The sequence below is a fragment of the Bacillus sp. FSL L8-0199 genome, assembly GCF_038005705.1.
In the GTDB taxonomy this organism is placed as follows: Bacteria; Bacillota; Bacilli; order Bacillales; family Bacillaceae_G; genus Bacillus_A; species Bacillus_A cereus.
Map to the genome: position 1 here is coordinate 3,311,715 of NZ_JBBOTS010000001.1, position 57,671 is coordinate 3,369,385.

Consider the following 57,671-nt stretch of genomic DNA (forward strand, 5'->3'; position numbering starts at 1 on the left):
TGCGTATTTTCTATCATTTCCTTTTAGATAAGCTAAAATTACTTTTGGATTTTTAAATAAAGTCCAGTCTCCATATGTATCAAATCTTCTGCATGAAGTTATCATTCCATTTTTAATAGTACCGAATTTCTTATTATTTTTCTTTCCCCACTCTTTTAAACGTTTTGCGAAATCTGCATCTTCTGCCATAAGCATGTTTTCATTAAATCCATTGATTGCCATAAAGTCTTTTCTATAGCACCAAAAAATCCCTACAGATATAGCTCCGTACTTAAAAAGTAAAGGGATTATGATTAACATTGCGGAGAGAAATATTCCTAAAGATATTCTTTCAAACTTCCCATTCACCCCACCACCAATGTATTTACCTGAAGCTAAATATTTATCTACATTAGACAACATAGACTCTGTCATTATCGTATCAGCGTCTATAGTAACGATTATTTCTCCACTGGCTATTTTAGCCCCTGCATTTCGAATTTTAGATAAGTTTTTATCGTTATTTTTCAATATAATACAATTATAAGATTTTGCTATTTCCTCTGTTTTATCTGTGCAACGATTTAAAACAACTATAACTTCCGTTTGCTCTTTATATGCCTCTGATGCCTTTGCAATTGAATCTAAACATTTTCTAATGTACTTTTCTTCATTGTGTGCAGGAATTATAATAGAAAACTTCACATCTTTTTTCAAATTAACTCCTAAAGATTCGTTTGTCTCAGTCATAATATGCCTCCCTTATTTTATAAGGTAAATATCTGTTATACATAACTTATATTAATATTTATTAGGTTATATTATAGAAACTGAAGGTAAAGAGGCTCTTACTGTCGACGTTCAAAAGCAAGACGTACAGTAAGCCCCAAAACTGCACCTTGAAAAAGCAACGATCCCTTCTCTGGATCTTCAAATTGAGGTAGAAGTGATACATACAAAATAGCAATCTTTGGAGTCAAAAGTAACCTATCCGTAGAGCTACTAAAACTACTACGAATAAAGCAAAGCAACATGTAATATTTCGAATCCACTTTTGTATATCACCAAAATACCTTTCTATAAATATAGCGTTGATAGTAAGCATAAGAAATAAAACAAAGAAAGGCAGCGAGGTATAGATCCATTTTTCTCTTCATGGCTGGAACTGTACTCCTTACCAAACTTCTAAATGAAATGTATAGCTCAGTAGTTACCTTATTTTTTCAAAAAACATTTTGATTATTTCTTTTTCACTTCTTCTACAAATTCCCATGTCTCTCCGTTATCTTTTGATTGATAAAGTGCACTACTATCGCCATTGTAGTCTCCATCTGCCCCTTGTCCAACTAACATATTAAAAACCCCATCTTTCTCATATGGCATACTAGGTGAATCAAAAGGACTTATTGTGGACTGTGTATGATCTAATTTCACTTCATGCGGCGGATATTCTACCTTTTTGAAAGATACTCCCCCATCATCTGTACGATATAACTCTCCTTCATTACCAGAAGGCCTAATTGCTCCTAAAAACCCAAGTTTATCATTTATAAAAGTGATTCCTGATACACTACCAATCCCCCCATTAAATGGGTCTGGATTGATAACCTCCCATGTTTTCCCTTCATCACTAGTCTTGCTTAATGAATAAAAAGCGCTCCCTAATGCTTTATCTGTCATATTTAGTTTATAACCAATTTCTTTCGATAGGAAAAACTGTTCTTTTTCATTCTTTAAATCTTGTTGTTTCTTCTCTTTAAGCATATCTTCTTTTGGAGGCGTCTTTGATTTACTCCAACTTGCGTCACTTATTAAATTATATCTAGCAGGGACTAGCTCTTTCTCTTTTCCAGGGACAAATATAGATACAGTATATCCAATGATATCAGAAGATGCTTCTTTAAGACTCTGCCCCTTACCATCCTCAGTAATATTAATAATTCCCTCTGTATTGGATCCCCAATTTCTTTTCCCATAATAAATCAACCCATACTTACTTTCATTCCATTTTCTAACCGTTTGCTTAACTGGAATCGCCTTAACCGTTTTAATTAAAGGTTCTACTAATTTATCATCATTATAATCAGGCTTTGCGTATCCGTCTCGTATTATAGTAATATCTTCTGATTTCTTCTTATTATAAGAGATTAAATAAGTTTCTTCTTTCCCATCAACATTTTTCCCATAAACAAATGTATCAAACGCTGTGATTGTTCCATCTGAATGAAATGTAAGATCAAAATCAGTTGCCATATACAATTTCTTTGGCAAAGGATATTTTTTATTTATATCTTCAAAAATACCTTCTACTCCAGACTTATATATATTATTATGTTTAAGTTTAACTGACCTTTCATGTTTTAACTTTTCTATAAACCATGCCAATTTACCATTGTAATTTATTGCACTTTTATAAATCTGCATCCCATAAAATGATGTAATTGCAACAATAATGATAATAGAAATGGATCTCCATGCTATTGAATTTGTTAATTTTTTAGATTCATATTCTCTATTTTTTATCACCCGCATTGTAGTAAATGTAGTTATGGATATAAAAAGTACTATACATAATAACAAAATGTAAATATTATAATTCATTCTTCCGTACTTACAGTATAAGGCCAACTCATAGCAAAAGATCCCGTATACAATTATTAGTATTGGATTTGTTACTAATGACAGAAGTATCCTTTTTGTATTTTCTCTAAATATAGAAACCACTCCTAATTATATGAATTACTGATATTAAGTATACTTTATTGTAAAGTAACAAAAAAGCTATTTAATCTTGCCGCAAAAAATACAATAGACATATGAATATTATATTCATGTTAAGAAGGCCAACAATCCAAGATTGTTAGCCTCTACTTCCCATATTCGTATCTTTTATCACTTTACTTCCTTACAACTGGAATCCACATTTCACCAAACACTAAGCCGTTTCTTTTCCCCATCTCAACCGTCGTATTTGGTCCACCAACATAAGCAAATTCATTTGCATCTGGTAAAGCTTGACCGAAGGCGATGCCAGTCAACTTTTTACTTAACTCTTCAGCTGTTTTGTCTTCCCCTTTTACTACTAAGTATTCTCCCCTCGGAAACTGAATCACTCTAGATTCTTCTTCTATTTGTGCTTCTGTCATGACACCCGCATAATACATCATTTTGTTATTCACCGCTTCGCTCACAGAAAAAATGTATTCATTTGTCGCTAAAGCTTTTAAAGTGTCCAGCCTTCCATCCTCTTTAACAGCCGACCAAAAGTCTTCCTTTTCTTTATTTATTCCAGCAAAGTCTGTGTACTCACTCTTAATTTCAGTTCCAATACCTAACACAATAAAGCTATCTTTTTCTTCTATAGTATAATTTTTCATATACAAAACCTGCCTCTTTTTTTATTAATCAAACGATTTATCTTTTCATCTGATACGTTTATAATATCTTTAAACCATGTCAAAAAATGATACTGTTTAGGAGACCAAAATGAAAAAAGTTGAACGGATTAATACAATTATGCGATATATTAACAACCGCTCCCACTTTACAATTTCTGAAATCATACGAGAATTTAACATATCACGATCGACAGCTATTAGAGACATTAGAGAAATTGAAGCTATGGGAATGCCACTTGTCGCTGAAGTTGGGAGAACGGGTGGGTATTTTGTTATGCATAATTCTATACTGCCCGTTGTTCGCTTTACTGATAATGAAGTGAAAGCTCTTTTTATTGCCTTTATGGCTACGAGGAATCAACAACTTCCCTACCTAAAGAGTCGTCAATCTTTAGCCGAAAAACTACTAGGACTCATCTCAGAAACCCAGCAGGATGACCTTGTTCTTTTAAATCAACTCTTGCTGTTCCAAGGAACTAATCCTCATAATCCCGATCTACTTGAGCTTTCTGATCTCCCCCATCCTATGTTAGAAAAACTCATTCAAATCCTTCTTTTGGATAACCATTTATTGATTACCATTAAAGAAGATGAAAAAATTAAGTCTTATCCAATTTATCTATTACACCTTTATCAAGAAAAAAGCCATTGGATTATTGAAGGATTTGACTTAAAAGAAGAAAAGAAGTTAATGTTTCCTGTCGATGATCTCATCAATATTGAACCATACACGACGAATAAAAGGCTCAATAAGAAAAAGATTTTAGAAAAACTAAGTAAGAAGGCTGAAGCAATTAACCTTGTACTTGAACTTGGTCCCACAGCAATTGCCCAGTTCAAAAAATACCATCCTTTAAAAATTTCAATATCTTATACTAATCCTTACCAATCCACAGCCATTTTAAAAACTTTTATCAATGTTAACAATCCCGATGAAGTGACGGAAATAATAAATTGGCTGCTTTTTCTAGGGAAGGATATTACAATTAGGGAAATGCCTGAAGAAATATTAAAAGATTTACAAGAGCGATTATGTTTATATTCCCCATAAGCAGTGATCAGTTAAACCTCAAAATATTGAGTTTAAGCAATCACTACTGAACGAGGCTTCTATGAATAATACAACAAAAAAGGTATGAACTAACTTTTAGTTCATACCTTTTATATTAGAGTTTTCTATAAACACATTAAATTGCTTGTTTAAGATTTGAATGTGGATTTGGTCCATACTTATTCTCACCTTCATCACTTTCAATGATACAAAACACAAGTAGAACCGCTCCTCCAAATGGCACCAAATTTAATAGCTGCCACCATCCTGTTTTTCCACTATCATGTAATCGACGAGCTTCCACTGCCAGAGTAGGAACGATAAAAATTGTTATATATAGCAAGGTAATATTGGCTCTTAAGTAAAAGGCAGACGAAGAATAAGAGGCCAAATATATGAATGACCAAAACGTAACCTTATTAAATAAAGTAAAAATCCAGTACTCTTTTCTCGTAGCTCTCCCACTAAATTTCGCATAGTTTTTGAGAGTATATAAATACCATTTCATTTGAACCTCTCCCTTTTTCATCCCCTAAACGATTAATTTATACATTATATACCTTATAAGTATAAATATAACACATCACAACGATAACCTCTATATTTACACGGAATATTCTGTTTATTAACAAGTCATTTTAGTTAAGTGTTAACATACCATATTTCCAGGCATGTGTATTCGATTTATTATTCTCCTATTTACTTTAAAACTACTACAATTAAGCGAAGTATGAATGAATTATTAAAGCACGGAAAATCTTCCCGTGCTTTTTCAAAAAAATATATTATTCCGGATGATTTCATTCACTTACCCTAGCTGACGTTTAAATGCTTTACTAGCGAAAAAGTAAGAAATAATCATTATACCTACGCACCAAGTGAGCGCAATCCAAATATCGTTTCCAACAGTTCCTTCATATAAAAGAGCACGAATTGCATTCACGATTGAAGTTACAGGCTGATTCTCTGCAAAAGCACGAACAATTTTCGGCATCGTTTCGGTAGGAACGAAGGCCGAACTAATAAATGGAAGAAAAACTAGTGGGTACGAGTAAGCAGTCGCCCCTTCCATAGACTTTGCCGTCAGCCCTGGAATGATAGCCAACCATGTTAGCGCCAGCGTAAACATCCCAAGTATCCCAGCTACCGCGAGCCAATCTAGAATATTCGCACTGGAACGGAAACCCATTAAGAGTGCAACAAGAATAACCACCACGATAGTAAGTACATTAGCAATAAGAGAGGTTAAAACGTGAGCCCACAATATCGACGAGCGCTTAATAGGCATCGTAATGAAACGTGCCATCAGCCCACTCTTTACATCCGTAAAGAGTCGCACAGAAGTGTAAGCTACACCGGATGCGATAGCCATTAGCAAAATTCCCGGCAATAAATAATTAACGTAGTTTTCCGTTCCAGTTTTTATTGCGCCTCCAAACACGTAGACAAATAATAGCATCATCATAATCGGTGTAATCGCTACTGTAATAATTGTATCCGGGCTGCGCATAATGTTACGCATTAAACGACCTAGTAATACACCTGTTTTACTTTTCATTTACATCTCCTCCTTTTTGCCAATGATCGCAAGGAATATTTCTTCCAATGTCGGTTGCTTCTCGATATACTCCACTTTTGCCGGTGGGAACATCTCTTTTAGTTCAGCAAGAGTACCTGTCGTAATAATTTTTCCGCCATGCAAAATAGCGATACGGTCTGCCAGTTGTTCTGCTTCCTCCAAGTACTGAGTCGTAAGCAAAATAGTTGTACCACTATCAGCAAGTTCCTTGACTGTATCCCACACTTCAATTCGCGCTTCAGGATCGAGTCCAGTCGTTGGTTCGTCAAGAAAAATAACTGCTGGCGCCCCAATCAAACTCATCGCGATATCAAGCCGGCGCTTCATCCCGCCTGAATACTGATCTGCCCTTTGGTTTGCCGCATCAGTCAGGCTAAATCTTGCAAATAGATTGTCAGCAACTTGAGCGGGATTGGAAACACCACGTAGCCTAGCTATCATTATCAAGTTTTCCCTCCCAGTCAGCATACCGTCTAAAGCTGCGAACTGCCCTGTCAAACTGATACTTTGACGTACATGATTTGGTTGACGCTGTACATCAAATCCGCAAATACTTACTTCACCGCCATCTTGCTTCATTAGCGTCGAAAGGATGTTGACCGTTGTCGTCTTTCCCGCTCCATTTGAGCCTAGCAGCGCGAAAATTTCTCCACGCTGCACCTCAAAATCTATCCCTTTTAAAACTTCCTTGTCTTTAAAGGATTTTTTCAAGCCTTTTACAGAAATCGCTGCATGACTCATACATTTTTCCTCCCTATAAAAATGTTTTGCGAATATAATTTATTTACCTCTATCTATTTAGTACCACTGATATTCTGTATCACTTAGTACTGAGCTAAAAATATAACTGAATAGCTATGATGGCAATTCATTTGTGTAACCAGCTAATCAGTCGGTATTACTTATTGCATTTATTTTTTTCTCAATTTCTTCATAATACTTTCATTCAAATCTTCACGATACTTGGAGACGTAAGTTTTAGCATTTGCCACTAGTTCGTCAGCAAAGGAAGCCACGTCATCCCCAGTAATGTCAAGCACTTGTCTTCCTTCCGCTGCACCAGCTTCAAACAAATCGATTAATTCATACTGTATGTGTAACATATCCATACCGTTACCTGCTGAGAAATTCCACATGTAGTTTTGAATTTTCTTAAATACAAACTGATAGTCCTCTGGCAGAGCCTCAACTCGTGCCATCATCATTTTGTACTCTTTTTTATCACCAATTAACTTTTTAAACATTTCTAACATCTTATTTTCCTCCTTTTTTCTAAAACCGAACAAGAAATTCCCAAAGTATCGGCCGGAACATTTTATCTTATGAACCTATTTTGACTTCAAGACGTTAATTTTTGACGATACAAAATCCCATTTTTCCCAAAACAATTCAAGCTCCTGGCGGCCTTCTTCATTTAATGAATAAAACTTACGAGGCGGTCCCATATCTGATGGTTTCTTTTCAATATTCACAAGCTTTTTCTTCTCTAATCGTACAAGGATGGTATACACCGTACCTTCCACAACTTCGGTAAACCCAAGATCATTCAGGTGGCGGGTAATCTCATAGCCATACGTTTCACGGCGACTAATGATTTCCAGTACACACCCTTCCAGTGAACCTTTCAGCATTTCAGTTAAATTTTCCATGTCCTGATCCTCCTTTACCCCCTATTCTGTCTGACTTATATTCAGTATTACAGAGTACTAAGGCGAATTTTTTACTGAGTAGTTTTTTTGAATTCATACTATTCAGTATCACTTATTACATCTACATTGTATGACTAAGTAGCGATAGATGTCAACTGATTTTCAAATTTTTTCTAAAATCCGCTATTACCTATTGTCTACTGAAAATATTTTGAGAAACAACACTACTCAGTATTGCTTATTACAAGTACATTGTATGACTAAGTAGCAATGAATGTCAACTCGATTTTTATATTTTTCTAAAATCAACTATTACCTATTCGATACAGCCTATTTTCTTTTTTTATTTTGCCCCATACCTATCCCACTAAGAAAAGAAAATACCCCAAAACAAAAATTCTACATTTTTATTTTGGGGCGCTATACTATACCAAAGTTAATGAATATGGCTAGCTCTTCTTATTAATAAGACAGATCATTTTTTGTTACGATAACATCATAGCCATATCTTCTGCTGCATTTGTAATTAGTTTTAAACCAAATGTTTCTTGTAATACATCAAGCACGCCAGGTGAAATAAATTCAGGAACCTTTGGACCGATGCGAATATCTTGAATCCCAAGACTAAATAGCCCGAGTAAAATGGCAACCGCTTTTTGTTCAAACCATGATAGCACAATACTTACTGGCAATTCATTCACTTCACATTGGAAAGCATCAGCTAATGCAGCCGCTATTTTCACTGTAGAAATGGAATTATTACACTGTCCTAAATCAATGTACCGCGGAATTTCCGTACCAGGTACAACACCGTAATCCACATCATTAAAGCGGAATTTCCCGCAAGAAGTTGTTAAAATAACCGTTTCTGGCGGAAGTGACGTTGCTAATTCACGATAATATACTCCGCCTTTTCCCGGTGCATCACAACCGGCGATAACAAAGAAACGCTTTATTTTCCCCTCTTTTACTGCATCAATAATTTCTGGGGCTAATGATAATACTGTATTATGATGAAACCCTGTTACTAACTGTTCATCCGACTCCATATGTACTTCTGGAAGTTCTAGTGCTTTTTGAATCAATGGTGTAAAATCATCATTTTCAATTTTTTGTACACCTTCTAAACCTGCAATATCATATGAAAAGAATCGATCAGAGTACGATCCTTTAATTGGCATAACACAGTTCGTTGTAGCTAATATGGCACCAGTAAATTTTTCAAAAAGGCGTCTTTGATCATACCATGCCTTACCGATGTTTCCTTTTAAATGTTTATATTTTTTCAGCTGCGGATATCCGTGTGCTGGTAGCATTTCAGAATGTGTATAAATATTAATGTCTTTTCCTTCTGTTTGCTTTAATAGTTCTTCTAGTGCAAATAAATTATGACCCGTAACTACAATTGCTTTACCTTCTACACGATTTTGTGTAATTTGTACAGGCTCTGGCACACCAAAATGATTCGTATGTGCCTCATCTAATAATTCCATCACCCGTAAAGCTGATTTCCCCACTTTCATAGCCATATCAATATGCTCTTGTTCGTTAAAGTTAGAATTTGTTAATGTCATATATAAAGCTTCTTGTGTTGTAGCATCTACAAATGCATCCGTATACCCTAGCTGAGCAGCATGTGTGCGATAAGCTGCAATTCCTTTTAGCCCAAACACAATCGTATCTTGTAAACTCGCAATCGTTTCATTCTTGCCACACACACCCATTACTTTACATCCGCCTGTTGGCGTTTGTTCACATTGATAACAAAACATATCATCCCACCCTCTCCCAATCATTCATTACACCTTAAGCATAATACCCATTGAAAAAAAGTGATGTGATTTCCATCACAATAATATATAAAGATTTGTGACAGCTCATATTGTTGACATAATATTTTTATTGACACTAAAAAACATGCATTAGTGTACACACATCTTTCAATACTTTTAAATAGCTAAATAATTAATTTGGAGAAATATATACAACGAAAAATTTTTCGAATCCCTTATACAAATAGTTGCAATTCATCGCATATGAAAATAGCATATTTTTCATTTTAAGAAACTACCATTTTTTATTAAAGTCTTTATTGTAAACCTTTTTATTTACAATACATTTACACTATCTTAACATTACTTACATTATTTATATGATATATTTATATAGAAGCTACTTAAGAAATTTCATATACATTTTATCTTTATGATCTCTTACTCTAATCAATAAAAAGATCATGTTATATTTTTATAACAGGGGTGAATTACGATGACTGAAACTTTAAAAACACTTATAATGCTTGATGCTACTTACGTTGTTATAGCAATTATGACAGTATTAGTATTTGTATACTTGGAATTAAAATCTCAGTAATATATGCTGGCGTAATCAACAGATTCAGCATTTAAATATAGTTAGAAGAAAGAGAGGAGAAAATTATTTCTCCTCTCTTTTGTATTTCTACAATTTCTTATTTTAATAAATCCAATGTATGTAAAAGTAATCCTTTGTCCCCTACTTCCCCATGACCAGGCACTACTGCATTTATATTTCTATATCGCTTCAGCACATTCTCAATCGATGTAGACCATTCATTTACATAAGCATCCGCAACGTTTCCTAAATCTTTCGCGGACGTAGATTTCACTAAACAGCCTCCAACTAAAATATTGTATTGCGGTAACCATACGACAATATTATCTTCTGTATGCCCTTTCCCTGGATAAAATGTTTCTACTTTCATATTTCCAAACTTCAAATTTGTAACGGTTTGTAAATCTCCAAGCGGTTCTTCATATCCATTTTTCTTTGCTAGTTCTGCAGTTAATGCTGTACTATGCGCTTTAATGCCTCTTTCTTTCAACGTTTTTATTCCGCCAATTCGATCAGCGTGCGCATGTGTAATAATGACATCCGTTACGCGCTTCTGAAATTTCTTTTCTACCATTTCTATTAGTTCCTTCGTTAATTTGTCATCCCAAGAAGAATCCACAAGTACTAACCCTTTAGAAGTATTAAGAACTAGACCGTTCGAAGGAACTGCTTCTCCATTAAAAGAACCTAACTCCGTATGAACCCATACATTCTTGTTTAACTGAGATATTGAAATGGTTCCCGTCTCATTTTTTATTACTGTTTTCTCTACCTTTTGTGATGCTTGTACAGAAGAAATTGTGCTAACAAATTGAATTGTTCCTAGTAAACCTACACATAATCCTACTTTTAACAACGTATTCTTTTTCATGTCATCAACCCTTTCTTTCAAGCCAAATAGTTATTACCTATATTAGACAATTCATCTCAAATGTTTGTTCCATCTTCATTTGCATACTTTTATGTAATTAACAAAAAAAGCGTACAAAATTTTGTACACTTTAAAACTTAATCTTTCATTCCATAATTCTCAAACTCTTCCTCATTCCCATAAAATACATTTAAATCAATATACTTTTCTTTTCCATTATAACCATTTAATCTTCCGCGGTTCGTGTATTGCCAAAACTTCCATTTTCTTCCATTAGATAAACTCGGTTTTGTAAGAACACTACGAATCCATATATCACATTTTGGATACGCATCCTTTATATATAAATCATACGCCTCTTGCGTTGCATACAATATTACTTTCTTACCGTAATGTTTTTCTAGCATTTCAATCATAACCGACAACTCTTTCACAACATCTTCACGCTTAGGGGGATTATCTTTTTTGTTAGCGTAAAACTCAACATCAATTACGGGGGGCAATGCTTGTTTATATTTTGGAACAGTTCGTATATATTGCTCTGCTTGTGTTTCACCCTTACTATCAAAACTAAAAAAATGATACGCTCCGACGCGCATACTTGTCTTATTCGCATTCGTCCAATTTTTAGAAAAGTACTTATCCACAAACGCGCTTCCTTCAGTAGCCTTTATAAACGCAAACTTCATATTTTGCTTTTCCAACTCTCTCCAATCTATATCCCCTTGATACGACGCAACATCTACACCTTTTATTTCATACTTATCCGCACTTATTTGATTCGGAATGAATATACCCTGAAAAACTAAGTAAGCGACAACACTCATTACACTAATTAAGGTAAAGATTCCTCCTATAAAAAGCTTCCTTTTCACTCGTATCCCCCTTCTTTACACATTAATATTCCACTTACCATTCACGTTTTTTATTTATCCTCATTTTTTCTTCAAATGCCTTCTCCAAATCAATTTCTAACTTATTTGCTAAGTCACATACATTCCAAATGACATCAAACATTTCTAAACCAATCTCTCTTTTCGCATCCTGTATTGCATCACGCTTTAATATCACTTCCGCTAATTCACCTAATTCCGCCATCGCATACATCGTACGCTCTTCAATTGTTGTATCTTGAAATCCTTTTTCTTTACTGAAATTTGATACATATCTCTGGAATTCCACAATATTCATACCTAATCTCCCCTTATCACAAATACTCTATTTTTCTATTAAACTTAAAATCAAAATTGCATTTTGTTAAATTATAACATTCAGACTATAATTTATTTATAGCCCATTAACGGAGGTGTTTGCAATGACTCTCTTCGCTTCTAGTAAGGAAAAACCAAAAGCTTCTCTTACTCTCTTAACTGCTGTAACTTTTTTTCCTTCTTCTACAAGCTGGCGTAGTTCTTTATTAATTTCAGGTTCTCTTTCTACAATTCCCATTTCTTTCGTAATTAATTGTAATCTATCTTCAATTCTCTTTAAACGCGCATCATTTTTCTTTTCAATTGTAGCTAATTTTTCAGCGATATAAATGAAACCAAAGGCTAATATTAGTATAACCATCCAGAATTCCATAAATGTTCCCCCTTACTAACTTTCATTTATTTTATTTCACTAACTTATCAGCTTTAGTTATTGAAATCATTCATTCCTTACAAGGAAAGGGTAAACTAAAACTTTCTCAAAAATTAGTAATAGACATGATTTCTCCTCAAGGTTGCTCAAAATGGACTGGATTAGGTGTTTTTCTAGATGATTCTAATGAAGAATTACAGGTTTATTCACTCGGATGGGGCGTTGGATTTCAATGTATGATGGTTTGTTATCCATACTGTGGGAATGGTGCTGTTATTATGACCAATTCCGATTTAGGTGTTCATCAAATGGAAGGGATCATTGGTGAAGTTGTAAAAACGTTATCCTTATAATGAAAATAAAGAAGCAGTTCCTTCCAGCTTCTTTATCTATATAACATTTTTCGCAACAATTTTTATATGTTCTGGTGCGATAATCTCCGTTATACTTTCTTGGAAATCTTCCCGCAACATTTCTTCCAAATGTTCTAACTGCACTTCAACATGTGTGCATTCTAAATTATGTATATTTAACAGTGCATAATGATCTTTTTTCTTAATTACTAAATATTGATTTTCCTCTGTCACAAGTACAGAACCTAATCGGACTCCTAATAAGCGTTGATCATCAAACTTCATAATTACTTCTCCTTCCCTCATATAAACGAAACTACAATGAAAATAATTACATTTATGGAAAAACACGCTTATTTAGACTATATCATAATTTACTAAAATAGAAATATCTGTTTCAATAAAAATCCCTATTTTTTCATATATTTCGATACAAAAAACTTTCTCAACATTAAATTTGAATTTTCAGTTTTTAATTCCATGAAAATCTATTATAATAAAGTTAATAAATGTTTGACCTCTCCTAATTCATGTACATATGGATGATCAGTAGTTATCGCTACTGATCTATTTTTTTGATTTCAGAAAGTACATACGCTGCATCCTTTCCTACACCACAAATAAGTGCGGAACCCCTTTGAGATTGCCATGGTAAACCGATATAATACAATCCTTTTACTGGACTGATTCCCTTTATATGATTAGGAAATCCTTTCTCATTCACTGCCTGTTCAATTTCAATCCAATTATAATTTTGAACAAAACCAGTTGACCATATAACGCTTTCTGCACTATAAATATCACCATTCTGAAACATAATGTTATTTCCTGATGCACTTACTACTTTTTCTTGCAGTTTGATTGCTCCATTACGAATAAGTTTCTTACCTTCAAAACCGAAAATAGGATCCTTTCTCTTCTGAAACCATTTTCCCCTCTTAGTATTTACTTCGGCGTACAATAAACCCAATTTTTCTAACCAATAAAAAATGCTTTTTCTAAAAAGACGTAACGGTAAAAATGTTAAAGGATGACTGATAGACATTGTAACTTCATGAGTTTTTGCAAGTTCTACTGCAATTTGCATTCCTGAATTCCCGCCACCTACTACTAGTACATTCCCCTTAGGAATTTGTGATGGTGATTTATATTGTGATGAATGTATTTGAAAAATATGTGATGATAGATTTGCTGAAACTGAGGGAATAAATGGTTGCTGAAAACCACCTGATGCGATAATAACTTTTTTCGTTTGTAAAACTTCTGTAGGAGTATGTAATTCAAATATTTCTTTTTCTTTCTTTATTTTTAGAACTTCCGTTTGTAATTGTACCGGTAATTGAAAATGTCTTGCATATTCTTCTAAATAAGTTGCAATTTCATCTTTATATGGAAATTCATTTTTTTCACCTATTAACGCCATACCCGGCAAACTACTGTAAGACCTTGGGGTAAAAAGCTGCAAAGAATCATATCGATTTCTCCATGAATCACCAACTTGTTTTCCTGCCTCAAGTAATAAAAAATTATACCCTTCTTGCTTCAAGTAATATCCCATTGTTAATCCAGCTTGACCCGCTCCAATAATAATTAGGTCTATCATTCTAATCCCTCCTTCTTTTACATATGAATATTTGTTCATATATTCATACGTTTCCATAATCATAACATTTTATTTTTATATAATTCAATATCTACTCAAAATAAAAAAGAGCAGTTTACCATAAAGTAAACTCCCCTTCATTCTATCTTCCCAGTCTTTAGTGCCTGTGCCCAGTCATGTCTTTCCTGTTGAACAGCTAACTCAGCAGCTTCCTCCCAATTATAAGGAACTGGAATTTGTTCAATTACCCATTCTCCCAAAACCTTTTCTATCACTACATATTTTGCATGCGGAGTTCCTGATTCCATTTTATGCATAACAGGTAACTCATCTTTGTATGCTGGAAGTCCTACACTTCCTGGATTTATAATGATCTTTCCGTTCGCAAAATAAACAACTCTAGGAATATGTGTATGACCACATACTATTATTTTTTGTTCTATATTTTGGAGTTGATCCATTATATTTTTTTCATTCTTTAATATTGCACCATTCTCATTCATCTCTTCTAACAAATACACTTCATCTGAAGTTGGCGTACCGTGACAACATAACATATCGTCTACAATAAATTGTGAAGGATGTTGTTTTAACCAACCTATATGATAATTTGTTAATTGATTTTGAACAAAAGTTAGTGTAGCAGATTGCTCTTGTATAGGTTCCCAAAGCATGCGATCACAGTTTCCCTTAATATGTATCATCTCATTATTCATTAATATTTCAATTGTACCTAAAGGATCTAACGGCCCATAGACGCTATCACCTAAATTAATTATCATTTCGACCTTGCGACGTTCAATATCTTCTAATACGGATTTCAAAGCGTGACTATTTCCATGAACATCTGAAATAATTGCTATTTTCATCTAAATCCCCATTTTAATATATTATTTATAAACATCTGCCGCCAATTCCCTCAAAACATCCAAGTTTACTACTTCAAAGCAACCATTGTTCTTTTTTATAATCTCTTTATCACAAAAAATATTTAATGTACGTAATAGGTGTCGATAACTCGTTCCTAACAATTCAGCTGTTTCCGTTAAATTCCCACTAAACACGATTCTATTTCCATGCTGCACCGCTCGTTCCCCTGCTGCTAACATGTAACTCGCAAGTCTATTTTCAAGTGGATATAGTAAATTAATTGTACTATTTTTTGAAAGTCGATTTAACTTATGTGCTAACGATCCACAAATACATCTTAAAAATTTCGCATCATGAAATAGCTGATTTCTCACTTTTCCTAATGGTAAACCAACACAATATGAATCTGCCATCACTTGTACATTTGAAGTAATCCTTTGGGAATGAATTAACTCCACATCTCCAAGTAACTGCAAACTATCATAAAAACACAGTAATACGGATTTCCCGTTACTTAATGTGTTAAACGCTTTCGCTTTTCCTTCAACGAAGAAAAATAAATAATCTATCTCTTCATTCTCTCTACAAATAAACTCATTCTTTTTAAAAAATATTAGTTCCATATATGGTTTCATATCATTACTAAAAAAGGAGTCAATATTATTTTCTTTCATATAATTTGTTAATTTAATAGAATTACATATTTTCTTCATAGTTCCCCCGCCTTTACAACTACTCCCCATTGTAATCAAAATTTTCCCCTTCCACTATGACATATGTCATAACAATACACAATTTCAGCATGATACAGTCATTACAAATATGAAAATTAAAGGGGATATTACATTGTACAACTTTCTTTCTGTCTTTATTGGTGTGCTCATCGCCGTTATGCTTCCACTGAATGGGATTTTATCTGAGTTAATTGGCAAGTACACAGCAAGCGTTGTCATTCACCTTGTCGGTTTAATTGCAGTTATCTTCATTTTAATTATAAACAAAAATAAAATTCGTTTCGATAAAAGTATTCCACTTTTTTTATATAGCGCTGGAGCGATTGGAGTATTCACTGTTCTTTTTAACAATATAAGTTTCTCCGTCCTTGGTGCTTCTATTACGATCGCATTAAGTTTACTCGGTCAATCTATTGCTTCCATCATTATCGATCATTTCGGCTTATTAGGAATGAAAGTTGCAAAGTTTGAAAAGAAAAAACTAATTGGATTATGTTTCATCTCTTCTGGAATTATAATCATGACAATTTATTAATGGGGGCAAGAAAATGTTATATATTACGATCGCTATTTTAGCTGGTGTTTCTATCGTTGTTGCTAGAATTATTAACGCGAATTTAGCAGCGAAAATCGGAAATTGGGAAGGCACGTTTTTTAATTATATTACTGGATTATTTTTCTCTATGTTATTTTTAATTTTCAGTTCAGATTCATTGTATATTCCAATGCAGACGTTACAATCTATTCCTATTGCTGTGTACTTAGGCGGATTAGTAGGCTTTATCGTTATTTCATTATCCAACTATATTACTCCTAAAATATCAGCCTTTTATTTAACATTACTCATCTTTATCGGACAATTATTTGCGGGGACTATTATTGATTTCTTCCTGACAAATGAACTCTCAATTGGTAAAGTTATCGGTGGCATTTTCGTATTAATTGGGCTCACTTACAATTTACTCATAGATCGCCCGATAAAAACTGTGAAGCATAACCAAGTTCAACTATAATACTTTACGCTTACCTATCATATATTAATAGAAAAGCTCTTCACACGAAGTAATAGAGAGGAGAAAATCCTATTAAAAAAAGTATTTTATTGCTAGGTAGCGTATTAATTATTTGTGGAATTGTATGGTTTGTAAACTCGGGAAAATCTATTCAAGATCTCTATACTGCAAACAAACCGAAAAAGAAAGCTACTATTATTTCAAGCTCGCGAGATCCAAATGAGCCCCCTGTTTTTTTAGAAAAGCAGGAAATAAAAGATATACATGTAGAATCAATTAAAACAAAAAAGGATATCTTTCTCACAAAAACAGATGAATTAAAAACATTTCTTAACAGTATGAATACCGCAAAAAAAGGCAAATTAACATTGGATGAAGAAGGATCAGATTTAATAGATTGTGATATGTGGATTACTTTCGAGGATGGAACTTATAAAAAATATTTCATATGGATAGTTGATCATCACAGCAGCGAAGTGATGATTGCTCAGCAAGATACTCCTGATGATGTAAACCTTACGTACTATCAGTTAAACGAAGATAGTTCAAAAAAAGTTTATAATTTATTTAAAAAAATTATTTAAATGAAAAAGTCATGAGCACGCGAACTCATGACTTTTTGCACTATATATACTCCGGGAACACTCTACAACTCTTTTCCTGCTCTATATCATGACCAAAGAAAACAATTGGTTTCTCTTTCGCCACAACTTCTTTTAAACGTTTAATTGAAGATAAAGCTAATTCTGGATTAAATCCTGCGAACGGCACTTCATCTTCAAAATTCTCTTTCGTGTACGATGCATCAATCGTTAATAAAACTGAACTGGATTGCTCCGTCTCAATGAATAGCGACTGATGGCCTGGAGAATGACCTGGCGTATACAATACTTGAACACCTGGTACCACTTCATAATCCCCTTCAATAATTTTGTAGTTCAAATGCGGTAATATACATTCTTTCATATATTCTTCTCTATGAAGTGCTGCCTCATATTCGGTTCGCTGCACAATAATCGGTGTATTTGTAAAAGCACCGTTTCCTCCTGCATGATCAAAATGTAAGTGAGAGCTAATAATATATAAAAGGTCGTCTGGCTCATACCCTACACGCTTTAATATATTCACGATTCTATCTTCTTCAGTCATTTTCGGTAAAATCTGTCCTTCAACAAATGTACCGTTAAAAAGCCCTTCATTATTAACTGCACTTTCTGGCATACCTGTGTCTACTAAAATAGGACCTTCTTCCGTCTCCAAAAGATAACACCATACAGGTAAATTCAATAAATTCCCCGGTGTGAGCGTACTATTAACAGAAGAATGATCTAACATACAACGACCTGCTGGGATGAAATAAAGCTTCTTTACTGTCATTATGTATCCACCTTTACATTTAATTTTGGATAAAGTTTACATTAAAAAATTCCTCCTGTTAGAAATAAACTCCTTCTCTTCTTTCACTGTTTCAACCATTATTTGTGAGTCATTCACAAATTCTCCTTACATTATTAATTTCTATTCGTTATTTCCCTAAAAATCGAGAGTAAGAAAACAACTGTTTGTATTTTGAAATATGAAAAGGATACACACTTAAATGAATGTTACATATAAAAGAACCGACTACCTATATGTTGAGGAAAGGAGTCGGTTCTTCTTTTATTTATTATTGCTCTTTATGTGTGACGAGCTGAGATTATAAAAGATAGTATACTATTGTTTTTTCACTGTAATATTTCCGTTATGTGTGTTTAATTTAATTACATTTTCTCCTTTTCCAATAACCGTATTTCCATTATATTTATCAAGGATATTCGCTCTACCATTGTCAACAGAAACATTAAATTGAACATTAGTTGGTTCTTTTTTAGTTTCAATATTGATTTTTCCATTGTGAGTCATAAAATTGAGATTTCGATCCAGTTCATTCGTTTTCAGAGTAAGACTTCCATTTTTAGTTTGCCCCTCTATTTCACCTTCAACATGGTCTAGCACTATTCGTCCGTTGTTCGATTTCACATGAATATTTTGTGCCAATACATCTTTGAAATCCATAATTCCATTATTTGCTTCTGCGATAATTTTTGGCGAATTGATTTCTCTTAATTCAACACGTCCATTGCTTGTATTGATATTAAAATGTGTTGCGTTTAGTTTTTTAGCAGAAACGTAGCCATTATTATTGGAAACTTTTAATGAATTATATTGTTTTTCGGGTAGATACACATTTAATGTTAATGGCGTCAATACTTCAGAAATATTAAAGTTAAACCAGCTCTGTTGTTTTTCTTTGTAAGAAATGAGAAGCTTTGAATCTTTCTCATCCGTAGCTAATTTCCTTTTTACATTAGGATTCACTTCACCATCTAATTTTACTTTAATACTACTATCTGTTGTAGGATTGATGTTAACACGAACGTTGTTCGTGTCGATAATGACGCTTGACACATTATTATTGTTAATGACCTTTTCTTCTGAAATTGGTACTGCAGCAATTGAACGATAAGTGAATAAACTTCCGATAATACCAATAAGGAAAACAATACCTGCAATGATTGAGAGACTCTTTTTATTTATCATGCTTCAAACCACCTTTTACTAGTGCCATATTGAACTTTAAATAACGAACAAACCCCTTTTTCGCTAGGTTTGTTAAAAATAACATAACTATAACAATGAAATATCCAAGTCCACAAAGTGCTAAAGAAACAAAAAGATTAAATAGCAAGAATGTATTTGGATGTATAATAGCATCAACTAAAACAAGTAATGGTGCGCCTAAAAATGATATACCTAGAACCCACCCTGAAAAAATCAATGCTACTAATGTAATTGCAGGTGCAAGCACGATTAACAAATTGAAAAAACCTAATCCAATTACTGCCCAAATTGCCCGGAAAATATTTCCTGTTGTCGCACTTGTTGTTACTTTCTCAATATGATAATCTGCTAATAACTCTTTGGCAATTTGAGATGGAGAACCTAATGAAGCTGCAATTTCTTCTTCGCTCTTCCCTTCCTCTAATCCAAAAGTAAAATGTTCTTCATAATCTTTTAAAATATCTGCACGCTCTTTATCAGATAACCTTTTTAGAGATACATTTAATTGTTGTAAAAATTTATCTTTCGTCATTACGTACACCCATGAGAACAAAGAATACAACCATTTTTATGAAATTTTATTAATCCCTACAAAAAAATATATTCGCCACCTTATAAAAGAACGTAAGTTCTAGTATGATAAGAACACACGTTCTTTTTCCAAGGAGGAATCACAGTGTATGACTATTCAATCCTACCGAATAGAATCATCTTATGTGTTGATTTAAGAAGCTTTTACGCTTCTGTTAGTTGCATCAAAATGGGATTAGATCCTATGCATACAAAATTAGCTGTAGTCGGTGATGTAAACAGGAGTGGTTCAATCGTTCTAGCCGCAACTCCACCATTAAAAGCGTTGGGTGTAAAGAAGATGGCAAGGCTATACGAGATTCCTCAAAGAAAAGATATTCTTATTGTAACTCCAATTATGAGTACTTACATCAAATGCTCTAATTACATTACAAAGTTAGCTTTACAATACGTTCCTTATGAGGATTTCCACCAATACAGCATAGATGAATTTCTGATGGACGTTACTGATAGTATTCATTTATTCGCTAACGATCCATATGAGTTCGCTTTAAAATTTAAACGTGAAATATATGAACATACACGAATTGAATGTACGATTGGAATTGCTCCGAATCCTTTAATGAGTAAGATTGTTTTAGACATAGAAGCTAAGAAGAACAAAGAAGGGATTGTCCATTGGAAATATGAAGATGTCCCAACAAAATTATGGACCATACGCCCACTTAACAGATTTTGGGGCATTTCGTACAAAACAGAAGAAAAGTTGAATCGAAAAGGTATACATTCTATCGGGGATTTAGCCAATTATCCCCTTAAATACTTAAAACGAAGCTTCGGTAAAATCGGGGAGGAATTACACTTACATAGTAACGGCATTGACTTCAGCCGTATTTCAGAGAAATACGTTCCTGCTACAACTTCAATCGGAAAAAGTCAAATTCTTATGCGTGACTATACAATAGAAGAATTTCCAATTGTTCTACTAGAGCATATTGAAGAAGTCTGTTATCGCCTTAGAAGACAAAACAAACTGGCTCAAACCGTTCATTTTTCTGTTGGCTATAGTAAGAGCTATAACGGTGGTATTAGCAAAACACATACTTTAAACCGTCCGACTAACTTAACAATGGATATTTATAAGATTTGTACATATTTTTTACATCAACAGTATACTGGTGAACCCATACGCAGTATAAACATCTCTTTAACAAACTTACTTCAAGAAGGAGAAGAACAAATTTCTCTTTTTGATAATGTCAGGAAACGAGAACAAGAGGTGAAGTTAACAAAAGTAATGGATGAAATACGCACAAAATTTGAGAAGAACAGTATTTTACGAGGGATTTCCTACACGCATAGCGCTACAACTAGACATAGAAACACACTAATAGGAGGACATAGATCATGATTAACGCTAATATACCAAAGGGAAGAGGTATGGTGTTAACAATAGTATAATATATGAGTAGAGATAACGTATACAACGATAGGTAGTTCTCTTTTTTTGTCTCTTTGTAGAAGCTATAATAATAGTAAAAAAGAGATAGTATTTATAGTATAGATAGATTGAACAGTTGGAGGTGGAAAAATGTTTAAAGTACAAAGTATTATTACATCGTTTGGGGAAGAACGTTGGATGGTTTTACATAACAAGGGTGAACCAGTTATCCCAATCATGAAATTTATAAAACATAAGGATTCTTTAGGAAAAGCACCTAATACACTTAAAACATACTGTTATCATTTGAAAATATTCTGGTGTTTTCTAAACGAAAAGAATAAAGATTACAGAGAAGTGGATATAAGTTTATTAACAGAATTTATTCATTGGTTAAGAAAATCAACAGATGATATGAATACTATCTATTTAAATGACACAAAGAAGTTAGCGCACGCTAAAAGAACTGAATCTTCCGTTAACTTAATCGCTAATTGTGTTATTGAATTTTTGGACTACCAATGGCGTAGTGGTCAAATTTTATTTAATGTAAAATCCAAAGTTACAAAAGAAGTCCATAATACAAGGCGGAAGTATCGTAAATTTTTAGATCATATAACACATACCCCAACAACCAAAATTAATATCTTAAAACTTAAGGAACCTAAAAGAAAAATAAAAACCATTACTACTAAGCAGGCCGAATTAATTCATATAGCATGTAATAACATAAGAGATGAGTTAATAATTCGTATTTTATATGAAGGAGGATTAAGAGCTTCTGAGTTATTAAGTTTATGGATAGAGGACTTCAATATCAATGATGGTAGTATCACTGTTAGAGAATCTAAAACACAAGCTGGAGAAAAAAGAAAAGTATATGTATCAAATGAAACAATGAATTTATTCCAAGATTATATTATCGATTACCATACTAATGATGTAGATTCTAACCATGTGTTTATTAATTTAAAAGGGAAAAATAAAGGGCAACCAATGCAATATTGGGCTTTGCAAGCTGTTATACGTATATTGTCTAAAAAAACGAAAATAAACTTTACCGCTCATACACTTAGACATACATGTGCAACACAACTTTATGATCTAGGCATGGACGCTGGTATCATTCAAAAATTATTAGGACATGCCCAGGTACAAACTACTTTAAATATGTATATTCATCCTTCAGAAGAAACTATAAGAAAGTACTGGGATGAAGCCCAGCAGCATAGGAGAATGAGAAAATGAATATCGTAGCTATTAATTCCAATAAAATACAACGTAAAGTTATGAACGACCTTAAAGGTTATTGGGCTTTAGATGAATGGAAAATCGAAGAGTTTCCCCTGCCAGATAGAAGAGGAAAAATTAAAGAAACAAAAAAAATTGTTGATTTCAATAAAATTAGTAATGAATATATTAAACTGGAGATAAAGTACTATTCTTTTTATTCTTTAACCAATGAAATTTGGCTTTTATCCAGCTTTATGGAGAAACATTTTTATAAAATGTACTTTCTTTCAAAATTTTTAGTCGAAAAATTCCCTCAAGTCACATCGATAATTGATATTCCTTACACTACATTATTAGATGAATACAAATTATATCTAACTGAAAATAATAAGCCGTTAAAATACCCCCATCATCGTGGAGGAGAATTTATTTCACCTTATCTTGGAGTATGTAAAAGTTTATATGATTTTTTCTCTAATTATTATGACGAACGACCTGAACATCAAAAAGATAAATGGAATATAAAAAGACTAGGGATTCCATATAATATGTCTCGAAGAGACAGATTTCTTAATTTCACCAGTATAAAATTTCCCTTTCGGGAATTAGTTAAAAAGTATGTAAATCAAACATTACTTATACACCAACAAATTACCTTTGCCACCGCCCAAAATATTTTAAAGAAAATGTATTTGTTTTTTGATTACATTGTAGAAACGTATCCAAAGTGGATAGATTTACAGAATCTACAAAGACAGGACATTGAAGATTTTTTATTTTATGTTAGAAATCGTGAAATGGGAGGAAAGAGTTATACGAAAAATCGTGTTCCTAGTAATCGTCATGTAATAGAGTGCCTTTCAAATGTCAGAAGAATAATTGAATATATGCAAGGTTTTGAATGGAAAGAAGCACCTAAAACCCCTGTTAACAGATTAATATTTCCCGAAGACTTTCCTCGAAGAGAAAAGAAAAACTATCACGAACATGTTAAACATGTGCCAGATTTTATATGGGAGCAAGTGTTGGAAAATCTACATGATTTAGATTCGGAAATTGCACGATTAATAGTCATTATGGAAGCAACAGGATTTAGAGTCTCAGATGTATGTCAGTTACAATTAAATTGTCTAACATATAAGCAAGATGGTTGGTGGTTGGTAGGAGATCAACGAAAAGTAAATGTAAAAGAACATATTGTTCCTATTTCAGAAGAAATTGTGGAAATCGTTAAAATACAACAAGAATATATTAACAATCATGAAAAGAATCATAACAACTTAAATCAATTTTTGTTCCCTGTTCTTACTGGAAAAAATAGAGGGATGGCCTTTTCACAAAAATCGGTTACCTATGCATTAAATCAACTAGCCGAAAAATATAAAATCCTTGATAAAAATGGAGAAATATTTCTATTTAAGAACCATGCTTTTCGACATAGATATGGGGTCAATCTAATTAATAATGGTATGAATATTCTTCATGTACAAAAGTTAATGGCACATACTAGTCCTGAAATGACATTAACTTATGCAAAAATTTCAGATAACACTCTTCGTAGGGAATGGGAAAAAGTTCAAAACTCAGTGCGTATTGACACAACTGGAGAATTAATACAAGCCAGTCTCCCTGAGCAGGCAGAAGAAAACGGTTTGGAACTAGAATGGATTCGCCATAACATGGACTCTATTCGTTTGGATCATGGATTATGCATAAAGAGTCCTAAGGTTAGCTGTGAATTCTTAGATTATTCTTTAGAAACCCCTTGTATTAAAAATAATTGTAGGAGTTTTCATGTAGATACAACATTTTTAGATTACTATAATGCGCAGATATCAAAGATGGAAGAAGATATTATAAAGTATCAAACTAGCGGTCGTATTCGTTCTATTGAATTGATTCAACCAAAACTTAATAAGTATAAGGAAATTAGGGATTCATTGAAAAATGAAATTGGAATTTTCGGTATGCCGAAACATAAACGAGAATATATAGGAGAGGAAAGAAAAATTGATGGTTAACAAACATCCGAATACAACGGGGTTATTGAATCATGCCTCTAAAAAAAAGAGGGAAACACAATATAGAGTGAATGAAGTAATACAGTTAATGGTTAAAGAAGGACAAAAAATTAATTTTAATTCAGTTTCAGAAAAAGCACAGGTTTCAAAAGCATATTTATATAGAGAACCCTTAATCAGAAAAACGATTGAAGACTTACGTCAACAGCAAGAAGGCATACATGATTTTAAGAATATAAAAAGAAGGACATCGGATGCCTCCAAGGATGTAATCATAGAAACTTTAAAGAATAAGCTCAATCTTTTAAAATATAAGAACAAGCTATTAGAAAGTGAAAATGAGCACTTAAAAACACAACTGAAAAAAGATTTAGGAAAGGTTTATGAAAATTTATAAATATGTGATATCGTCCTATCAGTTGTAAAATAACACCCTTAATAAAGCAGGATTTGAACATTTTTATTTTAAGAAATAGAATTTAAATCATAATGATACATATTAAAATCTTTTGCAAATACCTCTTGAACCAACTGAATTGTTTCTGCGTCATAAAAACTATCATAAGTAGGTAATCGTGGAAAAACAGGGGTTGTAATATCAGCGTCTGCATAAACTCCTTTGTAAATCATCTTACTCCCTTGATAATGCCAAGATTTTGATAATAGATCTAATGGTGATTTTTTTAATTTATATACCTCTTCTAGCTTCGAAATACCTGTGTTAAAATTTTCTAGATGGATATAGTTTGTAACAAATTCTTCTTCTCCTTGTATATATTGTTGTGTAAAGTGAGGATCTACTTGATCTAATTTTGTCATGTGTGCTTTTAAGTAATACAAAAATAGTTTAAAGGAAATGGGTTTATTGCAAGTTTCATCACCATACAGAAATTGCCGAATGGGTTTCCATACGGGATTTTCAATATTTGGTGGTGGAACCAGAGCAACAAAAGAACTTACTGCCCTTCTATAAGGATTTCTTACTAGTTTGTACGTCTTCTTCTCTTTAGTTTGTAATCCATTAGCTAATTGTGCTAAATAATGTGTAGAGTTCTTATATACTTCATACTCATAGTTGTGAATGAACGGATTGTACTTTATCGCTTCTTTAAATAAATTAATTTGATAAAAAAACCAGTGGGCTAGCGAAGTACATCCGCTTTTTTGGCTCCAAAACAAGATGAGGGGAAAATCTTTATGAAAATGAGGGACACGCCCTTGCTTGTATATAAAATTATATAGTTCTATATGATCCATTTTGAACCTCCATTCTTATATAGCAAAACATGAAATATTTTTAATAAGCGATAACTAACTTTAGTCCACTAACACCAATAATGATAGCTAAAAATATTTGAAGAGGTTTAACGGGAATCTTAGTGGAGAATTTACTACCAAGTATGACACCTGGGATAGAACCAATGAGTAAGTGAATTAATAAAAGATAATCTACGTTTCCTAAATTCATATTTAGTATGCTTGCAACCGTCACTAATAAAAACGCATGTGTAATATCTGTGCCTACTAATTCGGATGGTTTCAGTCGATATAAATATATCATTGCAATAGCAAATAAAGAGCCTGATCCAACGGAAGTAAGTCCCACGATAAAACCGAGTATTGCACCGATAAGAATTGTTAGGTTCTTTTTTTGGACCATAGTCTGTTTTTGAAAAAAACTTTGTGTAGATTCATTATAGAAAAATGTTTTTATAAAAATAGAAATTGCCGCAAGGATTAAAACATATCCTAATATATATTTTATAATTCCCTCTCGATTATCATGAAAAATTGGCAAGAAATGAATTATTATTACTGCGATAATTGCACTAGGTAAACTCCCAATAGCTAGATATTTTACTAGTTTAAAATTGATGGTTTTCTGTTTCCAGTGTTGGGATATTCCAAACATTTTAGTGATAGAATTATATACTAGATCCGTTCCAACAGCTACAGAAGGACTTATGCCTAATGTTAGAAGAAATGGAGTCAGTAATGCGGCCCCACCTATCCCTGTTACTCCAACCAATCCCCCTATGATGAAACCCATCATTATAATAGAAATGCTCATTATAATTCCCCTTCCATACCGCTGGCTTTTCATAGTGGTTATAGTTTTTAAAGAGACTCTATACATAGTCGGGTGATAGGTATATTAGTTAAAAATTAATTCCATTCTTCTTATATCCATATGCTTCAAAATCGTCAGTAAATATTTCTGAAACAAGGTTTAGAGCTTCTTCATCATAAAAACTTCGATAGGTTGGTAATGAAGGGAAGTGTGGATTTGTAATATCATCATCTGCATAATTTCCTTTATGAATCATTTGATGTGCCCTATGGTGATTGGAGTTTGTAAGGAGTGATATATCAGAAGAAAGTAATCCATATTCTTTCTCCAGCTGCGGAATTATTGTATTAAAATTCTCTAGTTTTATATTTTGTTTGATGACCTTTTCTTCTCCCTCAATATATTGTTGTGAAAAATGTTGATCTAACAGAATGGATTTAGCCCCTATTTCTTTTACATAATATAAAAATTGTTTAAATGAAATTCCTTTCGATTCATTTTTATCATTATAAAAATATTCTCTAATCTGTTCCCATTGTTTCGAGGCGTAAGGGTTGTCATAAAGTATTAAAAATGAGCTTACAGCTCTTTTATAAGGGTTGCGCACAAGTTTTATGGTATCCTTACTTAGTTCCAAGAGTTGCATTTCTAAATTTGTGTAGTAATCAACTTTATTTTTGTATATTTCAGATTCATAGTAATGAATGAACGGTGCATATTTCATTGCTTCCTCATATAACCCAATTTGGAAGAAAAACCAATTCGCCAGAGAAGTGCAACCACTTCTGTGACTCCAAAATAAAATTATGGGGAAATCTTTATGAAAATGTGGAATACGTTCGCCATATTCAATTAATCCTTTAATATTGTTCTTCATCAGCCAAACCCCTTCGTTATTCTGATATTTATTGAACACTTAAATACAATGGTAACTACTCATACCATTGTATTTAAACACCACTGTAAAGGTACTTAAGTTGGCATATAAAATCCCAGTGTATTAAAAACACCTTACATAGGTGTTTTAATTTTCCAGGTTTATCAAAATGTAATAATTGCTTAACAAACTTTAAAATATAGAAATCTATTATAAAGAGAATTATGTATGAAGATATGTATACAACGATAGAGGCATTAATATCGCTACAATAATCGAAAAAAAGTCTTGATAAAATGGTGAAATTCACTCCGTTTGCAGCGATGCCTGAACAGTTTGCTGGTATCCGTGAAATCATTAAAGAGAAAAACAAAGTAACTCGGCCGATCTTAACCGATGAAGAAAAAGAACTAATTGAGAACATGTTATTATGTTCCTTATTATCTGAAGAAGAAATACTAATTACATATTATGAGGATGGTTATTTGCTCTCTAGCTATATGACTGTTGTTGATATTGATCCATCAAATAGTGCTGTCATATGTACTGATGCTTTTTATAATAGGATGAAACTGCAATTTTATAATATAATAGATGCAAAATAGAATATATTTACGTCAGTACGTTTAAACCATTATAAAGGAATGTAAAACTAAAAAAATTATATCATTACCCCTTACAATGCATAACACAAATAATTATTTGCAAAATAAAAAGAACCTCATGTAGGTTCTTTTTATTTTCTGTACAAAGTTTTATAAGACATGCTTTAACGTTACCTTTTCAGAATACAGTGGTATTCTATGTCCTTAAAATTATAACAATAACTTTTCTACACCTACTCCATCCGTTAATAATAGTTTCAAAGAAGGTGATATTTTAATTGCTTCTTCGATATCCAAATCTCCAAAATCCACCATATATAATCCGAATCCTTCTTTTCCATTTGCATATAATAGCACTTTCCCACCTTCATCATCACCAATTGCAAGTGAGTTAGGTATATATTTTTGGATATTATGAGCTTCATTCATCTCTATACAACCCGCTGGACTCCAAATACGGACATATATTTCATTATTTACATTAATCTCCGCTTCTGTACAATGTTGAATTATCTCTAGATAATCAGAGGGAACATCTATTGATGAAAAACCTTGTAATTCTTGAATCGTTTCTTTAGTTGCTGGAGGTTCTTGTGTTTCTAAAGTGAAAACTGCATTTAAGTTTTCAATTATATTCATTAATACTCAATCCTTTCATATTTTACTTTTAACTTATCAAGCATTCTATATTGTTGTTCTAAAGTTCCCCTAATAGTTTCTTTAGAAAATCCCGCTTTTTCAAAATCAGAAACTATATTCTTTAATTCCTCTTGTAACGAAGAGCTCCATTTCCCATTTCCTAAGGCTACACGTTCATCACGTCTCAAATTCTGTGCATTAGTAATAATAGTATGTGGTAACTCCTTTCCTGTTTCAATCGTCACTGTTGGTGCAAGTTTTGGATCATATCCATATTGACTTAAATTTGCTTCTGCCCATTTCCCTTGTAAACCGTGATGAGATTGTAACCTTCCTCCATTTGGACCTTTCCCTTTTGGTTTAGGCATTGATTGTATATGCGTTTTATTAAAAAGCACATAATTCGACTCAACACTCTTTACAGTTTTAACAGCACTAGCGGACATTTTTACACCTTTACCAATTTTAACTAACTTCCCGACTGGTGTAATTCCAGCTACCGCCATACCTCCAGCTATGACTCTGTCAAAAGTACCAAGTTTTTCTCCCGTAGACGGATCTACACCTTCCCAAGCACGACGAACATCATATTCTCCACTTATTTCACCTGTAATATCTCTGGCTAATTTATTACCATCAAATTCTTTTTTTCCTGATGCTAATGTAGTTTCATTGTTTATTGTTTCTTCTTGATTTAAATCGCTATACACAATTTTATCAGATTCACGTGCTTTTTCCACTGTAATTTTCTGAATTGATACAGTCCAATTCATATTCAAATCTTGTACACTGAATGTTCCACTCGCAGGACTAAAACCTTTTCCACTTTGAACTTCCGCAAGACCTGTAGCAATATTCGCTGCTAATTGAAGAGCCGTGCTGTAGTTATTACTAGATGTATAATTAAATTCATATAGATGCTCTAATTTTTCTTCAAGTTTTTTTCTCATCTCAACTAAAACAGCCACAATTGCATCTACTCCAGGCATTGGTGTACGTACCTCTATTGCTTCTATACTTGCAATTGTTTGATTGATTTCTTGAATTTGTTCTCTTATTTCTTGTTCGATAACATCTGTCGAAGCAATTTTTGCTTGAAAATCGTTTGGAAACGCATCATTTTGACGAATTAATTCTTCACATAAGTATATAATTCCTTGCGCCAAAGGTCGAAATGTTTGGACAAGATATGTTTTTGCACTGCTATATGTTTGCCCTTGTAATACCGTATCCATTGCAAAAGCGTCAATCGACTGAATCGCTTGTTCCATACCTTGAATCGTGGCTACACAAAAAGCATTCATACTTTCTGTTTGAGCTTGTACTTCTCCCAAATACATGTTTAAACCCATGTGCTCCCTCCTTAATAAGTAAATGATACCAACTAAAGGATAAAATTGTAAATTAATATTTTATTAATTATTCCGATATTTCTAACTATAAAACCCTTAATGCTATTTCACCGCCTTGTATCCTACAATATATTTCGCAACCCCTTTTCCAAAAAATCATAATACAAAGTCAATCACACCTTCCCAAAAGGTACACCTTCTTTAATTAATTGATTAATTGACACCTTGTGAAAACTCATTCCATTCCTCCAAAAGTTGATACAAATACGTTCTACCTTTATCCGTCAGTGTATAGTACTTTCTTGAAGGTCCTTCTGAAGACTCCTGTAAATACGTTGTAAAATATTCTTCCTTTGTTAACCTTCGAAGAAGAGGATAAACAGATCCTTCTGATATTTCAATTTGATTGGATATACTTCGAACTAATTCATATCCATAACAGTCTTGCTTATCCAGTAAGACAAGAACACAAAGTTACAAAACTCCTTTTTTAAATTGTACATTCAATATTCATTCACCCTATTCTAATTCATATTCACTACTATTTATTATTTAGTACTGTTTTATAATGAGTAACTACAAGTATAACATGCCACTTAGTATTGTTCATTGCAAGGTACAGTAGAAAAAAATATATATATCTTTCATCCAAAGCTTATAAAATCAAAACGATGGCTGACCCTCTGCAGTTACGAATTTCTAAATGAGGCTAAAACAAGCCTTTTACAAAATAGAAAGGACTCAACTTTTTTACATAATCATACTTTACCTACTATAATAAAAGAGTAAATGACTCTTACTTTAATGGAGGGAATACAAATGAAAGCAATTGGTTTACATGAATACTTACCTATTGAAGAAGAAAACAGTTTAATTGATATTGAAGTTGAAAGACCTGTTGCTACAGGAAGAGATATACTCGTTAAAATTAACGCTATTTCCGTTAATCCGGTTGATACAAAAGTTCGCTCTCCGAAAGATAAAAAAGAAGATGTAGCGAAAATACTTGGCTGGGATGCTAGTGGTGTTGTCGTGCAAACTGGCGAAGGTTGTACGTTATTTAAAGAAGACGACGAAGTGTTTTACGCTGGAAGCCTTACGAGACAAGGTACATATAGTGAATATCATTTAGTTGATGAAAGAATTGTTGGTAAAAAACCAAAAACATTAAGTGATGCGGAGACTGCAGCACTTCCTTTAACAGCTATTACAGCATGGGAAGGTTTATTTGAACGTTTAGGTATTGATTATAATAAAAGAGATGAGAATACATTTAAAAACATTTTAATTATCGGCGGTGCTGGTGGTGTTGGCTCGATTGCAATTCAACTTGCAAAATGGGCTGGACTAAATGTCATCACAACTGCATCCCGCACTGAAACGATACACTGGGTTGAAAAATTTGGTGCCGATTATATTATTAACCATCACCAGCCTTTACAAGATCAAATATTAGAGTTTGGTCTAAAAGATGTAGATTATATTTTCTGCTTAAACAATACAGATCAACATTGGCAAGCAATATGTGAGCTTATTAAACCACAAGGAAAAATTTGCTCTATCGTAGAAAATGAGCACCCTCTTGAGATGGGTATTTTAAAAAGTAAAAGTGCTACATTCGTTTGGGAGTTTATGTTTACAAAAGCAATGTATGAAACTGGCGATATGATTACGCAACACGAACTATTAAATAAAGTAAGCGAACTACTAGATGAAGGTATTTTAAAGACAACATTACATGAAACACTATCACCAATTAATGCTGAAAATGTAAAGAAAGCACATGCACTGCTTGAAAGCGGAAGTACAATTGGAAAAATCGTTTTAGAGAAATTTTAATAACAAAAAGTCCGATTTCCAAATGAGAAATCGGACTTTTTTACTATCTTTATTTACTTGAAATCTCTTGATCATTTGGAACATCTAACGGCGGTCGTTTCCCTATTCCAAAAGCATAGAAACTAATTGTTACGATAGCTAAGAAAACAATACCTACAACTAGTGAAATACGCGTATCATCGTTAAACCACATTCCGATTAATACCATAATTAAAAAGGCAATCGTTAAATAGTTTGTAACAGGAGCAAATGGCATTTTGAACGGATGATCTTCCATCTCTGCCCCTTTTACTTTTCTAAAATTAATTTGACTTATTAAAATGACAAACCATGGTACCATACCAGGAAGTACGCTCGCACTATATACATATACGAATAAGTTTTTCGGTGCAATATAACTTAATACAACACCAACCGCTAAACCGATAATTACGCCAACTGTACCGAATAAAGGTACACCATTTCCAGAAAGTTTCGTGAAATATTTCGGTGCTTGTCCATTTACACCTAACGTATAAAGCATACGCCCCGCACTATAAATACCGCTATTACAACCAGACATCGCCGCTGTAATAACAACGAAGTTAATTAATCCAGCTGCTGCCGTAATACCAACTTTCGCAAAAGTTGCTACGAACGGACTACCAATTGTACTTAATTGATCCCACGGATACACAGTTACAATAACGAAAATAGCACCGATGTAGAAAATTAAAATACGCCAAATTGTACTTTGAATCGCTCTTGTAAGTGTCTTCTTTGGATCCTTCGCTTCACCAGCAGTAATACCAATTAATTCCACACCTTGGTATGCACCAACTACAAGTGATAAAGCAAAGAAGAATCCTGAGAAACCACCTGTAAAGAAACCGCCATTTGACCAAAGATTAGATATGCCAATCGCTTCTCCGCCGTTACCAATTCCGAAGAAAATAAGGCCAAATCCCGCAATAATCATTAATAGAATCGTAACGATTTTAATCATCGCGAACCAAAATTCAAATTCACCAAATGACTTCACAGAAATTAAGTTAGCTGCACCAAGAATAACCATTGCAATTATACCTGGTATCCAAGCTGGTAAATCCGGGAACCAATATTGCATATACGCTCCAACCGCGATAATTTCTGACATCCCAACGATAACCCACTGGAACCAGTTACTCCACGCTGTCATATAACCAGCTAGTGGATGAATATACTTATGACCGAATGTCGCAAATGAGCCTGTACTTGGCTCCATATACAACATTTCTCCCATGGCACGCATGATGAAGAAGATGAAAATACCTGCAATTGCATAAGCAAGCATTACTGACGGACCTGTCCATTTAATTGTGCTGGCTGATCCCATAAACAAACCAACACCAATCGTTCCGCCTAAAGCAATCATTTGAATATGACGTGCTTCTAAACCTCTTTTCAATTCTTTGTTTGCCACTTCACTTCCCCCTCTTAGATGATTCATAGCCGCATTTTAACACAAGATGCTTTCCCCTAATTCCTTTCGACCCTGAAAATGATGAAGCAAACGTCATTTTACACTAGCTTTAAAGCTATCCTAAAATCGTTTTGTGCTCCTAATAAAATTCTCAGAACCTTTCATCTTCCAATATTCTATAAATCTTAAAATTACTTACCTTATATTAATTCATTAATCTGAAAAATTCAATTATTTTTTCAATAAATTATTATACATAAGTCTGATTAATTTTTAACTAAATTAACAATAAAATACATCTATTCAATATGATTCCGACATGTATATTATTACAATATAAATAAACGAGGAGATGCTATCTTCCTCGGTTTCATATCTCAAATACTTCAACCTTTATAGTTGATAACGTAATTTCCCACACATTCGATTCATATACCAATAAGGAATTTAATATATTAATAAACTACTAACTTCTTTACTCCAGCCAAATTTTGAGGCAGAAACCTTTCTGCCTCAAAACAACGGGATAAAATATAAAAGAGTCTCATTAAAAAATGAGACTCTTTTACAATTTCATATTTAAATCGATTTCGAAGTTTGCTTACCAAAGATAAACACCCTAGTAAACACTGCCATTATAACTACAATAACCAGAAAATAAAGTGGCATCACCATTAACGAGCCTGTATGCAGCTGACTCATTCCCAAAATTGTCATCGTTACAATTACATAGTAACCTAAACTAAACAATGCACCAGCTGTACCAATGACATCTTGAAAATCTACTAACGCTAAACTTAAACAATTAGGTAACGCTACTCCAATTCCTAATAGCAATATAAACATCGCTATTAAAAATACAATCATATATATTATATTTGGATTTGATCCAACTGAAGTAATAATAGATAAAGCGACTGCTCCTCCTGTCATTACAAGACAACCGATATATATAATTTTCTCTGGTTTATAAGTAGCAAGTAAACGTTTTGAAATTTTCGCTCCAACAATAGAAGCAGACGCTACAACAATTCCTAGAAAGCCATACATACTAGGCGATAACTGAAAGTATTCAATAAAGATAAACGGCGCTTCTGCATAATAGCTAAATAAAACACCATTTGCTCCTCCAATTAACAGCCCATATGTTACCACTTTTGGATTTGTAATTAACCTCTTCAAGACTGAAAATACATTTATTTTATTCGTTACTGAGCCCGTTTTTGTTTCAGGAAGAGAAACAAACGTATACAGAAAAATACCGATACTCATAACTACTAAACTTAAAAATACTATTTTAAATCCAAACATTTGATCAAGAAAGCCACCAATTAACGGTCCTATCGCTGGTGTAAAAGCAATGACTGCTGAAATTTGAGCAAACATAACATGCCTCTTATGCCCTTCTACACTTTCACGAAGAATCGTTTGCGTCACAACTGATCCTGCACTTGCTCCAAACGCTTGAATAAAACGACTTACCAATAAAACTTCAATGGAATTTGCAATAAAGCACAAGAAACTCCCAGCGCCATATACGACAATTCCAAATAACATTGCTGGGCGACGGCCAATTATATCTGATAGCCATCCAATAAAAAATACACCTAAAGCAAATCCAGCAAAATACACACTAAGCGTTAACTGCACCTCATTATTACTTACATGTAACGCCTTTGAAATGTCAGGTAACGACGGTGTGTAAATCGTTTCACTAATTTGCGGAAATGCGACAAGAATAATCATTAACAAAAGTGATGGTACTGAGACTTTTTTCATTTTTCATACCCTCCTATAACTTTGAAAATCTCAGAAATAAAAAGACTTTCCTTAGCTACGGAACAGGAGGGGCCATTATAGAAATCCGGTCATAAAACAACAAAGAAAACACCTCAATTACGTATGTTAATACTTATAGGAGGGTAATATTAACATCGATTTTTAAATATACTTTTTCAATTATATTACATATTGCGTTTCTTTTACTAGTGCTCGGCCTTGGAGGATTGTTAAAAAGATAACTTGATGCATTCACCTTTTTATGGAATAATTAGAAATAGTTTGAATTCATAAACTTAATTATTAAACGATAGACTAGCATATTTTAATGTCACAAGCTTACAAACAGGAGGACTTTCGTAATGATTGAAATTTTAAAGACAGTATTAAATTTCCTAATTTCTCTATTCTCAGGAGAATTACCATTTGTATATTATGTATGGATTATTAGCCTATTCCTAATTCAAATAATCCAATCTACTCTGAACTATAAACTCTTTAACAAGAAAGACAATTTCAGCACTTATATATCGGAAGGATTACTTGCTTTTATTATTTTATTGTTTGGAGGAATATTAGTATCTAAGTTACTTGCTTACATAATAGACGATCCTACTATTAGTATGACAAATGTAACACATTATTTTGTTTCTCTTATCATATTAACTATATTTGTCGTAATAACCTGTGTTAAAGACTTTATAGAGACATCTATAAAGAATAAAAATATATCTCTTTTGAGCTTTTTAGTAATTTCCTTAATAACAAGTATACTTTCATTCAAGTTTTTATCACCTTTAATTGAAGGTTCTTTTTCTCTTTCTAAATCTTTTATAACTACTTTAATCATTCTAGTAACCGTATCAATCCCTCTATTAATTTCCTTAGAGGATAAGTATGCAGACGAAAAGGAAACGGAAAATTTATAGTTTCTCATTTACATAAAGAAAGAGGGAGTTCCCCTCTTTCTTTTATATCGTCCTATTTCACAAGACTAAATCATTCCTTTTAATATTAATCCTAAAACTGACATTATTATCGCGCTAATAATAATTCGCAAAATCCAAGTTGTGTTTGTACTTATTTTTTCTAATTGCTTATTGATTGTTGCTATGTCTTTCTCATTAATAGTGGTACGCGTTTCTAAATTTCGAATGTCTCTCATAATTTCTTTTTGCTCCGCCTTGAGACTGTCAATTTTAGCGTAAACATCTTCCATATATTCACACCCTCTGTTCATCTTAATAGAAAAATCTATATATATTATGAGACAACCCTCTTACCTGTGAATACATTGCGTATATCCGCGTACCAAATTATTTGTACAATCTAATTGAATTACTCACATGTTTCTATTCTTCTATTTATAAATTAGCGTTAAGATACATTAAAATTTTAAAAGGAACCCCTTGTTTATTTAACAACAAACAAGGTGCAATCCAACATTCGGAAGCACCTACGATAATTTCTATTGTTTTCATATTTACAACTCCATATAATCAGTATGATTTTCTGAAGAAGCCAATTTTTGAACTGCTTAAAGTATACTAATATGAATACGAAATAGCTGTATTGATAAACTCTCTAGAACAATAAATATACTGGCTGAAACGGATCTATATCCGATATTTTTTCCAGTAACATGAATGGTTATTTCTGATAAATGTGTTTGTACATCATTGTTTTCAAAAATTTCATCCTCAACCTTTACAATATCTGCTTCACAATCTACTTCTTTAAAAGTTTTCAATAATTTTGTTTCCAATAAACTACAATCAAAGCTCTCATCTTTTATTACGGCAAATTTAACCTTCATATCGATTTCCCCATTTTTAACAAACTAAAATCACTAAATCAATATAAATATATATTATTCTATTAAATAATTCAAAATATACGCTTCTTATATGCATTATTAAAAATCAGTTCTAAAGAATTAAATAGTAGGCGTTCCACTAATCTTTCATATAATTCGTCTCTTAATTATTTTGCTCATTGCGCTTTTTTATTTTCCTCACTATTTCAACTAAACTTTCTGTAATAATACATATTTCAAATACATTATTTCCTTTCACTCATACTTTTATCATTGAGTTTTTATTCACAAATTCGTAACACATACATATAAGTTATCATGCTAAAATTAGTTTATTCACAAGAAGAAGTTCTTCTTAATAAATCAATAATTTTTAATACCCTGTTTAAAGCCTTGCCCCCCCTGCAAGGTTTTTTCCTATTTAAATAGAGTAGTAGTTTTCGTTATGCTTCTCTCCCCTTGTTCCTTACCCTACAAATAATACTTCATATTTATTTTAATTTTTCAGCATCCGTACTCGCTCTGTTCGAGAGCTCTTTACCAAATATTCAATCTAATGATAAGATTGACCAAATTAATATTTTCGTCCATAACTGTATCAAAAAGTACACTAAAGAAAAAATAGCACTCTCACAATTAAGTAAACGCGAGCTTTTTCTTCTATCTACTTACTATTTAAGGTTAATAGTGACATAACCAGATTTTAAAATTCGACTTAAATTCATTGATGAATGGAGAGGTTTATATGAAATTGAAAGACAAAGTAGCAATCATAACTGGTGGAGCAAGTGGAATTGGCGAATCTACTGTTCGTCTTTTTATCGAAGAAGGTGCAAAAGTAGTTATTGCTGACTTTTCTGAACGTGGAAAAGAACTATCAGATGAATTGAATGCACATGGATATAATACGTTATTTATTAAAACTGATGTAACAAAAGAGGCAGATATTAAACAGCTAATTCATGAGACAGTAAGTACATACGGTAAATTAGATATTATGTATGCCAATGCCGGCGTTGCTGATGATGCACCAGCAAACGAATTATCCTATGAAAAGTGGAAAAGAACTATTGATATTAATTTGTCTGGAGTATTCCTTTCTAATAAATATTCGATTGAACAATTCCTTAAACAAGGTACAGGTGGTGTCATCGTTAACGCTGGTTCGATTCATAGTTTTGTTTCATTACCTACCCCAACAGCATACTCCTCTGCAAAAGGTGGTGTGAAACTATTAACTCAAAATTTATGTACTGCCTACGCTAAATATGGAATACGTATTAATGCGGTGTGCCCCGGTTATATTGACACCCCTTTACTTGGTAGTGTTAATCCTGAACAGAAAGAATATTTAGCTTCACTTCATCCACAAGGCAGACTTGGAACACCAGAAGAAGTCGCTAAAGCTGTCTTATTTTTAGCAAGTGATGAAGCTAGTTTTGTTAACGGTACAACACTTCTTGTTGATGGAGGCTATACTGCACGTTAATTTAAAAATTTTGAAGCCCCTTAAGAAATATATAGTCTTCAATAAAAAAAGCGCCATCACAAGTGACGGCGCTTTTCTATGTAAGAGTAACTAGAAGGTATCCTTCTAGCCTACTCCCATTTATAAGTCCAAAACTGTTCAAGTTGCAGCCATTTTAATGTTGCTGCATCTTTGTTTTTTATTTTTGCATGCGTGTCTTCAAGCATTGCTTCTGTTTGTGAACGGTGCGCACCTAATGCAGTTAATTTATGATCAAATACTTCACTAATGTTATTTACAACATCCGGTTCTCCTAATACTGCCTCACGATTTTTCGTAATCGCAACAGCATGGATAACTGGGCGCTCTTCTTTTGGCATACGTGATACAGCGCGAACGACAGCGCGGCCAAATGCATTATGATCTGGATGTACACCGTGTTCTGGATAAAATGTAATAATTCGAGATGGATTTACTTCTTGAATGATTGCTTCAATTTTGTCAGCAACGAAATCAACATCTTCAAATTCTAACGTTTTATCATGGAAGCCAAGCATTCTTAAATCTTTAATACCCATCGCTTTACAAGCATCTTTCAATTCTTTCTTACGGATATGTGGAATCGTTTCACGGTTAGCGAATACGTTCTTACCCATGTTACGTCCCATTTGTCCTAGAGTACCACATGCATATGTTACAGGTACTCCTTGATCTGTTAATAAGCGAATTGTTCCTCCCGCAGCATATGCTTCATCATCTGGATGCGGAAATACAACAAGTACATGTCTCTCCATAAGTTTCCCTCCTTCTTACTTAAATGGTGTTAAGCTTAACTCAAGTGCAACTGCTAAGCGACCTAAATTATCATGTCCAGCTAGTAATAAACGCTCTTGATCGTCTACTTCCCAGTGCGTAATACCTTCAGCATATACCCAACCGTGATCCATTTTCAGACCAACTCGGTATGGATTTGTTCCAGTTATCTTCCCGCGTTCAAAACGGATAATCGCATTTCGAATGAAAGCACCAACTGTCATCATCTTTTCATTTATGTGTGATGCATACGCTCCGTTTGTCGTTTCTAAATGAATATATACATCTTTATTTACAAAACGTTCAATTTCATTTTGAATAAGAGAACTATCTTTTACTATTTCCATCGGAATTCACCTCTTTAAACCATTTTACGCAAAAATAATGTAAATTGCTATCTCTATATTAGAGGACAACGCTCACTTTTCCTAATAATTTGCACTGTGTTTTTTATATTTTTTATATGATATGTAAAAAATACATTTTTTCCTTCACTTTGTTAAATAGTTTTCTTTCTTTTTTGAATTTGCTACAATATATTTTATCCCGTATTATTGCAGCGAGATACATTTCGACAATTGAATACATAATTTAAAGAAGGTGACATGATTGGAACAGTCAGCACATGAAGTAGCAAATTGGCAATATTATTTTGCAATTGCCGTATTTTTAATCACGTATGGATTTATTATTTCTGAGAAATTGAATCGTGCTGTAATCGCACTATTCGGTGCTGCTATTATGATTATTTTTGGAGTTGTAGATTTACATACTGCTTTCACATCACATATTCAATGGGAAACGATTACCCTTTTAATTGGGATGATGATTCTCGTACATATTACGAGTCAATCAGGCGTCTTTGAATTTGTGGCCATTAAAGCGGCAAAAGCAGCTGGCGGAAAACCGATTCGCATTTTATTATTACTATCCCTATTAACTGCTGTCGGATCAGCATTTTTGGACAATGTAACGACTGTTTTATTAATCGTTCCTGTTACGCTATCCATTACACGTATTTTAAAAGTAAATCCTGTGCCTTATTTGATTTCAGAAGTGCTGTTTTCAAATATAGGCGGAACAGCAACATTAATCGGTGATCCACCTAATATTATGATTGGATCAGCAAACAAGCATTTAGACTTTAACGCCTTTTTACTTAACTTAGCTCCAATCGTAATTATTATTTCTATCGTGACACTTGGCATTATTTACTTCATGTATCGTAATAAACTAAAAACAACACCTGAACAAATCGAAAAACTAATGGCATTAAACGAAAAAGATTACATTAAAGATCAAAGCCTCCTTTTAAAATCTATTTCGATTTTAGGACTAACTATTTTAGGCTTCGTACTTCATTCGATTATTCATGTAGACGCTGCTGTTATCGCGATGACAGGCGCTACACTTCTTATGTTAATCGGCGTGAAAGAACATGATATTGAAGATGTATTTGCCCACGTTGAATGGGTAACCATTTTCTTCTTCGCCGGATTATTTGTTCTCGTTGGCGGGTTAATTGATATCGGACTTATCTCTTCACTTGCAAGAGAAGTAATCGACGTAACAAACGGTGACATCGGATTCGCAGCTATACTTATTTTATGGGTATCTGGCATCGCATCTGCGACAATCGACAACATCCCATTTGTCGCAACGATGATTCCTCTTATTCAAGACTTAGCTACAGGACTCGGACTATCTGTCGATTCTCCGCAAATCGAAGTACTATGGTGGGCGTTATCTCTTGGAGCTTGCTTAGGAGGAAATGGAACACTAATCGGTGCATCTGCAAACGTAGTCGTTGCTGGTATTGCAAAACGTGAAGGACATGGCTTCTCTTATATGGACTTCTTAAAAATTGGTTTACCATTAACTATTGTTGCACTCTTGTTATCACATGCTTATATATATTTACGTTATTTAATGTAAAAGTTGTATTGCATGAAATTATATCGTCAAATACAAAAGGTTTGCAGCATCCGTGCTGCAAACCTTTTTTCATCACCAAAATATACCGATAATTGCTAAACCACCTAAAATCATACCCCCAATTTGTCCGACAATTGTTGGTGATAATTGAACACCTTTTCTCACTTCAACAACTGGTCTTTCGTGCCTTAGTTGCTGCACTTCACTTTGAAGTTGGTGCACACTTCCGTGTAACTCTTTAATAAGTTCTTTTAATTCGGCGACCTCTTCATTTACTGGTTTTGCCTTTTCTAAATTCATTTTGCATGACTCCTTATAAATTCAATCAACACACTGTAAATTTTCGCCAATTACCATTATATCTCCTGCATACTACATATATAATTTCGAATGTACTTTCTAACCTTGCAGCTCTATCCATTCATCCCGCAATATCCCCATAATCATACGGTCAAAACACTTCCCATCTCTTTGAACCGCTTCTCTCATACAGCCTTCCATTTGAAAACCCATCTTTTTATACAATGCAATGGCAGGTTTATTATACGAAATAACATCGAGACCGATGCGGTGTAAATTCAATTCATAGAAAGCATACTTTAGAATAAGATGTATTGCTTCTTTCCCATATCCTTTTCCTCTATCATTCGCATCTCCTATACCAATGGCTAATAAACCTGTTCTGTTGTTCCACTCTATACCATGAATCGCCACAAAACCAATTAAGCGATCTTCTTGAACTGTCCTTACCATGAAAGAAACACTATTCGATCTCCGTCCTTTTAATAACTCATCACTTGCTATTTCATTTAAAGATTGCGGGAATGCTACATCTGTATCAACATGTCTTAAATACTCACTATCTTCTTGCCACATAGCCATTACTTCAGCATCTGTTTCTCTCATAGCTGATAATTTAATCGTTTTATTTCGAAAAAGATTCATTGTCATTTCAAACTCCCCCTTTTAAATAACGGGGATACTTATTTTAGACTATTTATCCCCTTATTCCATAAACTGTTTTTTAAACGGGATACATACAATAAGCGCTGACATTGGCACATCTCCTCCATATTGAATTAACTTCATTGTATAATTTTTTATTTATTCTAACAATAATAGAAAGGCCCTCCAAATTTAGAGGGCCTTTCCTAATAGCAAAACTATATTATTTCGTAAACATTTTCTCCGCTTCATCCATTGCCATTTTGTTTCCTAAAGCAGAATAGTCCAGCCATGGTTGATCATTGATAATGTATACGTGCTTGCCTTTAACTGCTTTTAAGTCTTTCCAAATTGGCGTTTCTTGAAGTTGTTTAAATGCTGCTTTTGCTTTATCATCTCTATTTACAACAACGAAAATCGCATCTGCATCAAAGTCAGGTAATACTTCTTGTGAAATGACTTCGAAAGGGCGGTTTCCATCAATTTTCTCTACACCATTTGCAGGCTGTAACCCTAAGTCTTGGAATAAAATTGGTCCCATCGGTCTTTTCGTACTAAATACACGCAATTCTTTTGCAGTAACGCGAATTGCCATTACTTTTTCGTTATTACCTAGCTCTTTATCTATTAAACCTTTTACTCGTTTTGATTGCTCTTCGTAATCTTGAATATATTTATCTGCTTCTTTCTCACGGTTTACAAGTTTACCAACTTGTTTTAAATGATCTCTCCACGTACCTTCATCTAAATTGAAAGAATGTGTTTTTGCAATTTTTTCGTATTTCGCTACATCTTTACCAGCATATTTTTCATCAACATAAATGTCAGTTGGCTTTAATTGAAGTAACGCTTCCATATTCGGATCTGTTACAACACCAAGCTTCTTCGTATCTTTCAACTTCTCTTTAGCGTGCGGTAAGAAATCTTTTAAATCTCCACCAATAACAGAACCTACTGGTGTAATTCCTAATGCAAGTAAATCATTCGTTAAATGAATAGACATTGAAGCAATTTTTGGGTCATTACTTTTTTCCGTTTTTTTCGTTGCCTCTTCATTAGCTTTCGTTTGACCACATGCTGCTAATACTAAAATACACATCATGCTAAATAAAATAGTAAGTTTCTTTTTCATATGTTCTCCTCTTTGAAGTATTTATTTTGTTTTTGTAAGTAAATAAAGAAAATACGGTGCTCCTAAAGCTGCCACTACTACACCAGCTGGAATAGAGTTTGGCTCAAATATAGAACGACCTATCGTATCTGCTAGCACTAAAATAATCATTCCGATAATGCCAGCTAAAGGAAGAAAGTGTTGATATGTAGTACCTACTAACTTCCTTGCGATATGCGGAGCAACTAAACCGATAAAACCAATTCCTCCTGCCATCGATACACTTGCGCAAGATAATCCAACCGCTGTAGCTAAAAGTAATAACCGTTCTTTTTGAACAGAAACACCAAGTCCTGCTGCTACACTATCACCTAGTGACAATGCATTTAACGTTTTAGATTTTAGCCACGCATAAGGGGTTAGTATGAAAATCCAAGGTAATAATGCAAAGACATGAATCCAATCCCTTCCCCACACGTTACCAACTAGCCATCTAGAAGCGAATGTATACGTCTCATCATTTAACTTGAGAGAGAAAAATAACGAAATTGCACTAAAGCCAGCTGAAACTGCAATACCAACGAGAATAAGTCTAATGGGAAATAAGCCTTTTGACCGATCACTCGCAAGTAAAATAATAAGAAATGCAGCTAATACTCCTCCGCCAAATGTAAATAACGGTATTAAAATGGATGCACTCTCATTAATAGAATGAAAGAGAGTAACAAATACGATAAGACCGAAAGATGCACCTGAATGCAATCCTAAGATACCAGGATCTGCAAGTGCATTACGGGATAACCCTTGCAAAATTGCACCGGAAATACCAAGACCAATACCGGCTAACATCGTGATTATTATTCTTGGCATACGATAATCATATAGTACGGTTGCACTCTCAAAATCACCATAACCAAAAAGGGTTTCAATTACTCTAAGTGGCGCTATACTCAGTGTCCCTGTATTTAAACTAATTAAAATTACAGCGATACTTATACATCCGAAGATTGTAGTTACAGTAATAGCTCTCTTTTTATCCGTGTTAAAAAGATCCTTCACTTATAATTCCCTCCCAACTTTACGTGCTATATAGAGAAAGAACGGAACTCCAACAAGAGCTACCATAATCCCTATCGCAAGTTCCTTAGGAGGGTTTACTGTTCTTGCCCCTAAATCAGCTACAACTAATAACATAGCTCCTAATAATGCTGACATAGGAATAATGAGTCTATAATGAACACCAACTAATTTTCTAGCAATGTGCGGGATAACTAGTCCTACAAATCCAATAGAACCAACAGCTGAAACAGAAACACCCGCCAGAATAACTACTATAATCATCCCTAGTATTCTCGTTCGGTTCGTTTTCACTCCTAAATTTGTAGCAACATCATCTCCCATTGATATGAGTGAAATAGATCTCCCTAGCATTGTCGCAAAAATAATCGTTATAAGAATAATAGGGACTAAAAATTTCAAGTGTTCCCACTTAACCCCTGCAACACCACCAGCATACCAAAACGCTAAATCTTGGCTTAAATCATAATAAATCGCAACACCTGAACTTAATGAATGTAAAAGCGCTGCCATAACCGCTCCAGCAATCGTTAACCTCATTGGTGTTAACCCGCCTGATGTTGCTGATCCAATAACAAAAATAAGTACTGTACTTAAAACAGCTCCAATAAAGGAAACAATCATTAAATAGGAATACGGCATATGTGGGAAAAAAGCAAAACTAAGTGCTACTACAAACATCGCACCTGCATTTATTCCGAGTACACCTGCATCAGCTAAAGGATTTCGTGTTACACCTTGCATAACAGCACCAGCAACCGCAAAAGCTGCCCCTACAACTGCTGCACCAATTACTCTCGGGAGCCTTAATTCATAAATAATTTGGTGCTGTGTTAGTTTCGGATTGTAATCCAAAACCGCTGCCCACACCGTTTGTAAATGAATATCTTTTGCACCAAATGAAATGGCTAAAAATATAGATCCAATTAAACATAAAATTGTTAAGCTCATGAAACATATGAACTTAATATGTATCCAGCGGTTATTACCAGCATGTACAGTAGACTTATGTAACATGTTTCATTTCATCCTTTATATTCAGTTGTTTTTTATAATTATTTTTTATTTGTAATTATTATTGATAATAATTATCATTTTCATTTAGATATTATATCGCCACTTTTTTTAAATAGCAAACTATTTTTTAACTTCGCTAAATATTAAAATGTTTATTTCAATTCCCTTCCAAAACTTACAAATACACGCAAAATAGACTACTAGCTTATTTTTAAAAGTGTAGTATACTTAATCATTATTTCGAGTTTTCAAATAAAAATACCGAAGGTGACCCAATGTTATATATAAAACAACTACTACACTTCACTTACGAGCAAGCATTATCTTGCTTATTCCCAGTCGTTATTTTCTTAACACTAGCCCTTTCAAAAATCGTTTCTATTCCAGGGTTATATCGCTATGATTTCATACTCATTGCATGTCTTCTTATGCAGTGGATTATGTACAAGACTGGACTTGAGACGAAAGACGAATTAAAAGTAATTACTGTCTTTCACCTCATCGGCCTTTTACTAGAAATATATAAAGTTCATTTTGGTTCATGGAGTTATCCTGAAGAGGCGTATTCAAAGATTTTTGGAGTTCCACTTTACAGCGGCTTTATGTACGCAAGTGTCGCAAGTTACATATGCCAAGCGTGGAGAAGGTTGCATTTAAAAATGCATCATTGGCCGAAAGCTATTTTTGCCGTGCCGTTAGGAGCTATGATTTACTTCAATTTTTTCACACACCACTTTACATACGATTTTAGATGGATATTAACTTTACTACTATTCCTTGTTTTCTCTCGCACATTTGTACAATTTTCATTACAAGGCGTTACATATACAATGCCACTCGTTCTCTCCTTTTTCCTTATCGGATTCTTCATTTGGATTGCAGAGAACATCGCAACATTTTTCAGTGCATGGCAATATCCAAATCAACGGGAAGCATGGAACCTCGTTCACTTAAGCAAAATTAGCTCATGGTTTTTACTCGTTGTTATTAGCATTATGATTGTTACGCAACTCAAACATTTGAAGCAATCAAAAAGATAATGCTAATTATGTAAAAACAGTTAGCCCATCAATCATTAGAGAGTGATGGGCTTTTTTTAGTAATATTTTTTAAAACGTCCTTATCAAAGAATTTATAATTTACAAGAGTATAAGCAGTTGCACATTATGAACTACTACTAGCAGAAGATGTTGCTGCAGATGAAGCGGCAATCGTTGCCATCATGGCTGCCTGTTGTGCTTGTATGAGGACTTCTATCATTGTTTGTAAACCTGTGTTAGTAGCTTTACTTTCCTCACCTTTCTGACTTACGAACAGTTGAATAGCAATAAGAATATTTGTATCTGTATGCCAACGGAACAATTTATCCCCCTGCAATTTTTCAATAAATGCTCTAATAGAATGAATCTCTTTTTCTCCGTCCTCGAGTAACGCTAGTAGCCCGATAGCTGGGTAATGCATCTGTTTTACTTTTACCTTTTCTTGCTTTAACAAATTCCATATATTTGTACATTTTGCAACTAATAGTTCTTCCCTGACATCCTTCTTTAGTGAAAGAATATGACTCAAAAATTGAAGATCATTCCCTTTACGCAAACCAGCTGTCGCTAGTTTCTGATAAAGACGTTCCACTCGGTCCATAAGTGTTTCTACATGCTCTGATTGTCCTGCTAATAAAACTGCGAGCGGATAATCATTTGTACTTGTCAGAAAGAGGTGATCCTTTTTCATGCGTTTATATACTTGCATCGAACGCTGAATGTGCGCGCCATGCTGTTCATTTTCTTCTGTTAAAAGCACAGCTGCTGCGAGATAAGTAAATATACTCCGGCTAAAGCCACCAGTGACCAATTGTTCATATAAATCTAAAAACGTCCGAAAAGCTTCCTTGTAATCTGTAAAGTGAATATCTAATGTTGCGGCCACTACAAAACGATGATAAGACTTTAAGTATGAAAACATCCCTACCTCATTCTTAATATAACTACTAATTTCTAAAAAACGTTCGAGATTAAACAATTTATCACTACCTGCATACATAGCAGCAATCATCATTCCTGTTCGAGAATCACTCGTTTTCCATTTTAGTTCTCCCTTTAACTGTACATATGTATGTTTATATTGCTCTAACTTTTGCTCTAATGTAATCATAGTATTCACCCCTATTTCTAGTTCTTCTCTATCATTATACTTATATTCCATATTTAGGAATACTACAATTAATAATCACAACCTAAAAAATTATAAAATTCTCTAATCCTTCAAGAAGTTATACAAAAAAGGTAGATAATAATTTATCTACCTTTTTTGTATATATTATTTAACATTACAACTGTATTGCTTGTTATATGCAATTAAGACTAAAGAGCTTTAATAATACGTTCCATCGCCTTCATTTGCCCAATATGATCTGCTTCATGATAAAGCATCATACCGTAAAGCTCACCAACAGTTTCCAATCCTAAAAACGGCTCTGGTAGTTTATCTTCAAATGCTTCTGCTGGCATTTCGTTAATACGCTTTGCTTGTTCTTTTAATTGAGTCGTTAACACTTCTAATGATGGTCCTTCTGTTTTCCATTTAGATGGTCTTGATCCATATCCAAACATACCTGGATATTCAGTTGGTAATTGTTTGAATTCTTTTCCAAACATGAAAACTTCTGCTGCTGTTAACACGTGACCAATATGCCAACGAATTGTATTGTTAAAACCCTCTGGCTGCATATCTGCAATTTTATCATCTAGCGTCTCCATAAATTTAAGTAATGCCCCGCGCGTTATTTCAAATTGTTTTAAGCCAACTAGTCTATTCACTTTATCGTTCTCCTTCTTGATGTACAATTTATTATGAACTAAGAATGCTCAATTCATTAAAGTTTTACCTTGTTTAATCTATCAGAAATAAATAAGAAATACATCTAATATGCTTATTAAAAATAATAAAAAGGTTCCCTCCTCGTAAATATAGAATTACTTACTATGTAAATAAAAGAGGAGTGTACTTACATGTTACATATTTTAAAACAACAATATAATCTTATTAGCTCTACAAGAGAAACTCTATTTTCATTTTTGGAAGAAATCCCACTAGAAAAATTACATAGCACTGTTCCGAATTTCGGGAGCGGTAGCATTATAAAGACACATATTCATGTAGCCGATTGCTATCGATACTGGCTTGGATCATTTGCATTCAAGCAAAAACGAGCAAATTTTTCATTCGCTAATGATGATGAAATTGAGCATGCAGATGTTGAGAAAGTCCGTGATAGATTTAAGTTAGTAGATGAGACTGTACAACGTTTTTTAGATGAATACAATGACCGTTGGCTCGAAAATATAGCAAATGAAGTAAAGTGGCAAAAAGAGCTTTGGAGTACAACTCCGCTATGGCTTTTAACTCATACGGAGACTCATGAGTTTCACCATAAAGGACAAATTGTATCAATGGCTAGGCACCTTGGATATACTCCTCCTGATACAGACCTTAGTTAATTCAATGGTCCATGATTACTAAAAAAATTAGACTGAATGCAAATCGAGCATGTTTTGAAATCCAATCAAAACATGCTCTTAAAATATTCTATCTTACATTCTCCATTTCCTCATCAATACCAAATAGTCTCCGCATAATTATATGCATCACTATTCGGAATTGCATGTTTCCCCTGCGCTTGTGCTTTTCTTGGATCTAAATCATATACCATTGGTGTATAGCATGATGTTTGCCCTTTATTTACAACACCATTTCCTCCAGCACTTCCGCAAGTGTATGCCTTTCCATCTGTTTTTCTAACAATCCTTGCATCAGCTTCATTATTATAAACTGCCAGGCGAGTTACAGTAACTTTTGCCCATGCTGTCTTACACGTCGTGCTAAATTTTAATTCCACATAAGAGTTTGAATCAATCCACTTCTTTTCTTTCGTTACTGCGGATTGATTACAGCTATTATAATAAGGACTTTTTCCATCATATGAATGGTCTTCCGCGTATGCTTTATCATTATTGGTCGTACTAAACACACTAGTTACGATGAGCAATGCCAGACAAAGACATGCGCTTACCTTTTTAAAAAGCTTCATAGAATTCCACTCCTTTATTAATAACGTGCTGTTTTCCCGTAACCATTATTAATCGTCACCGCTTCGGCATCAGCTGTATAACCAAAATCAGCAGTTAAATCAAACACCATTCCTGTATACGTACTCGTTTGTCCTGTTTTAATTGCTCCATTGCCACTATTAGAGTCTATTGATTTTTGGAATACACCATTTTTATATTTATTAATAACAGCGTAAGCATATACCCCTCCAGAAACAGAAGGAGCTGGTTGATCTAAAACAAGCTTAGACCATGCTGCATGACATTTATTACTGTAACGTAAATACACTGTCCCTACTTTTTTACTACCCTCATAAACTGCTGTAGACTTTGCATTAAATCCATCTGCATCACACGTTGTACTTCCCCCGTATACTTTCGTTGTTGCTGGATTTTTCCCGTCATAATAACTACTTAAATCAGTAGCTGCAAATGTACTTCCTTGAAAACTAAATAATACACCTATACTTGCCGCACTTAACACGCATACTTTCATTAACTTTTTAAACATTTTAAATTCCCCCTCAAAATGATTATGTATACTAAACACAACCTATACTGCTGTGTCAGCCCTCCTTCCATGCTTCCTAGAGGCATCTTACAGAAACGAATTAACGTTGTAAATTCCCTTATGATTATTGGAATATACGAAGAACTTTACTTATCCTTGTAAGAAAAAAAGTTGAGAAATACACATTTTATAGCATCCTTTATTTAAAACATAAAAGAACCGATACTTGTTACATGCAAGCATCGGTTCTTTATACAAAATTGCCATTTTTTCTTTTATATAAAATAAATATTTCTCCACTTAATCTGTTGTAAAAAACTCCCTCGTTACATCAATAAATTGCTGCAGTGGCAATGTCATCCATTTATCTTTATGCCAAGCAATTTGTGTATAAATCGGTGAGATTGCACTTTCTACATGTAACTCTTCTATCGTCCCTTCTCGTATATCTTTTTCTACTACTATCGCTGGTAAAACAGCTATTCCTAAATCTGCAATAACACATTGTTTAATTGCCTCTACACTAACGAACTCAATTTTATTTGCTGGATACACATCTTCTGTACGAAGTAGCTCTTCAAATAAAGTCCGGTACGAGCACCCTAGCTCTGTTAGCAACAACGTCTCACTTTCTAAATCTTTTGTAGAAATGGAAGCTTTCTCGAGTAAATGATGCCCTGAAGCAGCTACTATTTTTAATTCTTCTTTCATAAGCGGCTCCACATGTAAAGTATCTTCTGTTTTACATTCGTCCAAAATAAATGCAAGATCGACTTTTCCCTCCATCAATTGTTCCTTCGCATCTTTATTGGAATGCGCTGGTTTAAATATAAGCTTTATTTGAGGAAATTGTGCTTTAAACTTCTTTAATATAGAAGGAAGTCTGTATGTACATTGACTTTCTTGTGCACCAATTATTAACGTACCTGCTATTTCTTCATCATCTTTCACAGCCATTTTTGCTTCGTTGCTGAGCGCAATCATCTTGTCGGCATATAGTTGAAACTTCCTACCTGCTTCAGTTAAGAAAAGGCGTTTTCCTAATCTTTCAAATAACGGCGTACCTAACTCAGCTTCTAACGTTTTAATTTGCGCTGTCACACTCGATTGAGCAAAGTTTAATTTCTTCGCAGTTTGTGTAAAATTCAAAGTATCCGCCGCTACTTTAAATGTAATTAATTGTTTTATCTCCATTTATCGTCCCTCTTTTCAATCGATATTCCCGATTGATTTCATCGAAATAATCCTCTTTGTCTATTGATATTTGTATTGTATGATAAAGAGCATCTACAAACAATAAAAATGGAGGTATTCCATATGAAAGCACTTTGTTTCGAACAGTTCGGAAATCCGGATGTACTACAATATAAAGAACTAAATGATCCAATCATAAATCCAAATGAAATTATTGTCCGCACGAAAGCAATCGGTTTAAATTTCGCCGACATTTATAGACGCCGCGGTGATTATCATCTCGCTGGTACCCCGCCTTTTATATTAGGTTATGAAGGGGCTGGCATTGTTGAAAAAGTAGGAGCTGACGTTACGAATATTAATCCTGGAGATCGTATTGCATTTGCTGATGTCCCATTTGCAAATGCAGAGCTAGTTGCTGTTCCGTCTGAGAAAGCAATTAAGCTTTTAGATTCTATCTCTTTTGAAACAGCCGCTTCTGTCTTATTGCAAGGTCTAACCGCACATTATTTAACGAAAGATAGCTATGAAATAAAACAAGGTGATATAGCTTTAGTACACGCTGCAGCTGGTGGTGTTGGGCAACTTCTTATTCAAATAATTAAACTACTAGGCGGAAAAGTAATCGGCCTAACGTCATCAAAAGAAAAAGCAAAGATAGCTACATTAGCTGGTGCTGATCACGTTTTTTTATATACGGAAACATGGCATACAAAAGTAGTTGAAATAACAAATGGTGATGGAGTAAATGTTGTATATGAATCAGTAGGTTCTACATTAGAGGAGAGTTTTAATGCTACTAAAACTGGCGGTACTGTCGTATTTTACGGAATGGCCGGCGGTAATCCTGCGCCAGTTGATCCACGTATGCTTATGGATACTTCGAAAACTTTAACTGGCGGAGACCTTTGGAACGTGCTTACATCTTATGAAGAGAGAATAGAACGCTCCTCTCAATTATTCGAATGGATTGCGACCGAAAAATTAAAGATCGCAAGTTCTACTACATTCTCTTTACAAGATGGTGCCCGTGCTCATGAATTATTAGAGAGCCGAAAAAGCACAGGGAAGATTTTATTGATCCCATAATCGTTCCAATAAAAAAGGAAGCTAGATTTCTCTACCTTCCTTTTCTTATTTTTATATTTCCACACTTTCTTTCCCTTTTGCAACGTAACTCATATCTCCAACAGACTCGACTGTGTATGTTCCATCTTGATATACAATCTTCGTCACGCTAGCATTTTCCACTCCAAGTTTTGTTTTGCTACTGTCTAACATTTCTATTAAGGTAGTAATCAAAAGCCCATGAACGACAACTAAAACGTTACCGCCACCATTTGCAGCAGATTCTTCACTAATTTTATCTATCTCTGTTTTTATACGAGTAGAAAACAATTCCCAATCTTCCGCCTGTTTTGTCGGATCTGCTACTCTAATAAGATTAATCACTTCTTGAATAGAAAGCTTCAAGAGTTCTTCTGGTGATGCAACGCCTGCAGCTTTTCCAACCACATCCCACATATTCTCAAGTTTTTCACCTTCAAAAATACCGAAATTTAATTCTCGCAAATCTTTTCTTTGCTCAAGTTTTAATTTTGATTGCTCACTATATTTTAATACTAAATTAGCAGTTTCAATTGCGCGGCCGCTATCACTACTATATGCGTTCATAAAATGAATATCTTTTAATCCTGTTCCTAAATTTGTGGCAACTTCAACACCTTTTTCTACTAAAGGAGAATCTGCCCAACCTTGCGCGCGATGATTCGTATTTAATATTGTTTTACCGTGTCTTGTAACATATAACGTCACTACATTCTCATTGCTATCTGTTTCTCGCTTATTCATTTCATTCTCTCCCTTTACGTTTCTATATCAATTTTACCACCTCAATTATTCATTGAGCAAAATATACGTCAGTAGATCCGCTTAATAAAAAAAGCTATCTTTCTGTATATCCATACAAAAAGATAGCATCTTTTATGATTACATTTCTTAACCGGTACTCCTACTCAGCAAAAGCACTCGAATATTGTACAATTCCTTCTACACCTCGAAGAGCATTTTCTGTTAATTCCTTTATCATAAATACCTCTTCAGGCACTTCAAACGGTGCTTTTACATTCCACTCACTTGCTTTCTTAAAACCAAATTTCGGGTAGTACTCTGGATGTCCTAATACTACAACTGATCCGTATCCAAGTTCTTTCGCTTTTTCTAAAGCAGCCGTGATCAGTTTTCCACCAATTCCTTTCTTCTGATGACCCCTAGCAACTGAAACTGGTGCAAGTGCTAACGATTCTACAGAAGTTCCACCTTGTTCTATTGTAATTTTCGATAACATAATGTGACCAACTATATCTTCATCTACCGCAACAATTGATAACTCCGGAACAAATGCTTCACATTCTCTAATACGTTTTACAAGTTCATGTTCTGTTTTATCACTAAATTCTTCAAGTGAAAATACTTCTTTTACGACTTCTTCTGTTTTTCTATAATCATTTTTTTGTTCTTGTCTAATCGTTACCATTTTAACTTATCCTCTATTCTTTCTTATTTCTTTTTGAATTTTACGCAATGCTTTTTTCGATCCGCGCTCAATATCATGTTGCATTTTTCTCTCTTTATAATCGACAAATAGTGTATTTAAATCGTATCCCTCTGGGTATAATTCCTTCGCTGCTACCTCTAAATTCATACGTTTTACATTTACTTCAACGAATTCACCGTTATAATATACAACAACGTTATAAAAATTATCTTTTTCCTTATAGATGATACCAAAATCATCATAATCTAATAAATTCACACGATCGCCGATTTGGTACTCATAATGAAATTCTCTTTTTTCTTGTACAAATTTCGGTTTTCTAATTTTACTTTCATTCACTTTTTCTAAGGCGTACTCTTTATTTCCCATGTACTCTTTCGCTCTTTTCAGCACATGTTCTTTTACGCTCATTTTATTCGCAATCCAAAGTGCATTACTTTCTCCTGATTTTCCGATAACTAATTTATAAAGCGGCTCTAGCGTTTCACTATTAAACTGCATCGCTGCATTCATAAAGTCATCGTGCATTTCTGAGAATCGTTTAATTTCTCCGTAATGCGTACTCGCAACGGTAATACATCCCGCAAGGTACAACTCTTCTAAAATAGAAATTGCAAGTGCTGCTCCTTCATTCGGTTCAGTCCCGCTTCCTATTTCATCAAATAATAACAACGTATTATTATTTGACATCCTCATAATCTCAGAAAGATTTTTCATATGAGATGAAAATGTACTTAGTGCATTTTCGATACTTTGATTATCACCAATATCTACAAATACATTTTCAAAAATAGCGATTTCTGTACCTTTATCTCCTGCAATATGAAGACCTGACATTGTAGCTAATGTTAACAATCCAATCGTTTTTAACACAATTGTCTTTCCGCCCGCATTCGGCCCTGTAATAATTAAACTACGATACTCTTGACCAATTTCAAAATTTAAGGGTACAACTTGCCCTGTTAAAAGCGGATGCTTACAATTCACTAAATGAATGTAGCCATGATCATTTAACTTCGGCTCTATTCCATCAATTGATTTACTAAACTTCGCTTTTGCAAATACCATATCATACTGACTAATTAGCTCCATGTTAATCTTTATACTATAAATGTTTTCTAACACCATTCCTGATAAAGTCGCTAAAATTTGATATTCTTCAACCGCTTCTTCTGCTTTCAAACCCGCTAGTTCCGCATTCAATTTCGTAACCGTATGCGGTTCTATAAATACAGTAGAACCTTTTGCCGAGGCTTCAATAATACTTCCAGCAACTTGGTTTTTATAGGAAGATTTAATTGGAATCGTATAACGGTCATCCTTTTTACTAATAAAGAATTCCTGAATGAATTTCTTATTTGCACTACTATTTAAAAACTTTGTTAAACGTTCTTTTATTTTCCCATCTACAGAATCGATATTATTTCGAATTCGTTTTAACTCTTTACTTGCAGCTGCATCAATACTATTTCCTTTAATTGAAAAGTTAATTTCCTCTTCAATACTTTTATATTCAGTCATTGAATTTGCATAAGAAGCTAATACTGGTGCAAAAAATTCTTTATCTAACATAAACTTTTTAATCTTTCTACATCCGCGTAAAAAGTCTGAAACACTGACTAATTCTTCTGGATCTAAAATCATCCCTTTTTCTAATTTTTGAATTGTACTAGCAATATTAGAAATGCCGAAGAAAGGAACATGCCCTTCTGCATCTAATATAGCTCGTGCTTCTGTCGTTTCATTCAACCGATTTCTCACTACTTTTATACTCGTACTCGGCTCTAATTTGTTTAATAATTCCTTACCTAATCCACTTACACAATAAGATTTCACTATATCCTTTAATTCGTTATATTGTAGCTTTTCAAAAGTCATCGTATTCATTTTGTTTCTCCTCACTATGATTGATTTTTATCATAAATGAAGATACCTACTCATTAGATTCCAATGAGTCATATATAAAATCCCATAATTATACAATAAAAACATATACAAAAAAGCTGCGGGGATACCGCAGCTTTTACATTTACAAGGCATTTGTAATAACATATGAGGAAATAAGCCATAAAAAAATAGATGGCAGTCCCTTATTACACGCTTTATAAAGTATTGTAGGTATCTTCATAGGTTTTGAAATAAATGCATGACAAAATTAGGGGTATGATGTACATAAAAATCCCCTGGTCTTATCCGATTTATTTCATTAAATTTTTCCTATTTAGTACCTACCGCACTCACAAAAAGCACCTCTCATTAATTTATATTATAGTCATTGAAATCTAATTTACTGAAATCATCATACTATATGTTTTGTAAGAAGTAAAGGTGTCAAACTATTTCCTTGCAGACTGTAAAATGTTCATATAATCAACCTTTTTCTCAAGGGTCTTTTTCGCATCTTCAGCCGTTACTATATAATCTACAGGAATATTTTGTAGTACATCCTTATTAATATTTGGCAACTGAATCGTTATATCTTCTACATTACTTTTACTATTTTCAATCGTTTTATTAAATTCCTGAATACTTCTTGCAACCCCCGCTAATGTTTCCATATGTACAGAATTGTTTACATCTAAAACAGTATTACTTTTAAAAACTGCCGTATAATACTGTTGCAAATTTTTCTTCGCTATTTGTTCCTCAGTATTCTTATCGGAAACATTATCCCCAGTCTGCATTTGATCAAAAGTAAATATAGTGTTTTTCTCTCCATAATATGTATTAAATCTTCCTTGTAAATTATTTGCTTCCTTTTTCTTTTCATAGTTATCATTATTTACTTCTGGAGAGATTTGCCCCTCGAAGTACAGTTGAAATTGCAAGTGTGGTTCATCGACTTGCTGCACAGTAACTATCCGCCCCTTTGGACCAAGGAAGTCCTTTCCGTTATCCAGAGTTTCAACTCCGTTTAATTTAACAACCATACCATACTCCGATTTTGTATAACTTTGTGCTTTTTGTTCAATTTCTTCATTCGATATATCACATGATGTTAATAGTAATAAACTAAACATTATACTATATTTCATTATTGTTCTTTTCATATTGCCTCTCCTTTTGCTACTACCACCTATACAGAAATGTGCCTATGGATTTTAAATTACGATTTATATAAAGAACTTCTTCTAAAAAGCGCTACATCAAACTATCTTCGCTAACTTGAATAATAAAAACTCATCATCTTGCTTTAGAAAACACTAATAACCACAAGTATAAAAATACCCATTAACTATCATTTTATGATAATAGTGTAATTTTGCATTATAATAATTTTATCGTAAAGCAAATATAATATCTATTAAAATCACATTAAAAACATACTAATATTTAGTTCTATAGCAATCACAGTAAGGAGATGTTCCTCGAGTACGAATAAGATGACATTATTTATTCCAATGCATCTCTTGGTGTTTCAAAAGCCGACTAGTTCATTTATAAACATAAAGATTTAGGAAGGATAACAATATAAAAAGAAGAGGAAAACTTATATTTCCCTCTCCTATTTCATCACCAAATTACTGCTGAACATATATGGAAACTGATCCTCCACTTACTTGGAATTGTCCCCAACCATCCTTATTAATTGTTACAGTATTTGTTTGATTACCCGTAATATCGTACCATACTT

63 protein-coding genes and 3 pseudogenes (2 of these 66 cut by a window edge) are annotated in these 57,671 nt (G+C 33.6%); 17 read left to right on the forward strand and 49 right to left on the reverse strand.

Going from position 1 to position 57,671, the window contains the following annotated elements:
- From NST86_RS17200 to NST86_RS17220, 5 genes and pseudogenes are all read right to left on the reverse strand, one after another.
- On the reverse strand, positions 1–729 hold the 5' portion of the coding sequence (locus NST86_RS17200; RefSeq protein WP_016118353.1) for a glycosyltransferase. It extends 33 nt beyond the left edge of the window; 729 of the gene's 762 nt are visible here — the first part of the coding sequence; its start codon is at positions 727–729; its stop codon lies beyond the left edge, outside the window.
- A gap of 128 nt (positions 730–857) precedes the next feature.
- A pseudogene (locus tag NST86_RS17205) lies at positions 858–962 on the reverse strand (LysE family translocator); the annotation flags it as partial.
- A pseudogene (locus tag NST86_RS17210) lies at positions 956–1,111 on the reverse strand (DUF3963 domain-containing protein); the annotation flags it as partial. The pseudogenes NST86_RS17205 and NST86_RS17210, both read right to left, overlap by 7 nt.
- Positions 1,112–1,218: 107 nt before the next feature.
- Positions 1,219–2,703, reverse strand: coding sequence for a WD40/YVTN/BNR-like repeat-containing protein (locus NST86_RS17215; RefSeq protein WP_080119278.1), 1,485 nt, complete (start codon positions 2,701–2,703; stop codon positions 1,219–1,221).
- Positions 2,704–2,876: 173 nt separating this feature from the next.
- Positions 2,877–3,356 carry a GyrI-like domain-containing protein gene (locus NST86_RS17220; RefSeq protein ID WP_033694178.1) on the reverse strand — a complete coding sequence of 160 codons (480 nt, stop codon included), beginning with the start codon at positions 3,354–3,356 and terminating at the stop codon, positions 2,877–2,879.
- Between the two features lie 109 nt (positions 3,357–3,465).
- Here NST86_RS17220 and NST86_RS17225 point away from each other — a divergent pair, with 109 nt between their 5' ends.
- On the forward strand, positions 3,466–4,428 hold the full coding sequence (locus NST86_RS17225) for a helix-turn-helix transcriptional regulator (RefSeq protein ID WP_016118356.1): 963 nt from the start codon (positions 3,466–3,468) through the stop codon (positions 4,426–4,428).
- Between the two features lie 136 nt (positions 4,429–4,564).
- On the opposite strand, the gene NST86_RS17230 is transcribed toward NST86_RS17225, so the two are convergent.
- The 10 genes from NST86_RS17230 to NST86_RS17275 all read right to left on the reverse strand — a co-directional run bounded on the left by NST86_RS17230 (position 4,565) and on the right by NST86_RS17275 (position 12,484).
- Entirely contained in the window at positions 4,565–4,936 is a 372-nt protein-coding gene (locus NST86_RS17230; protein WP_000872433.1) for a DUF805 domain-containing protein, read from the reverse strand.
- Between the two features lie 300 nt (positions 4,937–5,236).
- Entirely contained in the window at positions 5,237–5,986 is a 750-nt protein-coding gene (locus NST86_RS17235; protein ID WP_000837812.1) for an ABC transporter permease, read from the reverse strand.
- Positions 5,987–6,748 (reverse strand): ABC transporter ATP-binding protein, encoded by a 762-nt coding sequence (locus NST86_RS17240; protein ID WP_086423494.1) that lies wholly within the window; start codon positions 6,746–6,748, stop codon positions 5,987–5,989.
- Between the two features lie 170 nt (positions 6,749–6,918).
- Entirely contained in the window at positions 6,919–7,260 is a 342-nt protein-coding gene (locus NST86_RS17245; RefSeq protein WP_000891986.1) for a DUF1048 domain-containing protein, read from the reverse strand.
- A gap of 75 nt (positions 7,261–7,335) precedes the next feature.
- On the reverse strand, positions 7,336–7,656 hold the full coding sequence (locus NST86_RS17250; protein WP_000429487.1) for a PadR family transcriptional regulator: 321 nt from the start codon (positions 7,654–7,656) through the stop codon (positions 7,336–7,338).
- A 485-nt stretch (positions 7,657–8,141) separates the two neighbouring features.
- Positions 8,142–9,428, reverse strand: a complete 1,287-nt coding sequence (gene hcp / locus NST86_RS17255) for a hydroxylamine reductase (protein WP_061663930.1) — start codon at positions 9,426–9,428, stop codon at positions 8,142–8,144.
- Between the two features lie 698 nt (positions 9,429–10,126).
- Positions 10,127–10,900: a BcII family subclass B1 metallo-beta-lactamase gene (gene bla2, locus NST86_RS17260; protein ID WP_000742468.1), complete on the reverse strand. Its 774-nt coding sequence runs from the start codon at positions 10,898–10,900 to the stop codon at positions 10,127–10,129.
- 137 nt (positions 10,901–11,037) lie between these two features.
- Positions 11,038–11,775, reverse strand: coding sequence for a glycoside hydrolase family 25 protein (locus NST86_RS17265; RefSeq protein ID WP_086423493.1), 738 nt, complete (start codon positions 11,773–11,775; stop codon positions 11,038–11,040).
- Between the two features lie 34 nt (positions 11,776–11,809).
- Positions 11,810–12,091 carry a MazG nucleotide pyrophosphohydrolase domain-containing protein gene (locus tag NST86_RS17270; protein WP_001028137.1) on the reverse strand — a complete coding sequence of 94 codons (282 nt, stop codon included), beginning with the start codon at positions 12,089–12,091 and terminating at the stop codon, positions 11,810–11,812.
- Between the two features lie 96 nt (positions 12,092–12,187).
- A complete protein-coding gene (locus tag NST86_RS17275) occupies positions 12,188–12,484 on the reverse strand; it encodes a hypothetical protein (protein WP_086423492.1) in 297 nt (98 codons plus the stop codon).
- Between the two features lie 38 nt (positions 12,485–12,522).
- Between NST86_RS17275 and NST86_RS17280 the strand changes: the two are divergent.
- Positions 12,523–12,837: pseudogene (locus NST86_RS17280) on the forward strand (hypothetical protein); the annotation flags it as partial.
- A 36-nt stretch (positions 12,838–12,873) separates the two neighbouring features.
- Here NST86_RS17280 and NST86_RS17285 read toward each other — a convergent pair.
- The 4 genes from NST86_RS17285 to yeiL form a co-directional block, all read right to left on the reverse strand.
- The gene (locus tag NST86_RS17285) at positions 12,874–13,122 is read right to left on the reverse strand and encodes a hypothetical protein (protein ID WP_000666948.1); all 249 of its coding nucleotides are present in this window, start codon (positions 13,120–13,122) and stop codon (positions 12,874–12,876) included.
- 274 nt (positions 13,123–13,396) lie between these two features.
- Positions 13,397–14,440, reverse strand: a complete 1,044-nt coding sequence (locus tag NST86_RS17290) for a flavin-containing monooxygenase (RefSeq protein ID WP_086423491.1) — start codon at positions 14,438–14,440, stop codon at positions 13,397–13,399.
- A gap of 137 nt (positions 14,441–14,577) precedes the next feature.
- Positions 14,578–15,309 carry a metallophosphoesterase family protein gene (locus NST86_RS17295; protein WP_016118363.1) on the reverse strand — a complete coding sequence of 244 codons (732 nt, stop codon included), beginning with the start codon at positions 15,307–15,309 and terminating at the stop codon, positions 14,578–14,580.
- A gap of 21 nt (positions 15,310–15,330) precedes the next feature.
- The gene (gene yeiL, locus NST86_RS17300; protein WP_086423508.1) at positions 15,331–16,023 is read right to left on the reverse strand and encodes a transcriptional regulator YeiL; all 693 of its coding nucleotides are present in this window, start codon (positions 16,021–16,023) and stop codon (positions 15,331–15,333) included.
- 109 nt (positions 16,024–16,132) lie between these two features.
- Here yeiL and NST86_RS17305 point away from each other — a divergent pair, with 109 nt between their 5' ends.
- The 3 genes from NST86_RS17305 to NST86_RS17315 all read left to right on the forward strand — a co-directional run bounded on the left by NST86_RS17305 (position 16,133) and on the right by NST86_RS17315 (position 17,641).
- Positions 16,133–16,579 carry a DMT family transporter gene (locus NST86_RS17305; protein WP_140159049.1) on the forward strand — a complete coding sequence of 149 codons (447 nt, stop codon included), beginning with the start codon at positions 16,133–16,135 and terminating at the stop codon, positions 16,577–16,579.
- A 13-nt stretch (positions 16,580–16,592) separates the two neighbouring features.
- The gene (locus NST86_RS17310) at positions 16,593–17,057 is read left to right on the forward strand and encodes a DMT family transporter (protein WP_086423490.1); all 465 of its coding nucleotides are present in this window, start codon (positions 16,593–16,595) and stop codon (positions 17,055–17,057) included.
- An 89-nt stretch (positions 17,058–17,146) separates the two neighbouring features.
- On the forward strand, positions 17,147–17,641 hold the full coding sequence (locus tag NST86_RS17315) for a hypothetical protein (protein WP_086423489.1): 495 nt from the start codon (positions 17,147–17,149) through the stop codon (positions 17,639–17,641).
- Positions 17,642–17,681: 40 nt separating this feature from the next.
- On the opposite strand, the gene aiiA is transcribed toward NST86_RS17315, so the two are convergent.
- From aiiA to NST86_RS17330, 3 genes are all read right to left on the reverse strand, one after another.
- The gene (gene aiiA, locus NST86_RS17320) at positions 17,682–18,434 is read right to left on the reverse strand and encodes a quorum-quenching N-acyl homoserine lactonase AiiA (RefSeq protein WP_086423488.1); all 753 of its coding nucleotides are present in this window, start codon (positions 18,432–18,434) and stop codon (positions 17,682–17,684) included.
- A gap of 336 nt (positions 18,435–18,770) precedes the next feature.
- On the reverse strand, positions 18,771–19,637 hold the full coding sequence (locus tag NST86_RS17325) for a DUF4097 family beta strand repeat-containing protein (RefSeq protein WP_086423487.1): 867 nt from the start codon (positions 19,635–19,637) through the stop codon (positions 18,771–18,773).
- Positions 19,627–20,190: an HAAS signaling domain-containing protein gene (locus NST86_RS17330; RefSeq protein ID WP_227593259.1), complete on the reverse strand. Its 564-nt coding sequence runs from the start codon at positions 20,188–20,190 to the stop codon at positions 19,627–19,629. The genes NST86_RS17325 and NST86_RS17330 overlap by 11 nt, the downstream gene beginning before the upstream one ends.
- A gap of 144 nt (positions 20,191–20,334) precedes the next feature.
- Here NST86_RS17330 and NST86_RS17335 point away from each other — a divergent pair, with 144 nt between their 5' ends.
- From NST86_RS17335 to NST86_RS17350, 4 genes are all read left to right on the forward strand, one after another.
- Positions 20,335–21,600: a Y-family DNA polymerase gene (locus NST86_RS17335; RefSeq protein WP_016118371.1), complete on the forward strand. Its 1,266-nt coding sequence runs from the start codon at positions 20,335–20,337 to the stop codon at positions 21,598–21,600.
- Positions 21,601–21,780: 180 nt separating this feature from the next.
- On the forward strand, positions 21,781–22,878 hold the full coding sequence (locus NST86_RS17340; RefSeq protein WP_229136679.1) for a tyrosine-type recombinase/integrase: 1,098 nt from the start codon (positions 21,781–21,783) through the stop codon (positions 22,876–22,878).
- Positions 22,875–24,884 carry a tyrosine-type recombinase/integrase gene (locus NST86_RS17345; RefSeq protein WP_043937165.1) on the forward strand — a complete coding sequence of 670 codons (2,010 nt, stop codon included), beginning with the start codon at positions 22,875–22,877 and terminating at the stop codon, positions 24,882–24,884. The genes NST86_RS17340 and NST86_RS17345 overlap by 4 nt, the downstream gene beginning before the upstream one ends.
- Entirely contained in the window at positions 24,877–25,281 is a 405-nt protein-coding gene (locus NST86_RS17350) for a DUF6262 family protein (protein WP_000247457.1), read from the forward strand. The genes NST86_RS17345 and NST86_RS17350 overlap by 8 nt, the downstream gene beginning before the upstream one ends.
- Positions 25,282–25,349: 68 nt before the next feature.
- On the opposite strand, the gene NST86_RS17355 is transcribed toward NST86_RS17350, so the two are convergent.
- From NST86_RS17355 to NST86_RS17365, 3 genes are all read right to left on the reverse strand, one after another.
- Entirely contained in the window at positions 25,350–26,141 is a 792-nt protein-coding gene (locus tag NST86_RS17355; protein WP_043937166.1) for a sulfotransferase family 2 domain-containing protein, read from the reverse strand.
- 40 nt (positions 26,142–26,181) lie between these two features.
- Complete coding sequence (locus NST86_RS17360; protein ID WP_000027993.1) at positions 26,182–26,955, reverse strand: sulfite exporter TauE/SafE family protein; 774 nt, start codon at positions 26,953–26,955, stop codon at positions 26,182–26,184.
- Between the two features lie 88 nt (positions 26,956–27,043).
- Complete coding sequence (locus NST86_RS17365; RefSeq protein ID WP_043937167.1) at positions 27,044–27,832, reverse strand: sulfotransferase family 2 domain-containing protein; 789 nt, start codon at positions 27,830–27,832, stop codon at positions 27,044–27,046.
- A 296-nt stretch (positions 27,833–28,128) separates the two neighbouring features.
- Between NST86_RS17365 and NST86_RS17370 the strand changes: the two genes are divergently transcribed.
- Positions 28,129–28,437, forward strand: coding sequence for a YolD-like family protein (locus NST86_RS17370; RefSeq protein WP_340934140.1), 309 nt, complete (start codon positions 28,129–28,131; stop codon positions 28,435–28,437).
- A gap of 210 nt (positions 28,438–28,647) precedes the next feature.
- Here the strand turns inward: NST86_RS17370 and NST86_RS17375 are convergent, their stop codons facing one another.
- From NST86_RS17375 to NST86_RS17385, 3 genes are all read right to left on the reverse strand, one after another.
- A complete protein-coding gene (locus tag NST86_RS17375; RefSeq protein ID WP_016118373.1) occupies positions 28,648–29,076 on the reverse strand; it encodes an SMI1/KNR4 family protein in 429 nt (142 codons plus the stop codon).
- A complete protein-coding gene (locus NST86_RS17380) occupies positions 29,076–30,428 on the reverse strand; it encodes a pre-toxin TG domain-containing protein (RefSeq protein ID WP_086423485.1) in 1,353 nt (450 codons plus the stop codon). Before NST86_RS17380 ends, NST86_RS17375 begins: the two co-directional genes overlap by 1 nt.
- Before the next feature lie 213 nt (positions 30,429–30,641).
- Positions 30,642–30,884, reverse strand: a complete 243-nt coding sequence (locus tag NST86_RS17385) for a PadR family transcriptional regulator (protein ID WP_392389464.1) — start codon at positions 30,882–30,884, stop codon at positions 30,642–30,644.
- Between the two features lie 363 nt (positions 30,885–31,247).
- Here NST86_RS17385 and NST86_RS17390 point away from each other — a divergent pair, with 363 nt between their 5' ends.
- The gene (locus NST86_RS17390; protein ID WP_086423484.1) at positions 31,248–32,267 is read left to right on the forward strand and encodes a zinc-binding alcohol dehydrogenase family protein; all 1,020 of its coding nucleotides are present in this window, start codon (positions 31,248–31,250) and stop codon (positions 32,265–32,267) included.
- 49 nt (positions 32,268–32,316) lie between these two features.
- Here NST86_RS17390 and NST86_RS17395 read toward each other — a convergent pair whose 3' ends face one another.
- Together NST86_RS17395 and NST86_RS17400 are read right to left on the reverse strand one after the other, a co-directional pair.
- Complete coding sequence (locus NST86_RS17395) at positions 32,317–33,708, reverse strand: amino acid permease (RefSeq protein WP_140159048.1); 1,392 nt, start codon at positions 33,706–33,708, stop codon at positions 32,317–32,319.
- 579 nt (positions 33,709–34,287) lie between these two features.
- Positions 34,288–35,487 (reverse strand): multidrug effflux MFS transporter, encoded by a 1,200-nt coding sequence (locus NST86_RS17400; RefSeq protein ID WP_086423482.1) that lies wholly within the window; start codon positions 35,485–35,487, stop codon positions 34,288–34,290.
- Between the two features lie 362 nt (positions 35,488–35,849).
- Between NST86_RS17400 and NST86_RS17405 the strand changes: the two genes are divergently transcribed.
- Entirely contained in the window at positions 35,850–36,416 is a 567-nt protein-coding gene (locus NST86_RS17405) for a DUF5823 family protein (protein WP_016118379.1), read from the forward strand.
- A gap of 65 nt (positions 36,417–36,481) precedes the next feature.
- On the opposite strand, the gene NST86_RS17410 is transcribed toward NST86_RS17405, so the two are convergent.
- Together NST86_RS17410 and NST86_RS17415 are read right to left on the reverse strand one after the other, a co-directional pair.
- A complete protein-coding gene (locus NST86_RS17410; protein WP_000390462.1) occupies positions 36,482–36,706 on the reverse strand; it encodes a hemolysin XhlA family protein in 225 nt (74 codons plus the stop codon).
- Positions 36,707–37,024: 318 nt separating this feature from the next.
- Positions 37,025–37,303: a hypothetical protein gene (locus NST86_RS17415; protein ID WP_000865018.1), complete on the reverse strand. Its 279-nt coding sequence runs from the start codon at positions 37,301–37,303 to the stop codon at positions 37,025–37,027.
- 745 nt (positions 37,304–38,048) lie between these two features.
- Between NST86_RS17415 and NST86_RS17420 the strand changes: the two genes are divergently transcribed.
- Positions 38,049–38,792: an SDR family NAD(P)-dependent oxidoreductase gene (locus NST86_RS17420; protein WP_000768021.1), complete on the forward strand. Its 744-nt coding sequence runs from the start codon at positions 38,049–38,051 to the stop codon at positions 38,790–38,792.
- Between the two features lie 110 nt (positions 38,793–38,902).
- Here NST86_RS17420 and bshB2 read toward each other — a convergent pair whose 3' ends face one another.
- Together bshB2 and NST86_RS17430 are read right to left on the reverse strand one after the other, a co-directional pair.
- Complete coding sequence (bshB2, locus tag NST86_RS17425) at positions 38,903–39,565, reverse strand: bacillithiol biosynthesis deacetylase BshB2 (protein ID WP_000439486.1); 663 nt, start codon at positions 39,563–39,565, stop codon at positions 38,903–38,905.
- Between the two features lie 15 nt (positions 39,566–39,580).
- Positions 39,581–39,931 carry a YojF family protein gene (locus NST86_RS17430; RefSeq protein ID WP_000407045.1) on the reverse strand — a complete coding sequence of 117 codons (351 nt, stop codon included), beginning with the start codon at positions 39,929–39,931 and terminating at the stop codon, positions 39,581–39,583.
- Between the two features lie 262 nt (positions 39,932–40,193).
- Between NST86_RS17430 and NST86_RS17435 the strand changes: the two genes are divergently transcribed.
- Positions 40,194–41,519: an ArsB/NhaD family transporter gene (locus NST86_RS17435; protein ID WP_000437992.1), complete on the forward strand. Its 1,326-nt coding sequence runs from the start codon at positions 40,194–40,196 to the stop codon at positions 41,517–41,519.
- A gap of 72 nt (positions 41,520–41,591) precedes the next feature.
- On the opposite strand, the gene NST86_RS17440 is transcribed toward NST86_RS17435, so the two are convergent.
- The 5 genes from NST86_RS17440 to NST86_RS17460 form a co-directional block, all read right to left on the reverse strand.
- On the reverse strand, positions 41,592–41,819 hold the full coding sequence (locus NST86_RS17440; RefSeq protein WP_001047304.1) for a hypothetical protein: 228 nt from the start codon (positions 41,817–41,819) through the stop codon (positions 41,592–41,594).
- 99 nt (positions 41,820–41,918) lie between these two features.
- On the reverse strand, positions 41,919–42,470 hold the full coding sequence (locus NST86_RS17445; RefSeq protein WP_016118380.1) for a GNAT family N-acetyltransferase: 552 nt from the start codon (positions 42,468–42,470) through the stop codon (positions 41,919–41,921).
- A gap of 217 nt (positions 42,471–42,687) precedes the next feature.
- On the reverse strand, positions 42,688–43,596 hold the full coding sequence (locus NST86_RS17450; RefSeq protein ID WP_000728216.1) for an iron-hydroxamate ABC transporter substrate-binding protein: 909 nt from the start codon (positions 43,594–43,596) through the stop codon (positions 42,688–42,690).
- A 21-nt stretch (positions 43,597–43,617) separates the two neighbouring features.
- Entirely contained in the window at positions 43,618–44,634 is a 1,017-nt protein-coding gene (locus tag NST86_RS17455; protein ID WP_016118381.1) for a FecCD family ABC transporter permease, read from the reverse strand.
- Positions 44,635–45,669 (reverse strand): FecCD family ABC transporter permease, encoded by a 1,035-nt coding sequence (locus NST86_RS17460; protein ID WP_016118382.1) that lies wholly within the window; start codon positions 45,667–45,669, stop codon positions 44,635–44,637.
- 275 nt (positions 45,670–45,944) lie between these two features.
- On the opposite strand from NST86_RS17460, the gene NST86_RS17465 reads away from it, so the two are divergent.
- Positions 45,945–46,709 carry a DUF817 domain-containing protein gene (locus tag NST86_RS17465; RefSeq protein WP_016118383.1) on the forward strand — a complete coding sequence of 255 codons (765 nt, stop codon included), beginning with the start codon at positions 45,945–45,947 and terminating at the stop codon, positions 46,707–46,709.
- Between the two features lie 124 nt (positions 46,710–46,833).
- On the opposite strand, the gene NST86_RS17470 is transcribed toward NST86_RS17465, so the two are convergent.
- Positions 46,834–47,871, reverse strand: coding sequence for a DUF4003 domain-containing protein (locus NST86_RS17470; protein WP_016118384.1), 1,038 nt, complete (start codon positions 47,869–47,871; stop codon positions 46,834–46,836).
- 158 nt (positions 47,872–48,029) lie between these two features.
- Positions 48,030–48,506, reverse strand: coding sequence for a DinB family protein (locus NST86_RS17475; protein WP_170964303.1), 477 nt, complete (start codon positions 48,504–48,506; stop codon positions 48,030–48,032).
- A 171-nt stretch (positions 48,507–48,677) separates the two neighbouring features.
- Between NST86_RS17475 and NST86_RS17480 the strand changes: the two genes are divergently transcribed.
- Positions 48,678–49,166: a DinB family protein gene (locus NST86_RS17480; RefSeq protein ID WP_016118386.1), complete on the forward strand. Its 489-nt coding sequence runs from the start codon at positions 48,678–48,680 to the stop codon at positions 49,164–49,166.
- A 113-nt stretch (positions 49,167–49,279) separates the two neighbouring features.
- Here NST86_RS17480 and NST86_RS17485 read toward each other — a convergent pair whose 3' ends face one another.
- From NST86_RS17485 to NST86_RS17495, 3 genes are all read right to left on the reverse strand, one after another.
- Entirely contained in the window at positions 49,280–49,756 is a 477-nt protein-coding gene (locus tag NST86_RS17485) for a DUF2690 domain-containing protein (protein ID WP_000765223.1), read from the reverse strand.
- Between the two features lie 17 nt (positions 49,757–49,773).
- Entirely contained in the window at positions 49,774–50,286 is a 513-nt protein-coding gene (locus tag NST86_RS17490; RefSeq protein ID WP_016118387.1) for a DUF2690 domain-containing protein, read from the reverse strand.
- Positions 50,287–50,586: 300 nt separating this feature from the next.
- Positions 50,587–51,480: a LysR family transcriptional regulator gene (locus NST86_RS17495; RefSeq protein WP_016118388.1), complete on the reverse strand. Its 894-nt coding sequence runs from the start codon at positions 51,478–51,480 to the stop codon at positions 50,587–50,589.
- Between the two features lie 123 nt (positions 51,481–51,603).
- On the opposite strand from NST86_RS17495, the gene NST86_RS17500 reads away from it, so the two are divergent.
- Entirely contained in the window at positions 51,604–52,569 is a 966-nt protein-coding gene (locus NST86_RS17500; RefSeq protein WP_016118389.1) for a quinone oxidoreductase family protein, read from the forward strand.
- Between the two features lie 51 nt (positions 52,570–52,620).
- Here the strand turns inward: NST86_RS17500 and NST86_RS17505 are convergent, their stop codons facing one another.
- From NST86_RS17505 to amyS, 5 genes are all read right to left on the reverse strand, one after another.
- Positions 52,621–53,331: a histidine phosphatase family protein gene (locus tag NST86_RS17505; protein WP_001042050.1), complete on the reverse strand. Its 711-nt coding sequence runs from the start codon at positions 53,329–53,331 to the stop codon at positions 52,621–52,623.
- Between the two features lie 160 nt (positions 53,332–53,491).
- Complete coding sequence (locus NST86_RS17510; protein ID WP_000256479.1) at positions 53,492–54,016, reverse strand: GNAT family N-acetyltransferase; 525 nt, start codon at positions 54,014–54,016, stop codon at positions 53,492–53,494.
- A gap of 6 nt (positions 54,017–54,022) precedes the next feature.
- A complete protein-coding gene (locus tag NST86_RS17515) occupies positions 54,023–55,924 on the reverse strand; it encodes an endonuclease MutS2 (protein ID WP_086423479.1) in 1,902 nt (633 codons plus the stop codon).
- Between the two features lie 449 nt (positions 55,925–56,373).
- Complete coding sequence (locus NST86_RS17520; RefSeq protein WP_000831441.1) at positions 56,374–57,087, reverse strand: hypothetical protein; 714 nt, start codon at positions 57,085–57,087, stop codon at positions 56,374–56,376.
- A 471-nt stretch (positions 57,088–57,558) separates the two neighbouring features.
- On the reverse strand, positions 57,559–57,671 hold the 3' portion of the coding sequence (gene amyS / locus NST86_RS17525; protein WP_016118392.1) for an alpha-amylase. The gene runs 1,429 nt beyond the window's last position; 113 of the gene's 1,542 nt are visible here — the last part of the coding sequence; its start codon lies off the right edge, out of view — the gene reads right to left on this strand; the stop codon is at positions 57,559–57,561.

Bases quoted from the DNA above. Each gene is read 5' to 3' on its own strand.
- NST86_RS17220 (WP_033694178.1), bottom strand. From the start codon at position 3,356: ATGAAAAATTATACTATAGAAGAAAAAGATAGCTTTATTGTGTTAGGT.
- NST86_RS17225 (WP_016118356.1), top strand. From the start codon at position 3,466: ATGAAAAAAGTTGAACGGATTAATACAATTATGCGATATATTAACAAC.
- NST86_RS17230 (WP_000872433.1), bottom strand. From the start codon at position 4,936: ATGAAATGGTATTTATATACTCTCAAAAACTATGCGAAATTTAGTGGG.
- NST86_RS17235 (WP_000837812.1), bottom strand. From the start codon at position 5,986: ATGAAAAGTAAAACAGGTGTATTACTAGGTCGTTTAATGCGTAACATT.
- NST86_RS17240 (WP_086423494.1), bottom strand. From the start codon at position 6,748: ATGAGTCATGCAGCGATTTCTGTAAAAGGCTTGAAAAAATCCTTTAAA.
- NST86_RS17245 (WP_000891986.1), bottom strand. From the start codon at position 7,260: ATGTTAGAAATGTTTAAAAAGTTAATTGGTGATAAAAAAGAGTACAAA.
- NST86_RS17250 (WP_000429487.1), bottom strand. From the start codon at position 7,656: ATGGAAAATTTAACTGAAATGCTGAAAGGTTCACTGGAAGGGTGTGTA.
- hcp (WP_061663930.1), bottom strand. From the start codon at position 9,428: ATGTTTTGTTATCAATGTGAACAAACGCCAACAGGCGGATGTAAAGTA.
- bla2 (WP_000742468.1), bottom strand. From the start codon at position 10,900: ATGAAAAAGAATACGTTGTTAAAAGTAGGATTATGTGTAGGTTTACTA.
- NST86_RS17270 (WP_001028137.1), bottom strand. From the start codon at position 12,091: ATGAATATTGTGGAATTCCAGAGATATGTATCAAATTTCAGTAAAGAA.
- NST86_RS17275 (WP_086423492.1), bottom strand. From the start codon at position 12,484: ATGGAATTCTGGATGGTTATACTAATATTAGCCTTTGGTTTCATTTAT.
- NST86_RS17285 (WP_000666948.1), bottom strand. From the start codon at position 13,122: ATGAAGTTTGATGATCAACGCTTATTAGGAGTCCGATTAGGTTCTGTA.
- NST86_RS17290 (WP_086423491.1), bottom strand. From the start codon at position 14,440: ATGATAGACCTAATTATTATTGGAGCGGGTCAAGCTGGATTAACAATG.
- NST86_RS17295 (WP_016118363.1), bottom strand. From the start codon at position 15,309: ATGAAAATAGCAATTATTTCAGATGTTCATGGAAATAGTCACGCTTTG.
- yeiL (WP_086423508.1), bottom strand. From the start codon at position 16,023: ATGAAGAAAATATGTAATTCTATTAAATTAACAAATTATATGAAAGAA.
- NST86_RS17305 (WP_140159049.1), top strand. From the start codon at position 16,133: ATGAAAATTAAAGGGGATATTACATTGTACAACTTTCTTTCTGTCTTT.
- NST86_RS17310 (WP_086423490.1), top strand. From the start codon at position 16,593: ATGTTATATATTACGATCGCTATTTTAGCTGGTGTTTCTATCGTTGTT.
- aiiA (WP_086423488.1), bottom strand. From the start codon at position 18,434: ATGACAGTAAAGAAGCTTTATTTCATCCCAGCAGGTCGTTGTATGTTA.
- NST86_RS17325 (WP_086423487.1), bottom strand. From the start codon at position 19,637: ATGATAAATAAAAAGAGTCTCTCAATCATTGCAGGTATTGTTTTCCTT.
- NST86_RS17330 (WP_227593259.1), bottom strand. From the start codon at position 20,190: ATGACGAAAGATAAATTTTTACAACAATTAAATGTATCTCTAAAAAGG.
- NST86_RS17340 (WP_229136679.1), top strand. From the start codon at position 21,781: ATGTTTAAAGTACAAAGTATTATTACATCGTTTGGGGAAGAACGTTGG.
- NST86_RS17345 (WP_043937165.1), top strand. From the start codon at position 22,875: ATGAATATCGTAGCTATTAATTCCAATAAAATACAACGTAAAGTTATG.
- NST86_RS17350 (WP_000247457.1), top strand. From the start codon at position 24,877: ATGGTTAACAAACATCCGAATACAACGGGGTTATTGAATCATGCCTCT.
- NST86_RS17355 (WP_043937166.1), bottom strand. From the start codon at position 26,141: ATGGATCATATAGAACTATATAATTTTATATACAAGCAAGGGCGTGTC.
- NST86_RS17360 (WP_000027993.1), bottom strand. From the start codon at position 26,955: ATGAGCATTTCTATTATAATGATGGGTTTCATCATAGGGGGATTGGTT.
- NST86_RS17365 (WP_043937167.1), bottom strand. From the start codon at position 27,832: ATGAAGAACAATATTAAAGGATTAATTGAATATGGCGAACGTATTCCA.
- NST86_RS17370 (WP_340934140.1), top strand. From the start codon at position 28,129: ATGGTGAAATTCACTCCGTTTGCAGCGATGCCTGAACAGTTTGCTGGT.
- NST86_RS17375 (WP_016118373.1), bottom strand. From the start codon at position 29,076: ATGAATATAATTGAAAACTTAAATGCAGTTTTCACTTTAGAAACACAA.
- NST86_RS17380 (WP_086423485.1), bottom strand. From the start codon at position 30,428: ATGGGTTTAAACATGTATTTGGGAGAAGTACAAGCTCAAACAGAAAGT.
- NST86_RS17390 (WP_086423484.1), top strand. From the start codon at position 31,248: ATGAAAGCAATTGGTTTACATGAATACTTACCTATTGAAGAAGAAAAC.
- NST86_RS17400 (WP_086423482.1), bottom strand. From the start codon at position 35,487: ATGAAAAAAGTCTCAGTACCATCACTTTTGTTAATGATTATTCTTGTC.
- NST86_RS17405 (WP_016118379.1), top strand. From the start codon at position 35,850: ATGATTGAAATTTTAAAGACAGTATTAAATTTCCTAATTTCTCTATTC.
- NST86_RS17410 (WP_000390462.1), bottom strand. From the start codon at position 36,706: ATGGAAGATGTTTACGCTAAAATTGACAGTCTCAAGGCGGAGCAAAAA.
- NST86_RS17415 (WP_000865018.1), bottom strand. From the start codon at position 37,303: ATGAAGGTTAAATTTGCCGTAATAAAAGATGAGAGCTTTGATTGTAGT.
- NST86_RS17420 (WP_000768021.1), top strand. From the start codon at position 38,049: ATGAAATTGAAAGACAAAGTAGCAATCATAACTGGTGGAGCAAGTGGA.
- bshB2 (WP_000439486.1), bottom strand. From the start codon at position 39,565: ATGGAGAGACATGTACTTGTTGTATTTCCGCATCCAGATGATGAAGCA.
- NST86_RS17430 (WP_000407045.1), bottom strand. From the start codon at position 39,931: ATGGAAATAGTAAAAGATAGTTCTCTTATTCAAAATGAAATTGAACGT.
- NST86_RS17440 (WP_001047304.1), bottom strand. From the start codon at position 41,819: ATGAATTTAGAAAAGGCAAAACCAGTAAATGAAGAGGTCGCCGAATTA.
- NST86_RS17445 (WP_016118380.1), bottom strand. From the start codon at position 42,470: ATGACAATGAATCTTTTTCGAAATAAAACGATTAAATTATCAGCTATG.
- NST86_RS17450 (WP_000728216.1), bottom strand. From the start codon at position 43,596: ATGAAAAAGAAACTTACTATTTTATTTAGCATGATGTGTATTTTAGTA.
- NST86_RS17460 (WP_016118382.1), bottom strand. From the start codon at position 45,669: ATGTTACATAAGTCTACTGTACATGCTGGTAATAACCGCTGGATACAT.
- NST86_RS17465 (WP_016118383.1), top strand. From the start codon at position 45,945: ATGTTATATATAAAACAACTACTACACTTCACTTACGAGCAAGCATTA.
- NST86_RS17470 (WP_016118384.1), bottom strand. From the start codon at position 47,871: ATGGAATATAAGTATAATGATAGAGAAGAACTAGAAATAGGGGTGAAT.
- NST86_RS17480 (WP_016118386.1), top strand. From the start codon at position 48,678: ATGTTACATATTTTAAAACAACAATATAATCTTATTAGCTCTACAAGA.
- NST86_RS17485 (WP_000765223.1), bottom strand. From the start codon at position 49,756: ATGAAGCTTTTTAAAAAGGTAAGCGCATGTCTTTGTCTGGCATTGCTC.
- NST86_RS17490 (WP_016118387.1), bottom strand. From the start codon at position 50,286: ATGTTTAAAAAGTTAATGAAAGTATGCGTGTTAAGTGCGGCAAGTATA.
- NST86_RS17495 (WP_016118388.1), bottom strand. From the start codon at position 51,480: ATGGAGATAAAACAATTAATTACATTTAAAGTAGCGGCGGATACTTTG.
- NST86_RS17500 (WP_016118389.1), top strand. From the start codon at position 51,604: ATGAAAGCACTTTGTTTCGAACAGTTCGGAAATCCGGATGTACTACAA.
- NST86_RS17505 (WP_001042050.1), bottom strand. From the start codon at position 53,331: ATGAATAAGCGAGAAACAGATAGCAATGAGAATGTAGTGACGTTATAT.
- NST86_RS17510 (WP_000256479.1), bottom strand. From the start codon at position 54,016: ATGGTAACGATTAGACAAGAACAAAAAAATGATTATAGAAAAACAGAA.
- NST86_RS17515 (WP_086423479.1), bottom strand. From the start codon at position 55,924: ATGAATACGATGACTTTTGAAAAGCTACAATATAACGAATTAAAGGAT.
- NST86_RS17520 (WP_000831441.1), bottom strand. From the start codon at position 57,087: ATGAAAAGAACAATAATGAAATATAGTATAATGTTTAGTTTATTACTA.